This is a genomic window from Acinetobacter sp. CY73 (assembly GCF_059515865.1).
On record NZ_JCAKMZ010000002.1, the window covers coordinates 57,672 to 115,342 of the forward strand.

The 57,671-nt window shown below is 40.7% G+C and carries 40 protein-coding genes (2 of these 40 cut by a window edge); 15 read left to right on the top strand and 25 right to left on the bottom strand.

All coding sequences use genetic code 11. The features are described from left to right. The 5 genes from aroB to AC5YD2_RS01715 form a co-directional block, all read left to right on the top strand. Window positions 1-1,001, top strand: partial view of a 3-dehydroquinate synthase gene (gene aroB / locus AC5YD2_RS01695; RefSeq protein WP_496124655.1) — the 3' portion only. The gene continues 79 nt to the left of window position 1, outside the view; the window shows 1,001 of its 1,080 coding nt (coding positions 80-1,080); the start codon falls outside the window, past its left edge; it ends in the stop codon at window positions 999-1,001. Between the two features lie 14 nt (window positions 1,002-1,015). Then, on the top strand, window positions 1,016-1,873 hold the full coding sequence (locus tag AC5YD2_RS01700) for a hypothetical protein (RefSeq protein WP_496124656.1): 858 nt from the start codon (window positions 1,016-1,018) through the stop codon (window positions 1,871-1,873). A 392-nt stretch (window positions 1,874-2,265) separates the two neighbouring features. After that, a complete protein-coding gene (gltB, locus tag AC5YD2_RS01705) occupies window positions 2,266-6,741 on the top strand; it encodes a glutamate synthase large subunit (RefSeq protein WP_496124657.1) in 4,476 nt (1,491 codons plus the stop codon). Window positions 6,742-6,813: 72 nt separating this feature from the next. Continuing rightward, complete coding sequence (locus AC5YD2_RS01710; RefSeq protein WP_496124658.1) at window positions 6,814-8,235, top strand: FAD-dependent oxidoreductase; 1,422 nt, start codon at window positions 6,814-6,816, stop codon at window positions 8,233-8,235. 285 nt (window positions 8,236-8,520) lie between these two features. After that, complete coding sequence (locus AC5YD2_RS01715; protein ID WP_496124659.1) at window positions 8,521-9,414, top strand: metal-dependent hydrolase; 894 nt, start codon at window positions 8,521-8,523, stop codon at window positions 9,412-9,414. A 64-nt stretch (window positions 9,415-9,478) separates the two neighbouring features. Here the strand turns inward: AC5YD2_RS01715 and AC5YD2_RS01720 are convergent, their stop codons facing one another. From AC5YD2_RS01720 to AC5YD2_RS01790, 15 genes are all read right to left on the bottom strand, one after another. Continuing rightward, a complete protein-coding gene (locus tag AC5YD2_RS01720; protein WP_496124660.1) occupies window positions 9,479-9,874 on the bottom strand; it encodes a Na+/H+ antiporter subunit G in 396 nt (131 codons plus the stop codon). A 10-nt stretch (window positions 9,875-9,884) separates the two neighbouring features. Next, window positions 9,885-10,160 carry a monovalent cation/H+ antiporter subunit F gene (locus AC5YD2_RS01725; RefSeq protein WP_496124661.1) on the bottom strand — a complete coding sequence of 92 codons (276 nt, stop codon included), beginning with the start codon at window positions 10,158-10,160 and terminating at the stop codon, window positions 9,885-9,887. Beyond that, the gene (locus tag AC5YD2_RS01730) at window positions 10,157-10,681 is read right to left on the bottom strand and encodes a Na+/H+ antiporter subunit E (protein WP_496124662.1); all 525 of its coding nucleotides are present in this window, start codon (window positions 10,679-10,681) and stop codon (window positions 10,157-10,159) included. Before AC5YD2_RS01730 ends, AC5YD2_RS01725 begins: the two co-directional genes overlap by 4 nt. Then, entirely contained in the window at window positions 10,682-12,490 is a 1,809-nt protein-coding gene (locus AC5YD2_RS01735; RefSeq protein ID WP_496124663.1) for a monovalent cation/H+ antiporter subunit D, read from the bottom strand. Then, window positions 12,490-12,855 carry a Na+/H+ antiporter subunit C gene (locus tag AC5YD2_RS01740; RefSeq protein WP_496124664.1) on the bottom strand — a complete coding sequence of 122 codons (366 nt, stop codon included), beginning with the start codon at window positions 12,853-12,855 and terminating at the stop codon, window positions 12,490-12,492. The genes AC5YD2_RS01735 and AC5YD2_RS01740 overlap by 1 nt, the downstream gene beginning before the upstream one ends. Window positions 12,856-12,858: 3 nt before the next feature. Then, a complete protein-coding gene (locus AC5YD2_RS01745) occupies window positions 12,859-15,696 on the bottom strand; it encodes a monovalent cation/H+ antiporter subunit A (RefSeq protein WP_496124665.1) in 2,838 nt (945 codons plus the stop codon). Window positions 15,697-16,020: 324 nt separating this feature from the next. Then, window positions 16,021-17,412 carry an ATP-binding protein gene (locus tag AC5YD2_RS01750; RefSeq protein ID WP_496124666.1) on the bottom strand — a complete coding sequence of 464 codons (1,392 nt, stop codon included), beginning with the start codon at window positions 17,410-17,412 and terminating at the stop codon, window positions 16,021-16,023. 39 nt (window positions 17,413-17,451) lie between these two features. Then, the gene (locus AC5YD2_RS01755) at window positions 17,452-18,954 is read right to left on the bottom strand and encodes a UvrD-helicase domain-containing protein (RefSeq protein WP_496124667.1); all 1,503 of its coding nucleotides are present in this window, start codon (window positions 18,952-18,954) and stop codon (window positions 17,452-17,454) included. A 398-nt stretch (window positions 18,955-19,352) separates the two neighbouring features. After that, a complete protein-coding gene (gene hisIE, locus AC5YD2_RS01760; protein WP_496124668.1) occupies window positions 19,353-20,135 on the bottom strand; it encodes a bifunctional phosphoribosyl-AMP cyclohydrolase/phosphoribosyl-ATP diphosphatase HisIE in 783 nt (260 codons plus the stop codon). A gap of 569 nt (window positions 20,136-20,704) precedes the next feature. Next, window positions 20,705-21,961, bottom strand: a complete 1,257-nt coding sequence (locus tag AC5YD2_RS01765) for an FAD-dependent oxidoreductase (protein ID WP_496124669.1) — start codon at window positions 21,959-21,961, stop codon at window positions 20,705-20,707. Window positions 21,962-22,142: 181 nt separating this feature from the next. Next, complete coding sequence (locus tag AC5YD2_RS01770; protein ID WP_496124670.1) at window positions 22,143-23,225, bottom strand: patatin-like phospholipase domain-containing protein; 1,083 nt, start codon at window positions 23,223-23,225, stop codon at window positions 22,143-22,145. 236 nt (window positions 23,226-23,461) lie between these two features. Then, window positions 23,462-25,081, bottom strand: a complete 1,620-nt coding sequence (locus AC5YD2_RS01775; RefSeq protein ID WP_496124671.1) for an ABC1 kinase family protein — start codon at window positions 25,079-25,081, stop codon at window positions 23,462-23,464. A 28-nt stretch (window positions 25,082-25,109) separates the two neighbouring features. Continuing rightward, complete coding sequence (locus AC5YD2_RS01780; RefSeq protein WP_496124672.1) at window positions 25,110-25,766, bottom strand: ubiquinone biosynthesis accessory factor UbiJ; 657 nt, start codon at window positions 25,764-25,766, stop codon at window positions 25,110-25,112. A 31-nt stretch (window positions 25,767-25,797) separates the two neighbouring features. Continuing rightward, complete coding sequence (gene ubiE, locus AC5YD2_RS01785) at window positions 25,798-26,742, bottom strand: bifunctional demethylmenaquinone methyltransferase/2-methoxy-6-polyprenyl-1,4-benzoquinol methylase UbiE (protein ID WP_496124673.1); 945 nt, start codon at window positions 26,740-26,742, stop codon at window positions 25,798-25,800. Window positions 26,743-26,970: 228 nt separating this feature from the next. Beyond that, the gene (locus tag AC5YD2_RS01790) at window positions 26,971-27,678 is read right to left on the bottom strand and encodes a DUF8198 family protein (protein ID WP_496124674.1); all 708 of its coding nucleotides are present in this window, start codon (window positions 27,676-27,678) and stop codon (window positions 26,971-26,973) included. 205 nt (window positions 27,679-27,883) lie between these two features. Between AC5YD2_RS01790 and pap the strand changes: the two genes are divergently transcribed. After that, window positions 27,884-29,362, top strand: a complete 1,479-nt coding sequence (gene pap, locus AC5YD2_RS01795; protein WP_496124675.1) for a polyphosphate:AMP phosphotransferase — start codon at window positions 27,884-27,886, stop codon at window positions 29,360-29,362. A gap of 128 nt (window positions 29,363-29,490) precedes the next feature. Here pap and AC5YD2_RS01800 read toward each other — a convergent pair whose 3' ends face one another. Next, entirely contained in the window at window positions 29,491-29,997 is a 507-nt protein-coding gene (locus tag AC5YD2_RS01800; RefSeq protein WP_496124676.1) for a hypothetical protein, read from the bottom strand. A gap of 188 nt (window positions 29,998-30,185) precedes the next feature. Here AC5YD2_RS01800 and AC5YD2_RS01805 point away from each other — a divergent pair, with 188 nt between their 5' ends. From AC5YD2_RS01805 to recD, 3 genes are all read left to right on the top strand, one after another. After that, window positions 30,186-33,860 carry an exodeoxyribonuclease V subunit gamma gene (locus tag AC5YD2_RS01805; protein ID WP_496124677.1) on the top strand — a complete coding sequence of 1,225 codons (3,675 nt, stop codon included), beginning with the start codon at window positions 30,186-30,188 and terminating at the stop codon, window positions 33,858-33,860. A gap of 72 nt (window positions 33,861-33,932) precedes the next feature. After that, complete coding sequence (locus AC5YD2_RS01810; protein WP_496124804.1) at window positions 33,933-37,679, top strand: UvrD-helicase domain-containing protein; 3,747 nt, start codon at window positions 33,933-33,935, stop codon at window positions 37,677-37,679. A gap of 96 nt (window positions 37,680-37,775) precedes the next feature. Next, a complete protein-coding gene (recD, locus tag AC5YD2_RS01815; protein ID WP_496124678.1) occupies window positions 37,776-39,533 on the top strand; it encodes an exodeoxyribonuclease V subunit alpha in 1,758 nt (585 codons plus the stop codon). 643 nt (window positions 39,534-40,176) lie between these two features. Here recD and AC5YD2_RS01820 read toward each other — a convergent pair. Next, window positions 40,177-41,475, bottom strand: a complete 1,299-nt coding sequence (locus AC5YD2_RS01820; RefSeq protein WP_496124679.1) for a serine hydrolase domain-containing protein — start codon at window positions 41,473-41,475, stop codon at window positions 40,177-40,179. Window positions 41,476-41,737: 262 nt separating this feature from the next. On the opposite strand from AC5YD2_RS01820, the gene rpsO reads away from it, so the two are divergent. The 3 genes from rpsO to AC5YD2_RS01835 all read left to right on the top strand — a co-directional run bounded on the left by rpsO (window position 41,738) and on the right by AC5YD2_RS01835 (window position 45,705). Beyond that, complete coding sequence (rpsO, locus tag AC5YD2_RS01825; protein WP_496124680.1) at window positions 41,738-42,007, top strand: 30S ribosomal protein S15; 270 nt, start codon at window positions 41,738-41,740, stop codon at window positions 42,005-42,007. Window positions 42,008-42,286: 279 nt separating this feature from the next. Then, window positions 42,287-44,374: a polyribonucleotide nucleotidyltransferase gene (gene pnp / locus AC5YD2_RS01830; protein ID WP_496124805.1), complete on the top strand. Its 2,088-nt coding sequence runs from the start codon at window positions 42,287-42,289 to the stop codon at window positions 44,372-44,374. A 107-nt stretch (window positions 44,375-44,481) separates the two neighbouring features. Next, window positions 44,482-45,705 (top strand): magnesium transporter CorA family protein, encoded by a 1,224-nt coding sequence (locus AC5YD2_RS01835; protein WP_496124806.1) that lies wholly within the window; start codon window positions 44,482-44,484, stop codon window positions 45,703-45,705. A 19-nt stretch (window positions 45,706-45,724) separates the two neighbouring features. Here AC5YD2_RS01835 and AC5YD2_RS01840 read toward each other — a convergent pair whose 3' ends face one another. From AC5YD2_RS01840 to AC5YD2_RS01865, 6 genes are all read right to left on the bottom strand, one after another. Next, window positions 45,725-45,994: an HP1242/YdcH family protein gene (locus AC5YD2_RS01840; protein ID WP_496124681.1), complete on the bottom strand. Its 270-nt coding sequence runs from the start codon at window positions 45,992-45,994 to the stop codon at window positions 45,725-45,727. Between the two features lie 91 nt (window positions 45,995-46,085). Continuing rightward, window positions 46,086-46,424 (bottom strand): chaperone modulator CbpM, encoded by a 339-nt coding sequence (locus AC5YD2_RS01845; RefSeq protein ID WP_496124682.1) that lies wholly within the window; start codon window positions 46,422-46,424, stop codon window positions 46,086-46,088. An 11-nt stretch (window positions 46,425-46,435) separates the two neighbouring features. Further along, a complete protein-coding gene (locus AC5YD2_RS01850) occupies window positions 46,436-47,389 on the bottom strand; it encodes a DnaJ C-terminal domain-containing protein (protein WP_496124683.1) in 954 nt (317 codons plus the stop codon). A 329-nt stretch (window positions 47,390-47,718) separates the two neighbouring features. Beyond that, window positions 47,719-48,594, bottom strand: a complete 876-nt coding sequence (gene hslO / locus AC5YD2_RS01855) for an Hsp33 family molecular chaperone HslO (protein WP_496124684.1) — start codon at window positions 48,592-48,594, stop codon at window positions 47,719-47,721. 50 nt (window positions 48,595-48,644) lie between these two features. Continuing rightward, a complete protein-coding gene (locus tag AC5YD2_RS01860; RefSeq protein ID WP_496124685.1) occupies window positions 48,645-50,543 on the bottom strand; it encodes a monovalent cation:proton antiporter-2 (CPA2) family protein in 1,899 nt (632 codons plus the stop codon). A 149-nt stretch (window positions 50,544-50,692) separates the two neighbouring features. Beyond that, window positions 50,693-52,915 (bottom strand): primosomal protein N', encoded by a 2,223-nt coding sequence (locus tag AC5YD2_RS01865; protein ID WP_496124686.1) that lies wholly within the window; start codon window positions 52,913-52,915, stop codon window positions 50,693-50,695. Window positions 52,916-53,067: 152 nt separating this feature from the next. Here AC5YD2_RS01865 and gspF point away from each other — a divergent pair, with 152 nt between their 5' ends. The 3 genes from gspF to AC5YD2_RS01880 all read left to right on the top strand — a co-directional run bounded on the left by gspF (window position 53,068) and on the right by AC5YD2_RS01880 (window position 55,438). Continuing rightward, window positions 53,068-54,273 (top strand): type II secretion system inner membrane protein GspF, encoded by a 1,206-nt coding sequence (gene gspF / locus AC5YD2_RS01870; protein WP_496124687.1) that lies wholly within the window; start codon window positions 53,068-53,070, stop codon window positions 54,271-54,273. 108 nt (window positions 54,274-54,381) lie between these two features. Continuing rightward, entirely contained in the window at window positions 54,382-54,819 is a 438-nt protein-coding gene (gspG, locus tag AC5YD2_RS01875; RefSeq protein WP_496124688.1) for a type II secretion system major pseudopilin GspG, read from the top strand. Between the two features lie 280 nt (window positions 54,820-55,099). After that, on the top strand, window positions 55,100-55,438 hold the full coding sequence (locus tag AC5YD2_RS01880; protein WP_496124689.1) for a hypothetical protein: 339 nt from the start codon (window positions 55,100-55,102) through the stop codon (window positions 55,436-55,438). A gap of 129 nt (window positions 55,439-55,567) precedes the next feature. Here the strand turns inward: AC5YD2_RS01880 and lnt are convergent, their stop codons facing one another. Together lnt and AC5YD2_RS01890 are read right to left on the bottom strand one after the other, a co-directional pair. After that, window positions 55,568-57,127 (bottom strand): apolipoprotein N-acyltransferase, encoded by a 1,560-nt coding sequence (lnt, locus tag AC5YD2_RS01885; protein WP_496124690.1) that lies wholly within the window; start codon window positions 57,125-57,127, stop codon window positions 55,568-55,570. Beyond that, on the bottom strand, window positions 57,124-57,671 hold the 3' portion of the coding sequence (locus AC5YD2_RS01890; protein ID WP_496124691.1) for a CorC family transporter. The gene runs 292 nt beyond the window's last position; 548 of the gene's 840 nt are visible here — the last part of the coding sequence; its start codon lies beyond the right edge, outside the window — the gene reads right to left on this strand; its stop codon occupies window positions 57,124-57,126. The genes lnt and AC5YD2_RS01890 overlap by 4 nt, the downstream gene beginning before the upstream one ends.

Consider the following 57,671-nt stretch of genomic DNA (forward strand, 5'->3'; position numbering starts at 1 on the left):
TCGAACCTTATATACATGGTCAGCAGGTCATGATTGTGACCAATACAACGGTTCAGCCGCTGTATTTAGAGAATTACGTTGCTGCTGTTGAAGCGTTAGGAAAAAAGGTTAAAACATGTGTTCTGCCTGATGGTGAGAAATATAAAAATAGTGAGCACTTAAATCTCATTTTTGATGCGCTATTAGAAGCAGGTTTTAATCGTGATTGTACCGTGCTTGCATTAGGTGGTGGTGTCATTGGAGATATGGCAGGTTTTGCATCCGCATGTTTCCAGCGTGGGGTTTATTTTATTCAAGTGCCTACAACCCTATTGTCACAAGTCGACTCAAGTGTCGGTGGAAAAACAGGAATCAATCATCCTTTGGGTAAAAATATGATTGGTGCTTTCCAGCAACCTCAAGTGGTTCTTGCGGATATGGCACAGCTCAAAACTTTACCTGAGCGTGAGCTATCAGCGGGTCTGGCTGAAGTCATTAAATATGCGTTATTGGGTGATATCGAGTTTCTTGCATGGCTTGAAGCACACATGGATGGGCTGGTTAAGCGAGATCCAGAGCTTTTGGCTGAAGCAGTCTATCGTTCTTGTGCACATAAGGCACGCATCGTCGCGAACGATGAAAAAGAACAGGGGGAACGCGCTTTACTCAATCTTGGGCATACTTTTGGTCACGCGATTGAATCTTATCTAGGTTATGGTGAATGGTTGCACGGCGAAGCAGTGGCTACGGGTATGGTCATGGCAGCGGATTTATCTCATTTGATGGGATGGATAAGTGAGCAAGAGCTTGAACGTACAAAAAAAATCATTCAACGTGCAAATTTACCGATAAAATGCCCACAGATTCCTTTAGATGACTTTTTAGCTTATATGTCTCATGACAAAAAAGTGCTGAATGGTCAGCTACGTTTGGTATTAATGAAAAAGCTTGGGCAAGCGATTATTACCAAAGAATTTGATATTGAACTGATGAAACAAGCGATTATTCGTAATCAAAATTAGAATAAAGGTAAGGTATGGCGACAGTAAAACAATCACATTGGCAAAGTATTCAGCATAATATTTGGTTGATTGGTGGTGTACTGTCGCTTATTTTTGCCATTATTTTTTGGATGATGACGGATACCAGAAAGCTGACAACACAGTCAAAAAAGGTTGAGGATACGCCCGTCAGCATTCAACCTGAAAAAGTCGCTGCAACCACGAATTTAGGTGGCTTAACAGAACAAGTTCGTCCATTACAAACAACAACTCGATTTATTGCATCTGGAAATCATTTGGCAGAATTTCGTGGAACGAAGTTTATTCAAGAAAATCATAAAAATTATACGGTTGAATTGTTTAGATCGACCAACGAAGATATTGTGAAAAGTTTTCTTCTGAAACAAATAGATCGTAAAGGTCTCATTTACTTCCGCTTAAGTGGAGAGGATCAAGTAGAGCAGTATGTCTTGTCTTTTGGACAATTTAAGAATGAAAAAGATGCTAAGGATCAATTGCAGAAACTCCAGATTCAATTTCCACCCTCAGTGAAGCCGAAAGTTGTTCAATTTAAGCAATTTGATGGATATGTGAATGATTTGGGTTCTGAAGAGTTAGTGGGATCTAATAAGATCTATGAAGTGAAATTAAGATCCGCACCTGTTCCGATTATTGATGAAAGTTTATTGGCACGATTATCACCACCATCAAATACGGTTGATCCAGCAAAGGCAACCACCAGCACCACCATTACGCGTAAAGATCAAACGGGTAAAGTTGTGGATGTACAACGCTCTCAAACATCTGTTGATACGCCTAAACAAACTGAAAATAAACCTACAACGACTGAAAAGAGAGTGGCTGATCAGCAAATCAGCGATCCATTTAATTAAAATAGTTCTAAAATAGCGCAATTTGCTGTATATAAAATACTAATCGCCCATTTTTAGTGCGATTATGTTGTCTTAAAATAATGCAATAATAATTTACTGAATATAGATCACCAATTCTAAATTGATAAAAGTGAATTATAAGTTTGGCACAAATATTGCTTCATTAGAGCGCTGGTTCTAAGCATTGTCCCTATTATGGAGCGAAAAACTAGAAGCAGTGACCGATTAAAGGATGTATCGCTGCGTTAAATAAGTGCAATGAACACAACTTATTTTAGGCATAAATTCAGAATCATGAATGAGAAATGCGAATACAAACAAGACATCGTAAATGAATAATTGAACAAGATTTGCCCCTAGGGCCATGTTGATAAGAAGGGTACGCTATGCACATGCCATCGCCTAATACTGTAGCTCCCGCTAAAGGTCTATACCAACCGGATGAGTTTAAAGATAACTGTGGTTTCGGATTAATCGCCCATATGCAAGGCGATGCGAGTCATGATTTAGTCAAGACCGCGATTCATAGTTTAAGTTGTATGACGCACCGTGGTGGTATTGCTGCAGATGGCAAGACTGGTGATGGATGTGGTCTGCTTTTAGCGATGCCTAAAGCATTCTTTCGTGCTGAAGCAAAAAAACTCAGTGACATTACCTTAAGCGAAATCTTTGCTGTGGGTACGGTATTTCTCAATCTTGACCCTGCAATTGCGGCACATTCCAAACAAGTACTTGCAAAGGAAATCGAATCTGAAGGTTTGAAAGTATTGGCATGGCGTGTTATTCCGACCAATGTGGATGCTTTGGGCTCGATCGCTTTACAATCGATGCCTGCTTTTGAGCAAATCATTGTGAATTGTCCAATGGGTGTGACTGAGGTTGAATTCAACCGTAAATTGTTCCTAGCGCGTCGTCGTGCAGAACAGCATTTAACGCAAGACACGTCTTTCTACGTCACTACATTATGTTCGACTGTGATCAGCTATAAAGGCTTAATGATGCCTGAAGCAATCGCAGATTTTTATACTGATCTAGCAGACCCATTATTAGCATCTCATATTGTGGTATTCCACCAACGATTCTCAACCAATACGCTTCCACGTTGGCCATTGGCCCAACCATTCCGTTATTTAGCGCACAATGGTGAAATCAACACGATCACTGCCAACCGTAACTGGGCAATGGCACGTACGCCTAAATTTGAAAATCCATTGCTTCCGGGTTTAACTGAGCTAAACCCAATTGTGAACCGTACAGGTTCGGACTCTTCTAGCTTAGACAATATGCTTGAGATCTTGGTGGGTGGGGGTATGGACTTTTTCCGTGCGCTACGCATGCTGGTGCCACCCGCTTGGCAAAATGTTGAAACTTTAGATGCAGATTTACGCGCATTTTATGAATTTAACTCTAAACATATGGAAGCGTGGGATGGTCCTGCAGGTCTTGTGATTCAAGATGGTCGTCATGCGATCTGTATGCTAGACCGCAATGGTTTACGTCCAGCGCGTTGGGTGATTACCAAAAATGGCTATATCACTTTAGCCTCTGAAATTGGGGTTTGGGGATATCAACCAGAAGATGTGGTATCTAAGGGTCGTGTCGGTCCGGGTCAAATCTTAGTGATTGATACCTTCACAGGCAAAATGCTGGATACCAAAGATGTCAGCAATCACTTGAAAAAAATGCGTCCATATCGTGAATGGTTACGCGAAAATTCTGTACGTGTACACGGCAGTCCTGAGCTTGAAGAATACTTATGTGATCAAGGCTTAAAAGGCGATGATCTAAAAGCAGCTCAGAAAATGTTCATGGTGACTTTTGAAGAGCGTGATCAATTGCTTCGTCCAATCGCTGAAAGTGGTCAAGAAGCGGTTGGTTCGATGGGTGATGACACCCCAATGGCCGTATTGTCTCGTCAAGTGCGTCATGTGACGGATTATTTCCGTCAACAGTTTGCTCAGGTGACCAATCCGCCGATCGATCCTTTACGTGAATCGATCGTGATGTCACTCGAGACCTGTTTGGGTCGTGAGCAAAATGTGTTTGAGCAAAGTCCAGAGCATGCAGATCGTCTGATTATTTCAAGCCCTGTACTTTCAAATTCGAAAATGCATCAAATCCGTACGCTGGGTCGTAAAGGCTACGAAATTGCTGATATCGATTTAAACTATCCAGAAGAAGAAGGTTCTGAGGCTGCAATTTCACGGATTTGTGAACAGGCTGCACAAGCGATTCGTCAGGGTAAAACATTACTGGTGATTTCGGATCGTAAAATTCGTCAAGGTTTCTTACCTGCCAATGCGGCAATGGTCACTGGTGCAATTCATCACCATTTAATTCAAGTTGGCCTACGTACTGATGCCAATATTATCGTTGAGACAGCGCTTGCGCGTGACCCGCATCAATTTGCTGTGATTCTAGGTTTTGGTGCGACTGCGATTTATCCATATTTGGCGTATGACGTGATCAATGACTTGATTGCTAAAGGCGAGTTATTGGGTGATCCCATTCATGCTCAGGCGAATTTCCGTAAAGGCATTGAGAAAGGCTTGCTTAAAGTCCTGTCTAAAATGGGGATTTCCACTGTTGCCTCCTATCGTGGAGGTCAGTTGTTTGAAGCGGTGGGGCTTTCAGATGAAGTGGTTGCGAAATGCTTTACAGGCGTACCAAGTCGTATTAAAGGTGCAACATTTGTTGACCTTGAAAATGATTTGAAAAAATTGGCTGACTTGGCTTGGAAATCTCGTAAGCCAATCGAGCAAGGTGGTTTACTCAAATTCGTATTCGATAAGGAATATCATGCTTTTAACCCAGATGTGATTAATGCTTTGCATAAATCTGTACGTTCAGGTCAGTATGCTGACTTTAAAGAATATGCAGAGTTGGTGAATAACCGTCCTGTTGCAACGATTCGTGATTTACTCAAACTCAAAACAGACCATTCAATTCCACTCGATCAAGTGGAAGCAGTTGCAGAAATCCTGCCACGCTTTGATTCGGCAGGCATGTCACTTGGGGCGTTGTCACCTGAGGCACATGAAGCAATTGCCATTGCCATGAACACCATTGGGGGTAGGTCTAACTCGGGTGAGGGCGGTGAAGATCCTGCACGTTATGGCACCATTCGTAACTCGAAAATTAAGCAAATTGCATCCGGTCGTTTTGGTGTAACACCAGCGTATCTAACCTCAGCTGAAGTGTTACAGATTAAAGTTGCACAAGGTGCAAAACCGGGTGAAGGCGGTCAGTTACCGGGTGGTAAGGTCAATGGCCTCATTGCACGTTTACGTTATTCAGTGCCAGGTGTGACATTGATTTCACCTCCACCGCATCATGACATTTACTCGATTGAAGATTTATCACAGCTGATCTTTGACTTAAAACAAGTCAATCCTCAAGCCATGGTGTCAGTCAAACTGGTGTCTGAACCAGGTGTCGGTACGATTGCCGCAGGTGTGGCCAAAGCCTATGCCGATTTCATTACCATTTCAGGTTATGACGGTGGTACAGCAGCATCACCATTGTCTTCAATTCATCACGCAGGTTCGCCGTGGGAATTGGGGTTAAGTGAAGCACATCAAGCATTACGTGTGAATGACTTACGTGGCAAAGTACGTGTACAAACCGATGGTGGCTTAAAAACGGGTCTGGACGTAGTCAAAGCTGCAATTTTGGGTGCTGAAAGTTTTGGTTTTGGTTCAACACCAATGATTGCATTGGGTTGTAAATACCTTCGTATTTGCCATTTAAATAACTGTGCAACAGGTGTTGCGACTCAACAAGACCATTTACGTCAAGAACACTACATTGGTGAGCCTGAAATGTTGATTAATTTCTTCCATTTTATTGCGGAAGAAACGCGTGAATGGCTCGCGGCACTGGGTGTTTCAAGCTTAAAAGATTTGATAGGTCGTACTGATTTACTGGAAATGCTTCCAGGTGAAACTGAAAAACAGGGACATTTGGATTTAACTGCACTGCTTGAGTCACATCCTGCGGCTGAAGGTAAGGCACAGTACTGTCAAGTTGAAGGCAATGCCCCATTTGATAAAGGTGTGTTGGCTGAGAAAATGGTGGCTGAAATGCTACCTGCGATTGAAGCGGGTACAGGCGGTGAATATCATTTCACCATTGGTAACTGTGACCGTTCAATTGGCGCACGTATTTCAGGTGAAATTGCACGCCGCTATGGCAACTTAAGTATGGAAGCCCATCCGGTAAAAATGAATTTAACCGGTACTGCGGGTCAGTCTCTCGGTGTGTGGAATGCGGGTGGTTTGCATATCAAACTTGAAGGTGATGCAAATGATTACGTGGGTAAAGGCATGGCAGGTGGTCGTATTTCAATCTTCCCACCCAAAGGTTCACCATTCCAAACCCAAGAAACCGCGATCATTGGTAATACGTGTTTGTACGGCGCAACAGGCGGTAAGTTGTTTGCTGCGGGTACAGCAGGTGAGCGTTTCGCTGTGCGTAACTCAGGTGCATTTGCCGTGATTGAAGGTGCAGGCGATCACTGTTGTGAATATATGACTGGCGGTATTGTCACGGTGTTGGGTAAAGTCGGGCATAACTTCGGTGCAGGGATGACCGGTGGTTTCGCGTATGTGCTGGATTTGGAGAATGATTTTGTCGATCATTATAATCATGAGCTGATTGAGCTGAACCGTATTTCAACCGAAGCGATGGAAGAACATAAAGACTTCTTAAGTCGTATTTTAGATGAACACATTGCTGAAACAGGTAGTGCTTGGGCGTACAAGATCCGTAACGAGTTTGATTTTTATAGCCGTAAATTCTGGCTGGTGAAACCCAAAGCTGCCAATTTGCAGACGTTATTAAAAACAACTCAAGCTGATCCACAATAATTCCACTACCGCAGATAGATAGGCAAGTGCTGCTGATGAATAAACAAGCTGCACTGACCCACGGAGAGAGACATGGCAGAGCGCCTAAACAATGACTTTCAATTTCTGGATGTCGCACGCCAGGATCCAGAGAAAAAAGATCTCAACGTCCGCAAAGCGGAGTTTGTGGAAATTTATAAACCCTTTACAACGGAAGTGGCTGCAAACCAAAGTCATCGTTGTTTAGGGTGTGGTAACCCCTATTGTGAATGGAAATGTCCAGTTCACAACTACATTCCAAACTGGTTAAAATTGATCGCAGAAGGACGTATTTTCCAAGCGGCAGAACTGTGCCACCAAACCAATACCTTGCCTGAAGTCTGTGGTCGCGTCTGTCCACAAGATCGTTTATGTGAAGGGGCATGTACCCTAAATGATGGTTTTGGTGCAGTCACCATTGGTAATGCAGAAAAATATATTAATGATACAGCCTTCGCTTTGGGTTGGCGTCCTGATATGTCACAAGTGAAATGGACTGACAAAAAAGTCGCAATCATTGGTGCCGGTCCTGCGGGTCTAGGCTGTGCAGATATTTTGGTTCGCGCTGGGGTAAAACCAATCGTATTTGATAAGCGCCCTGAAATTGGTGGTTTACTGACCTTTGGTATTCCAGAATTTAAAATGGAAAAAGACGTGATGAAACGCCGTCGTGAAATTTTCACAGGTATGGGTGTTGAATTCCGTCTCAATACTGAAATTGGTACAGATGTCACCATTGATCAATTACTCGCAGAATATGATGCAGTATTCATGGGTATGGGTACCTATACCTACATGAAAGGTGGTTTTGCAGGTGAAGATCTTGAGGGTGTTTATGATGCGCTTGATTTCCTGATAGCCAATGTCAACCGTACTCAAGGCTGGGAAAAAGATCCATCTGAATACATTAGTGTTGAAGGCAAAAAGGTGATTGTTCTAGGTGGTGGTGACACGGCAATGGACTGTAACCGTACTTCAATTCGTCAGGGCGCAGAATCAGTAACCTGTGCTTACCGTCGTGATGAAGAAAATATGCCAGGTTCACGCCGGGAAGTGAAAAACGCACGTGAAGAAGGTGTTGCTTTTGCATTTAACCGTCAACCGATCGAAATTGTAGGTGAAAATGGCAAAGTGACCGGCGTTAAAGTGGTGACCACTCAATTGAGTGAGCCAGATAGCCGAGGTCGCCGTAGTCCTGAACCGATTCCAGGTTCTGAAGAGATTTTACCTGCCGATGCCGTGCTTCTAGCATTTGGTTTCCGTACAAGTCCAGCGGATTGGTTCACTGGTGTAAATATCGGATTAGATGGATCTGGTCGTGTGGTGGCAGCTGAACAGCAAGAATATAAATTCCAAACTTCAAATCCCAAAATCTTTGCCGGTGGTGATATGGTTCGCGGTTCAGACTTGGTGGTAACAGCCATTTGGGAAGGTCGTCAAGCTGCTGAAGGTATACTCGATTATTTAGAGATTTAATCTAAATCTGATCTTTTACAATTAAAAATCCCACAAATGTGGGATTTTTTGTAATGATTGATCCCTATTGTCCGACATTCAGCTGAACGCATGTGATATGAAGGTAGTTTTAAATATTCAATAAAAACAGTAATTAATGAATGATCAAAGCATTGAGATTGATGATTTAGTGTAGCTGTATTGGCAAAATGTTTATTTTGACGGATTCACTGATTTTTTAGGCAATATACAATTGAATCGCTTATGACAGTATATAAAAAACAAAAGTCAAAGTAGGGTACAGCGATGACAATTACTCAAGTGGCGCAAGAAAAATCATACCTAAACCGCCCGAAAGCGTTGGGTATCAAAGTCCGTCGTCTCAGTTATAATCCAAAAGCAATTAAGCGACATTTCTTTGCTGATTCTCCAGTGATGTCACATTTACTGACTGCACTCTCTTCAACCTTTCCAATAGGTGAGCAGTTCTTTGTACACAGTGTGCGTAATGTTCGTGACAAAGTGACGGATAAAACCTTGCAAGCACAGATTGCCGCGTTTATCGGTCAGGAGGCGATGCACTCTAAAGCACATGCAGAATTTAATGATGCATGGCGTCGTGACGACTACCAGCTCGATAGTTTTCAGGCATGGCTCGCACGTCGTGATGAATTTATCCGTACAGTCCATCCTAAATTACAACTTGCGATTACCTGTGCATTTGAGCATTTCACTGCATTGCTCGGTGGCTATATCTTACGAAATCCACAAGTATTAAGCACTTTAGATGAAGATGCGATGAAACTTTGGGTGTGGCATGCGATTGAGGAAATTGAGCATCGTGCTGTTGCATTTGATGTTTATCAGTCTGTGTATAAAGATGACAAGGTTCGCCGTAGCGTCATGCGTAGTGTTACGACAGGTTTTGCAAGCTTAACGTTTTATTCTGCAAGTCGTTTATTTATTCAAGATCGACGTAAAAGTTTACCGAAAGTTTCGGGCAATCTTTATGGTTTTTATCTCATCTCAAAAATGCTCATCGAGCTCATTCCTGAATATTTGTCCTATTACAAAAAAGATTTTCATCCCTCAGAGATTGATTACACAGAGATAGTGAGCTATTGGAAAGAGAAATTAGCCGTAGATTATCAAATGGAAAGTTTCCAAGAAGACTCGCAACCTGCCATGCTGTATAGCTAAGCTTGAATATCAGTGGAATAAAAAAACCTCACATTGTGAGGTTTTTTTATTCGCTTGAATGAGATTAGTTATTGAATTGATCATTTCTAAATTGTTTGATTTTACGTTGTCTCTGCCAAGGTAATGGTCGATCAATGGCTTCTGATACATCACCTGAAGTCGATCTTAAACGTAAATGAATGGCGGCCTGTGCAATAAGATTGGCTGATACGGGCGCTGTAATAAAAGCCAGTAACGTAATCAGTAATTCTGCAAAACCTAAACGACCATGGAAAGCAGCATAAATCATGGCTGCAATCAAAAAACTACCTAAACCCAAAGTACTGGATTTGGTCGGTGCATGTAAGCGCATGAAAAGATCGGGCAATTTCACCATCCCAATCCCGCCCACGATGGTGAAAAATGCCCCGATGATTAAGAAAAGAGACACCAAAATTTCCATCAAAAGTTGAGTTGTCATCAGAGTGCTCCTAGTCGATCACATGGCCGGTCGTAAAGTAACGCGCCAAAGCGGCGGTTGAAACAAATCCAAGCATAGCGACCAATAAAGCGCCTTCAAACATGGATGTGGTTGCCCAATAAATTCCAAGGATCACCACCAGACAGGTCGCATTTAAAAATAAGGTATCCAGTGCCAAGAGTCGGTCTACGATGGAAGGACCAATCACTAGACGGAACAAACATAGGAGCATTGAAATCGTCACTGCGATCAAGCAAATACCCAATGCATACGGCAATATGGTCATGCGTCCTCTCCTTGTTCAACACTAAAAATAGCCATTAAAGGGGCTTCATAACGTGCTTTGATCTCTAAAATATCAGCATCTGGATCATCGGTACTGAGTGAGTGAACCAAGATATCACCACGTTCTTGATCGATACCCGCGCTGACCGTTCCAGGCGTTGTGGTGATAATCATTGCAAGTAATGAATTTACTTGTTCATGATCAGTATCTAAAGGCACACGAAACCATTTAGGATGGAGTTTGTCTGTTGGCCCAAGTACCTGCTTGGCTACACGCACGTTACAGACAATAATGTCCCAGAGCACCACAAAAGCAAGCTTGATGGCCAAATCCCAATGAATATTGGGTGTGCGTACAATAAAGGGTTGAATCATTTTTGGGATGATGAGTGCCAAAATACTCGCGACGATAATATCGAATAATTCAGCACTATTTCCAAGCATCAACCAGCTCATCGCCACAATCACAGAAACAAATGGATGGGGCAAAATTCGGTAAAATAATGAATTTTTGGGTTCCATTTATTGCTCCATCGGCTTCAATTGAGACAAGTCTTGTTCTTGTTTCACGTCTTGCTCTTGTTGTTGAATTTGACGCTGTTTGTACTCAGAAATATGTTCACCGTCTAAGGTTTTTTCACTGATGATATAAGGGATCAATCGAGCATTGGGATCTGCGGATTCACCATTATATTTAGTTTCAGGTAAATAGTGAGGATCAAAAGGCTGAACACTAATCACTTTATTTTCATTGTCTAACTTCAGTACAGCATCATAATACAACTGAGGATTTTTTAACTGAGCACTGGTTTTTTCAAGGTATTGCATAATTGGATGCGCAAATACGACATACAACATTAAGCCTGAAAGCATCAGATAAATGGTTTTATCATTTCTGAGCGGTGCTCGATTGGGTAAGTTGGCATACTCTTCAAAAGCTTTTTCTTTTGGATCTGTTTCTGGCGCAGTTGACCGCCAAAACAAAACAAAACCAACGCGTGTGAATGCAATAATGCTCAGCAAACTGACGATTAAAATCGTTATGATAATGGTCAGTTGATAAGGCGAAGAATGAGAGGCTTGTAAAACAAAGACTTTACCAAAGAAGCCACTAAAAGGAGGCAATCCTGCCATCATCAATGCAATGATAAAGAAGCAAATGGACACTAAAGTGTTTTGTTTCATCACCGGTGCATTTTTGAAATGATCTTTAAATTGACCACGCTGAGAAGTAATCCAACCACTGAGTAAATAAAATGCCGCAGCAATAATGGTACTGTGTACAAGATAATAAAGTGCTGCAGTCCAAGCATCAGTGGTCATCAAAGATAAAGCAACGATGATGGTCCCAATTGAAGATAAGATCATGAAGCCAATGAAGCGTCGTAAACGCTCTGAGCCAATAGCGCCAATGACACCATAAACGGACGTGATCAAGCCAATTGGAAGCAAGATATTACTGAGAATGTTCTGAACGTATTCATCATTAAAGACCGTGCCATTTACACGCAAAATCGCATAAATGCCAACTTTGGTCATGATGGTAAAAATGGCTGCAACAGGCGTTGTGGCAACGGCATAAGTTTTCGGTAGCCAAAAACCAACAGGTAAAATCGCAGCTTTAATCGCAAATACAACAAAAAGGAGGAAACCACCTGAAACGGCCAATTGGTATTGATCAGGCTCTAATGTTGGCAAAAGTCGGCTGACATCTGCCATATTTAGACTACCCACACTGCCATAAATCATCCCTAAACCAATCAGGAATAAAGCTGATGCGAGCAGGTTAATGGTGACGTAATGCACACCCAGTTGGAAACGTACTTTACCTTGTCCATGCAGTAGTAGCACATAAGATGCCATCAACAAGACTTCGAAGAACACGAACAGGTTAAATAAGTCACCTGTTAAAAATGCGCCACACAGTCCCATCATCAGGAAATGACACATCGCGTGGAAGTATCGACCACGTTCATCCCATTCCTTACTGGCGAACCAAATTAATGGCAGGGCAAGGGCATAGGTCAGTATCAACATAAATGCCGATAGTCGATCTAATACCAAGACGATACCAAATGGTGCATTCCATTCACTGAGTTGGTAGACGATGACCTGTCCGTTATTTGCCATCAACAAATAACTGATCGCCGTAACAAAACCGAGTGACATCGAGGTGAAACTGATGCCACGACGCCAAGGTTGACGCCAGTCATGTGCTAAAGAACCTGACCCTGGATTACCCAGCAAAAGCAGTATAAAGGCTGTAAATCCGGGAATTAAAATACTCAGAATTGGAGCGTGACTTTGCCAAAATTCGATAAAATTCATCATTAAGGCTCATCCTCACGTGGATCGAAATGTATCGGATCCTCTTTGGAGTCGACATGATCTGTACCTGATTCATAGCGACTACGTAGAGCCAATTGCACAATAAAAGCAGTCGTAGCAAAGCCAATTACAATTGCAGTCAACACTAAAGCCTGAGGGAGTGGGTCAGTGACTTGAGTGGCATGGGTTAAAATGGCAGGAGAACTCATTTGAACGCGCCCCATGGCGAATAAAAATAAGTTCACTGCATAGCCAATCATTGCCAAACCTAGTACCACTGGAAATGTACGTGCACGTAAAATTAAATAAACACCTGTAGCAACCAATAGTCCAATAGCAGATGCGAGTAAAAATTCTAAACTAATCATTAATTACCCCTTAGGAACTGGACCTGTAATACTAGTGTTACGGGAGTCACCAAGGACAGAAATCATCAACATGGTTGCACCCAGTACAGTGACATAAACGCCGACGTCAAATGCAGCGGCTGAAGCCAAGTGCATTTTTCCAAGCAGGGCAGGTTCTACAAATATGTGTGCACTGGTCAGGAATGGTCGATCCCAATACCAAGCCGCAACACCGGTGAGTCCTGCAAACATGAGTCCAAATCCAATCCAGATTTCGTATAAACGACCTGATTTTGCACGTAATAACTGTTCAGCTTGATCTTGACCTAAGGCGATATATTGAATCACCAAAGCCATAGAGGTAATTAAGCCTGCGATAAATCCACCGCCCGGTAAGTTATGACCACGAAGGAAAATGTAAAGACTGACCACTAAAGCGATGGGTAATACCCATGATGCAGTAATACGAAGCATCAATGGAGAAGGATTAAAGCGATAGCTTAAGCCTTGGGTAATGGTTGTACCGTGAGCACGCATACCATCCATCATGCACAGTGCGCCAATCGCAGCGATGCCGAGAACGGTGATTTCACCGAAGGTATCAAAACCACGGAAGTCGACTAGAATGACATTGACTACGTTCGAACCCCCACCGAGAGGGATAGATTGCTGCAAGAAGAACCACGAGATTGAATTATGGTCACGTGTCATGACGAGCCATGCAATCCAACCTATCCCTAAACCTGCCACAATCGCAATCAAGGCATCCCGCCAACGACGTGTTATCGAAGATTCATAAGGTGTAAGTTGAGGAAGCAGTGATAAGCTCATTAGTAGAAGAACAGTGGTTACCACATCTACCGTGATTTGCGTCAAGGCTAAATCAGGCGCTGAAAGCGTCAGGAAAACCATGGTGACGACGAGACCGACAGCCCCACTGATCAGCACCGCTTTAATACGTTCGTGATGGAACCACAACATCATCCAACAGGCTGAGAACAGTAATAACCAAAGTACAATGGCAATCAATGGTGCATGAGTCAGTTCACGAGCCCCGGTACTTAAACCTTGATTGAGCAATGGAATCGATGCCATCACGACAGCGAAAATGACGATGAGTAAAAGATAAGTTTGTAGCGAGCCAGTTTCAGTTGCGCGTTTAAATTTACGTGACTGGATGAGAAGTTGTTTCAGGAAACGCTCAAATAATAATTTGCCTTGAAACGCTCCCAACGCTGGGTCCAAGTCAATATCACGGAGTTTACCGCCTTTGGCCAATGCAAAGTAGAAGATGACACCACCAACCAATGCAATCGCACTCATCAGCAAAGGCACATTAAAGCCATGCCAAATTGCGAGATGAACGCCTTCAAATGCAGGCTGACTAATACTTGCTCTCGCCCCAGCATTGACAATATTTTCAAGCAAGAGGGCAGGCATGATCCCGACTGCAATACATAGTGTTGCCAATAAAATGGCAGGTGCACGCATACCGACATGCGGTTCATGCGCATCTTTCTTTGGAACATCACGACCAATATCCCCATCGAAGAATACGCCGTGAACCAAGCGCACTGAATAAGCGACAGCAAATAAACCTGCCAGCGTTGCGACAATTGCAGCAGTGACGACAAATCCACCTGATAAATTTGCTAAGAGTTCAGTAAAGAACATTTCCTTCGACAAGAAACCATTGGTGAACGGTACGCCTGCCATTGCAGCAGCCGTGATCATGGTCAATGTTGCTGTAAATGGAAGCAGTTGCCAGATGCCACTGAGTTTACGTAAATCACGTGTACCCGTTTCATGATCGATAATACCCGCGATCATGAACAATGCCGCTTTAAATGTCGCATGGTTAATAATATGGAACACGGCAGCGGCAACGGCTAATGGAGAGCCAATCCCCAATAAACAAATAATGAGACCCAAATGACTAATCGTTGAATACGCCAATAAGCCTTTTAAGTCTTCTTTAAAAATGGCAAAGAATGCTGCCATACACAGCGTGAACAAGCCAACGGTAGTCACTACATTATGATACAGCGCTGAACCGACAAAAATTGGCATTAAGCGTGCCAGTAAGAAAATCCCAGCCTTAACCATCGTTGCTGAATGCAGATAAGCAGACACTGGCGTTGGCGCAGCCATGGCATTTGGAAGCCAAAAATGAAATGGGAATTGCGCACTTTTGGTGAAAGCACCTAAAAGAATCAGCAATAAAATCGGAACAAAATAAGGGCTGGCTTGGATCATTGGCCCCATAGTCACCAGTTGGTCAATTTGATACGTCCTTGTCACTTGCCCAATCAGGATAAAACCACCCAGCATGGCTAAGCCACCCATGCCCGTAATGGTCAGTGCCATACGTGAGCCACGTTGTGCAGCTTCGTAATTACTCCAATAACCGACGAGTAAGAAGGACGAAATGCTGGTGAGTTCCCAAAAAACCAAAAGAATAATTAAATTATTAGAGAGAGAAATACCCAACATCGCTGCCATAAAGAGCATGAGTAAGGCATAGAGCTTACTTAACGAATTTTTTGGATTTAAATAATAGTAAGCATAAATATAAATCAGCGTACCAATGCCTGTAATTAATAGGGCGAAAATTAAGCCCAAGGCGTCTAAGCGAAAGCTGAAATCGATTCCTAACTGCGGTAACCATTGCCAACTTTCTAATACGGGAAAGCCATCAAATACTTGTTTTGCCTGAGCCAGTAATAATCCAAAACTACTTAAACTGACCCCGATTGCCCCTAAAGCTGTTACCCCACGCGAGAATTTTTGCAGCCAAAGGACGAGAAACGTGCCAAGTATTAACGGTAACAATATAATAATCGGTAACACACTCATATCCATAGTGTTGATATAGGTCGAAACCTATGATGAGTCTTAATCTTTCAATGATTTGAGGATAGCAAAGAGACATCCAACTGCTTAAATATTGAAAGCCGAACTGTATAAATGATTTTAAGCCAAGTTGTGTTGCGCAACCTGAGAAATTAAATGTGAAAAGATTGATATTTTTCACAAAAAATGAATGTTAATGATATTATTACATGAGCAAAATAACATCAAACTTTTTTGCATTCACCATACAAGAATATCGCATTTCATTCAAAGTGTTGTGACTATTTATCTATTTTATGGTCAAAACACTTTTCATTGTTAGCGTAATTTACATTACAGTTTTTCTTTAGATAGTTGATCGTCTCCACCCAAGAGTTTGATCAACTCTTGCTGTTGTTCTGCATTTAGATTTTGAAAATGTTCAAACATTTTTTCGACGTCTGAACTCGGATCAGGTTCTTGCAGAACGTCATCGCTGATATTGAAATCTTGCCCCAATAAATTTTGATAAATCGAATCCATTGAGATTTTTGAAGAAGCTAAGTCGATTTCTTCTATGTGTTTATTTTCCAATTTTAAATATTGATATTGTTCTGCATGTTCTAACAAATCATCACTGGTGCCTGACACGATCATTTGAATATTGGGAAAGGCTTGATTTAAACGCAATAAAATATTTTGAGTGGAATATTGATCCAATTGAGCATCAATACTGTCGATCAATAGGATGCCATTCCCCTCGAGACAAGGGAATAAACTATTCGGATTTAATAAACTTAAACGACGGACAATGTCACCCACTAGAGCAACCCAATTTTTTATGGAGTTCGACAGTTGTTGATACGCGATGTCTTGATTGTTATAGCACACCATCAATTGTAATTTAGGTTGATATTCCAAATACAGATCCGTAATGTCTGGAATCACAATATTTAAAGCTTTTTTAAGCGCATTTAAACTCGGACTGTGGAGTTGCGCGTGGGCTTGAAATAAGCTTTTCGTGAATTCAATACTTTTATCATCATCTTCAATAATGCTTTGAGCTGTACTTTTTAATGCTTTGGCATCTATGAGAATTTGTTGAAATAGATTCGCAGCTTGTGCATTTTCAATATCACTAATTTCACGGAACCATTCAAAAAAACGAGCAAAGGTCGTGTAGGGAAGAACAACCAGCTCATAAGCGGAATGGTTTTGAAACACGGCAGGGTTATTTTTACTGATCAAGTTCACATCATTCACAAAACGATCACTCGGATAATACGCGATCATTGGCAAACCAATGAGTGGGTCCTGGGCAAAGGCTTTGTGATAGAGCTGAATCGTTTGCTCAAGTTGCAGCGTATCGACTTTACTAAAACCAATACCATTGGCTTGAATGGTTTTATATAAGCGCCACGTGCAATGACTGACATTTTTCTCTTCAGCAGTCGTGCTCTCAGGAAGCGTGCCGATATCATCAGGAATTTGAATGGTGATTTCGATCCGTGATTGGACTCGATTATAGGTAATATCCGAATCAGGCATCACTACACCTGCAGTTCGCGCATCTTTAAAACGTGCAGCAAACCAAGTCAGCGATTGGTAGATATTTTTTAAGATCGCGGTTTTGCCTGATGATTGGTCACCTAAAATTAAGGTGATTGGCTTGTCTGAATATTTAAATTCGATGTTTAAGTCTGAAAAATGATGCGCATGGCGAAGACTTATTGAGTTCAGTTTCATAATAATCCTGCAAGTGAATAGCCCTGCAATTTTTTTAAATTATGCTGTAGCTTTTGTTTTAATCGATTGTTGAACAGATTTGATTTTAAGTTGCTGTATTAGATCATAAATATGATGAATATTTAAAGTACTCTTGGCACGGGTACAGGCAACATAGAGTAAGCGTAACTCTTCATCACTAATTTTGTGTTCAAGTCCATTAATTTTAAATTGGTAATCATCTTCGATATGAACACGATTCCACTCTAAACCTTTGGCTTTATGTGCGGTTGAGATCACATAATCAGCTTGCTCGATTGGGGTGATTTTCGCAAGTGCTTTTTTGAGTGGATCTGTACCATGATCATCTACCAATTTCACTAAAGGTTTGATATCACTACCATCATTGGTTTCACAGTATTCATGTACATCATGCCATGAATTAAACCAAGCCAATTCAGGAACATCGACGACTCGCTTACCTTGTTTAAGCAGACTAGCAGCATCGACAAAGCGATTGAGCTTGGCATGGTCGGCTTGCAGGCTGACTTTATCGCCTTGCACTAAGCCTGACAGTAATAATTCCATCGCGCGTGCATTGGTACGACACAAGATTGCATCACGCATTTTGGTATGTGGTTTATTGACCACACTGGACTTTAAGTCTGGATTGCCCATTAACGGTACGGTTTCGTTCAATGCACCGAGTAGACGATTGGCCACATCTGCAATGGCATCACCAAAACGAAATGATGTCGTCAGACGTGATTCCGGCAAAGGCATTTGTTGCATCGCATTCACTGCACCACGCCATGCATAAATCTGTTGATGCGCATCACCGACATAGATCACTTGGGTATTGCGTTGTTTGAGTAGAATACCGAGCATCAGTGGATCAGCATCTTGAGCTTCATCAAATAGCACATAATCAGCGGGAATGAATGGATCTGATAACGCCCACAGTTTCAGATAAATATCATGACCAATCCCTGCCTGATGGTTTTGATCAATTGATTCTAACCAGCGACGTTCTACCGCAGGGTATAAATGCTTTTGAAGTGTTTCAATATCATCGGCATGCAACCAACTGGGGGCTTGGATGTGTCTTGGTGCAGGGTATTGAGAACTGGTTGAGCAAAAGTAGCTCACCGCATTTGCAACCAGACTCGCCAGACGACTTGGCATGAGGGCGTATTTTTCATAACGACCACCCATGAGGCGTCGAAGAGTAATCGGCTCTAAACGATATTCTTTGGCAATAAAGCTTGGGCTTAAACGAGGTAAACGTAGTTTATCCGTCACTCCACGTGGAACGCTTCGAAAAGCAAGAGAGTGAAAAGTACGACAGTCGACATTGCCATGAAATTTATTTTGCGCTTCAGTGGCAATGGCTTTGTTAAATGCCAAATACATACCACGGCGATGCTGCATTGCATCGCTGATTAATTTTAAAGTCGTTGTTTTACCTGTGCCTGCATAAGCAATCACTTTAAAGGATTCGCCTTTATGGGCTTGCTCAATGGCAAATTGTTGTTCAGGCGTTGCTTTTAAAATTTCAGGCACAGTAATAGAAGGTCTTTATAAGTGGATCAAAATTGAACAGCGAGTATAGCAAGTTTAGGGTATTAAATCGTGGCTAAATTCATTCCACACGACGTCATTTGTCTTTTAAAGAGTTGACCCAAAATCATTATTCAAAAAGCCATGCTGAGCATGGCTTAAGTGTTATATGAAATAGTCTTAAATCAAACAATATTAAATAACCCGAATCCTGCTTAAGGAAATGAGATCATTCTTCTTGAGACTTACCCATCATTTTGAGCATAAAAAAGTCTATGCTTTGGTCTGATAACACTAAAAACTAATCATAAAATTAAATTTAGCTTATGATTTTAAAGAAAAATCCTTATCCGCGATTCGGGTTAAATAAAACGTTTTTAAATGATATGATATTAAATTAATTAGTGACTACGATTCGCTTTTTCAACCAAGCCTGACAAACCTTGACGACGTGCAAGTTCATTGAGTACCAATTGAATATCAAGATCGAAATAGCCGAGCATGACAATGGTGTGGAACCAAACATCTGCGACTTCATAGATCAAATCATTTTTATTGTCTTCATTGGCTTCAGCTTTATAGTCTTTCGCAGCAATCACCGTCTCGAAACTTTCTTCACCGATTTTCTCTAAGATTTTATTTAAACCTTTATGGTAGAGCTTAGCCACATATGAAGAGTCAGGATCAACGGCTTTACGCTCAGCCATCATTTGACCTAAATAGCTGAGTACATCAACTTGTTCAGCTTGTGCATTGGATGCATTCATCGCTTGAGTATGTGCATTGCCAGATTTTTCACCATAGATTTGATTTGGGTCTTTAAGCTGTACATCGACAATTTCCCAGCCATTTGGTGTGAGTTTACGATAGAAACATGACTCACGACCTGTATGGCAGGCAATACCACCATGTTGTTCAATTTGCAGTACGATCACATCTGCATCACAGTCTAAACGAATTTCATGTACAGTTTGGAAATGACCTGATTCTTCGCCTTTATGCCATAACTTGCTACGAGAGCGAGAGAAATAAACTGCTTGGTTTTTCTCAGCAGTTAAACTTAAAGCTTCACGGTTCATCCATGCCACCATCAAAATACGACCTGTTTGATGATGCTGAGCAATAGCAGGAATCAGTCCTTGTTCGTTAAATTTTACTTCATCGAGCCATTGCATATTGTTCATAGGATTTCACCAAGTGAGTTGATTTAGATAAATGTAGTAATGAGTACTACGGTGTCAGCGTAGAAGTCTATAGTTTACGTGATCCGCAGGATTTTTTGAGAAAAAGTTAATTTTATATAAAAATTTTAATTTATATAGATTGATAATTTAATGGTTGATTTCATTTTTGTATTTCTTTTAAGTTCTGGTGAATCCACAGTAGGAAGAAAAGACTAATGGGAATGCTGATATTAATCATGTAATAGAGTGCATAAAATGAATAAAATATAACAATAAACGGCATCAATGATTTTAAAATTTTAACGTTGAGTAACGTTAAAAAAAATGGAAAATATTCGATAATTAGAATTTCTAGAAAAAAAGGATATTCTGTTAAACGTATTACTGTAGTTTTATTGAAGTAATGGATGTGCTGCTGCTTTTCGTTGAGATAAATATAATCAGCTATATGCAAAAGTAGATAAACGTACGCAAGAATAATTGCTGTTATAGCACTGGGAAGAGTAGGAGATTTATATCTCCAAAAATTATTTTTAAAAACTTCAATTATATTCATGCTTTAACCCGAACTAATTTTTAGCAATATCTTCATACTGCATCTGACTAAACATCCCAGATTTTAAACCCGAAACGGTCAAAGCCATTTCTTTACGGAAATACGGGACTTGATACATCCATCCAAAACTGAGATCACGCAAGCCACCTGCCCACCAATGATCAGATTGATAAAGCGGGGTGAGGAGACGACTTAAGAATTGATAGAACTGTGTTGAGGATTTTCGATGTTGATGATACGTTTGCCAAAGCTTCGACCAATCCAAACTTTCACCTTGGCGTGAAGCTTGGATGGATTGACTCAGTGCCCATGCATCGAGCAAAGCCATGTTGGCACCTTGTCCAAGTTGAGGGCTCATGGCATGTGCTGCATCACCAATCACACCGATTCGTCCTTCGCCCATTTTCGACATCACCACATCACGATAATGGGCAGAAAGCCATTGTTGTGAACTATTGCCCATCACGGTTCTTAACCAAGTTGCAGTGTCAGGCCATTTTGAATCGATTTGTGCAAGCCATTGTTGACGGTTAATTTCACGTCTTAAGAAATGCCCAAGCATCGGTGTTGGCATACTCCAAAAGACACTTGATAGGCGCTTATGCGGAGCTGAAGGGACAGCACCTGTCGGTAGAATACCGAGCATGAGTTGAGATTTTTCATGAAATTGATGCAGGATTTCAGGATCAAGATCGAGACATTCCGGGACAATCGTCCACTTTGCACCCCAAGGGTAGGCTTGATCAACTTTGACCCAGTCTTTAGGACGTAAACCACTTCTTGAACCATTGGCAATAATGATTCCATCAAACTGTGCGTCAAATTTTACGCCAGCTTGAGTGCCAAAGATCTGAATACCATCTGAGCGTTCAAGATAATGACTAATCTCGGTATTCATTTGCCATTGAATCAGGTCTGAATATTTTTTGGCTTTGGATTCAAGCACATGACATAGAGTCGCACGGTGAATGCCGAGACCGTAAAATGCTGGATTGGCTTGTTGATAGTGACTATTGACCAAGAGTTTTTGATTGGGTAATCGACCTTCTAAACCTTTAACTCGAGCCCCTAAAGTTAAAGCATGATCAAGAATACCCAAATGCTCAAAAACGGCTAAACCAGCAGGTTGTAATAAGAGTCCAGCACCCACAGGTTCAAGTTCAGTGACTTTCTCAAACAGCGTGACTTGAATGTTTTGCTTCGCCAATAAAATTGCGCTTGCGATTCCCGCCGTTCCAGCGCCAATAATCGCAAAATGGATTGATTTCATTGTTATTTCTATATTCTATTTTATGGCTAATGTAACAAAAAAGAAGGTAATTACCTAGTCATCCAATGGCTTAGATTTTTAGATTGCACGACAAAAAATATTGGTGAATGTTGGATTAAATATTAATTCCACTTATCTGTTTTTAACTATTCGATATAACAATAGATTTCTAAATGTATTTTTAGAGTACTTGCATCACATCCGCAAAACGCTGCTTTTCAACCAATTCTAAAAATTCATCACCTAAACGCTGGCTTTCAGCGATTGATTGTTTCCACATGTGAATACGTTGCTGTTCAGACAATCCTTTCAATACAAAATCTTTACGGTCAGGTAAACGACCTAAAGGTAGAGAATTTAAGTAAGCTTGAGAGGGTGAAATCAATACGGTTCGTGACTGATTTACAGGATTCGATTTTCGAGATTTAAACATCTTGTCAAACCAACCCGGTGTAATGCTATCGGTAAAATGTGGATACAGCACTACACCTTTGCTTTGGAACGGTAAGTCAATGTGATAATCAATCAGACCACCATCGCGGTAAGCTCCTTGAGGTGCATCGACAATATTTCGAACAGCAGGGGTCACACCCGGGATTGAGCCTGATGCCATCAGCCAGTCGGCAACGTTGTCTTTATGGAAATGAATATAATGCGTTTTAAACGCATCATCTTGTATTTGAAATTGTAGAAACTGGCTCGGCTGACAAATCACACGCTGCATAAATTTATTAAGATGCTTTCGAGAAATCGCATTACTGCCTACAATTCCCAATAGCGAACTATACAACGCCAATTTATGATCACTTTGAAATAAATGTTCCGCTTTAGCTGCAATAATCGTCAAATGATAATCAGGATGATCCACCAGTTGCTGTGTTTTATTTTCAAGAATACCCGCCAACATATCGCGAGAAATTTTTTCAATCTCCGCTATTTTCATTTTTTTATGAAAAGGCAGATATGTGTACAGCTCGGCGAGTTTTTCAGGACCAGCTTTTTCACCTTGCGCCACAATACCAGCAAAGCGCCATGCACCCACAGATGAGCCAATGAGGAAGCGACGTTGTTTTGCTTGCGGTAAAAAATCGCCAAAGATCGCTTGATCAAGCCCGGTTAAACCAATACCTTTTGGTCCGCCTGCAGCCCCCGGAATGGTATCGACATGATGTGCTTGCAACCCTTCTTTTAAAATCAATTGACGTGCTTGATCACCGACACGGATATCCAAAACTTTGGCAGATTTTTTAAGAATTTGGGTCATTCAAGAACACTCTCTCAATATAAGTTGCCAATTTTAAAGAATTAAAAGCTTACAACAATGGCAATAAAAAGCAGTTCATGACTTTGAAGTCATTGCATATTTTTTCGATTTTAAAATTTAAATATTTCAAGCATCAATATTTAAACTATAAAAAAGCCCAATCAATTTCTAGGATTTATTGGGCTTTTGATCAGTCATCTAGGTTCTAATCGCTGACGATTTTTTAAATTAGAAATTTATTTAGCCACACGCCAAATCGCGATGAAGCTTGCCAATATAATCAGAATAACTGAAACATACCACGGCGCAATCACAGCAATTGACAATAAAATTGCCATGAGACTTCCAAAAATCCAGCTTCGCTTTTGCTGCTGTTCCATTTGCAAGCGCATCATCTGTAGTTCATTGAGCTGTTTCGCATGCCAAGCAGATTGATTTTTTAAACCATTGAGACTATCAATCATCAACGTTGGTAAGTCTTGTGCACCCAACAATAAATCTGGAATCTTTTGACCTAATTCTTTTAGATTCTTCTGTGGGTTCATTTGTGCTTTCACCCAATCCGTGAGGATCGGTTTCGCTAATTTCCAAATATCCAATTCAGGATAGAGGTCTGTACCGAGGCCTTCAACGTGGACTAAAGTTTTCAGTAACAGCATCAGTTGAGGTGGGATTTCCAAATGGAAACGACGCGCAATATCCATCACTTGAATCAGAATTCCTGCAAAATCCAATTCATGCATTGGTTTAGAAACCATTGGGCCTACAGTACGACGCATTTCACGTGCCAAGGCATCTTGATCTGTACCCGGTGGAATCCAACCTGCTTGATGTACAATCAAAATCAACTGCATAAAGTCGCTATTCATGACCGCCAAAAGCATACGTGCAATGGTCATTTGGTCATGTTTAGACAGTTCACCCATGATTGCGCAATCAAGAGCAATAAAGCGTGGATTATTTGGATTAATGGTTTCTACAAAGACATTTCCCGGATGCATATCGGCATGGAAAAAATTATCGCGAAACACTTGGGTAAAGAAAATCGTTAAACCCTTTTCAGCCAAATCCTTGCGATCCATGCCCAACTGATCGAATGTCGCGATATCTGAAATGGGCACACCCGTGATCCGCTCTGCAACCATGACATCTTTACTGTCCATATAGACCTCAGGCACATACATCATGCTTGAACCGGTAAAGTAGTGACGCATACGACGAGTGTTTTCTGCTTCTAAAGTCAAATCGAGCTCATTTAAAATGATTTGACGATAGTCTTGAATAATCTCTGAAAGGTGCAACGCGCGTGCAGCTTCAAGACGCTTTTCTAAAAAAGCACCGAGCCATTCTAAAATTTCAAAATCTTGAATGATTTGCGCACGAATATTCGGGCGTGTGACTTTAACCACAACTTCACGACCATCATGTAGCGCTGCGGTATGCACCTGTGCGATAGAAGCGGCTGCTAAAGGTTGATCATCAAAACGTGCAAATAAGGTATTTACATCCGCCTTTAATGATTCCTGAATCCGCATTTTTGCGACATCATGACCAAAGGGTTTGACACGGTCTTGTAGAAGAACCAATTGTTGCAAGAGCTCAGGTGGAATCAAGTCACGACGTGTCGAGAGCAACTGCCCCATTTTAATGGCAAGTGGGCCCATTTCTTCCAAAGCTTCTTTGAGCTTTAAAGGGTTCTTGCGCTCACGGCTCGACCATGCAGCAGGGTGCATATGAATCAGCTTAATGATCGGACGTGCTTTTGCAGGGATGTCTTCCGCAGGGATTAACGTGTCGAGTCTATAGTGCGCGGCGATGCGCCAAAGTTCGAGTAGACGTGTAATGTGCGGAATCATATATGCATTTACCTAGTTTGATGTGAGGTTACGTGGGATTAAATTGAGCTTTAAGTTGCTGAATCTTAGCGTCTAAACGGTCAATATTTTGCGTAAGTTGACGTGTCTCGTGATTGAGATCATCCATTTGCCAGCGTGGTGCGAATAGTCCGCTGTCTTCTTTGAGGAAGTCTTCAGCAAAAAACAAATGACTGTCGAAAGCCTTCAATAATTGTTTGGGTGCGAGTTGGATTTTGCCAATTTGACTCGCCAAATTTGGACCAATCCAAGGACTCAATTGCGAAGCCAAATCAGGCTCAGCTTGTTGAATAATCCGTTGAATATTTTGGAGCAGTTGATAGTCACCCTGCACAGGAATATTACCGACATCGTCTGCCAATAACAGTTTGGCAAGTTCAATCACATTGCTCACATGCAACGTTGCATTGGCTTCGGTTACGGTATTGACTGAATCAAATGGACGTTGTTCAAAAATAGAAGAAGCTTCAGTATGACCTGAGACTGTCGGTTCTAAGCGAATTTTCTCGTTGTCGAAAAATACATCCACAGAAAGCTGGGGTGAATCGATCACCACGCGTAGCATTTTGTCTTGTAATTCATTGAACTGGATGCGAGTAATCGCATCCAAATTGATACAATGATGAATGAAGCGTTCAACTGCACCTAGTGCCAGAATCGACCACATAACGATACCTTGTTGACCTTATGCTTAGAACTTAAAGTTTGAAACCACGGTGTACTGCAACGATACCCGCAGTCAAGTTATGGTAATCACAGTTTTGGAATCCTGCATTTTCCATCATGCCTTTTAAGGTACGTTGGTCTGGATGCATGCGAATCGATTCAGCCAAGTACTTATAACTTTCTGAGTCATTGGCAATGATTTTCCCCATGATTGGCAAAGCGGTAAATGAGTACAAATCATACAATTTAGAGAATGGTTCAAACACAGGCTTAGAAAACTCTAAAACCAGTAAACGACCACCTGGCTTAAGTACACGGTACATGGCAGCCAAGGCAGCATCTTTATCGGTTACGTTACGTAGACCAAATGAAATCGTTAAAAGATCAAAGCTGTTGTCTTCAAATGGTTCTAATGTTTCAGCATTTGCCAATACGAAATCGACATTGGTACAACCCGCATCGATTAAACGATCACGACCAACATTGAGCATTGATTCGTTAATGTCTGACAGAACCACATGACCTGTTGGACCGACTTCACGGCTAAACACTTTCGCTAAATCGCCTGTACCGCCTGCGATATCAAGTACGCGTTGACCACGACGAACACCTGACATATTGATTGCAAAGCGTTTCCAAAGACGGTGAATACCGAATGACATTAAGTCATTCATGATGTCGTATTTCGCTGCAACAGAATGGAAGACTTCAGCCACTTTTTGTGCTTTTTCTTCGCTATTCACCGTTTGAAAACCGAAATGTGTGGTTTCACCCACATTTCCAGTGTTTGCGCCACGGGGTAAATTATATTTTGGAACAGAACCTGTTACAGGCGTATCAGTCAATTTTTGTTCTAAAGATTGTTGTTGACCTTGTGGAGTGCCTGTTGGTAATGGCTCAGTTAAAAATGGACTCACTTTGTCTGCACTTTTTGCCGTCTCAGTTTGAGCAGTAGGCTGTTGATTTTCGTTAGACATTCGAGTCGCTCCTGAACACAAATAATGGTTAATCGTTGTTAAATTGCATGATGACAGATTCTTTCATTTTTTACAGCGTTGATCATGCAATTGCTATGAATAATATACAGAAAAATAAAGGTCTTTTTCGCCTGTAATTGAATTGTTCTGATGCTTCCAATTGAGCTGGTTGAACACAATGCGATAACGAGTTGGTATCAGCACTCTGCTCTTGTGCACAAAACCTTATCATATTCTAAACGGATTGGGTTGACCTGAATGTACATTGTCCACAATCATGCGTTCTTTTTCAGTAAAACTGTGGATAAATGTCGCTGCCGACTTTAAAGGCTTCATGGCAACAAAACCTTCACCAATAAAATCGTACATCAGCTCAAAACGATATTTGCTTGCTGTACCTTTACACATTTTAAAAGCAGTGTGCATGATGAAAGAACGCATGTATTTATCGAGACTGATGCCCAGTTCATCAAGTAAATCGAGTTGCTGTTTGCGAGCAGTCGATTGATCGAGCTTTACCAAAGTTTGACGCATCATTTCATCATCAATCGCTTGATCTGCTGGATAGTCTGTTAATAATTGTTTTGCCACTTGTTCATCGAGTTGCATCGCAAGCACGGCAAGACCGACAGACTTCAAACCTGTTTGAATGGCATTTTCAGGAATGATTTTCTCTGCTTTATGCGCATAGTTGAGTAGTCGTTCAATTTGTAAAGCTAATTCATCAAACTCAGGGCCACCGTATAAACGGTTAATAAAATATTGCGCCATAAGCTGATTTTTAGGTTGATTGAACAGTTCTTGATGGGTATTTAAAATTCTCGACTTGAGCCAGTTTTGAGCATCATTTAAGCGCTGTTTTAACAGTGGATCTGAATGATAGTTTAATTGTTTATATTGTTCTAAAAGATCATCTAATGCAGCAAGTTTGGACATGTGGAACTCAATAAATATCAAAATATAAAGATGCTTAACTCAGCATAATTTGACTTAAATAAATGCGCTATGACAAATCAGCAGCAATACAAAATTAAATCGTCAATGAAAAGTCATCTTTGAATTGCAATTATTGTACATCAAGTTTCATCAAACCATGGTCAGTTGCGTATACTGATCTAAAGATATAAAAATAGAGAAAAGCATGACGGCTAAACGCATAGAAAAGTTGAAAGATGACTCAAAAGATAAGGTTAAAGATGAGCCTGAAGCTCAGCTTGTAGCAACATCTTTAAATCAACCAGAAGATTTAAGTTTGCAACTGATCGAAGCTCAATATGCGCTCAAAAATACCAAAGCAAAAAAGAATGCGAAAAGCTTGGTCATTCTAGTCAGCGGTATTGAGCTTGCGGGTAAAGGGGAGTCTGTAAAACAACTGCGTGAATGGGTAGACCCACGCTACTTACGTGTTAAAGCTGATCCACCGCATTTGATGAATACCACGACACCTTTTTGGCAACCCTACGCGCGATATATCCCTGCTGAAGGGCAAATGATCGTCATGTTTGGTAATTGGTATAGTGATTTGTTGACCACGACTTTACATGTTTCAAGCCCATTTGATGAAACCATGTTTGATGCTTATGTTCAGCGCATGAAAGAGTTTGAGCAGGATCTTAAAAATAACCATGTCGATGTGATTAAAGTTTGGTTTGATCTGTCATGGAAATCTTTGCAAAAACGTCTCGATAAAATGGATGTGTCAGAACAACGTTGGCACAAATTACATGGACTCGATTGGCGTAATAAAAAACAATATGACAATGTGCAAAAGCTTCGTCAGCGTTTTACTGATGATTGGTTGATCATTAATTGTGAAGATGAAGTTCAGCGTGATCAAACGTTTGCAACGCATGTATTAGAGCATTTAAAACATTTACCGAACCATCCATTGAAAGTTCGGAGCAAATGGCAACAAGCGGTTGTGCCAGAGGCCTTATTACAACCCGAGAGCATTGTTTTAGAAGAAACCGAATACAAAGCAGAACTGAAAAAACTCACCAAAAAAGTCGCAGAAGCATTACGCTTAGATGGTCGCAAAACAGTGATTGTGTTTGAAGGTATGGATGCGGCAGGTAAAGGTGGAGCGATCAAGCGCATTGTTAAAAAACTTGATCCCCGAGAATATGGGATTTTTAATATCTCAGCACCTGAAAAATATGAATTGGCACGACCTTATTTATGGCGTTTTTGGAATAAATTACTCGAAAATGAAACGATCTCGATTTTTGACCGTTCTTGGTATGGACGCGTTTTAGTTGAGCGTGTAGAAGGTTTTGCTTCCGATGTGCAATGGAAGAGGGCGTATGATGAGATCAATCGCTTTGAAAAAGACTTATCTGATACACAGACGGTTGTGGTGAAATTCTGGTTGGCGATCAGTAAGGACGAACAAGAAGCCAGATTTAAAGCGCGTGAATTAACACCGCATAAGCGCTTTAAAATTACTGCTGAAGATTGGCGTAACCGTGGACGTTGGGATGACTACTTAACGGCGGCGGCGGATATGTTGGACAGAACCGATACGGATTATGCACCGTGGTATGTGATTGCGACCAATAATAAATATTCAGCGCGGATTCAAATCTTAAAAGCTCTGTTGAAACAGTTGAAGGCAGATTAACAGATTGTATCGTTGTATTTCCCTGAACCAAATGAATAACAAGTGAATAAAAAATCAAGAGTATAAAAAAGCGGATCATCTATCCGCTTTTTTATTTTTTATCATCGAGTCACTTAGCCAATAACCACTTAGCTCACGACTTTCGCTGTTTGCTTCTGCTGAATGCTTTTAGCAAGCTTATAACTTTCTTCAACATGCGCTTCGGCTACTTTTTTCATAATGATATAACCGAGGCTCGCCGCAATAATAGAACCGCCAAGTGGAATGAACTTCGTCACTTGCTTAGTGATAATCTTAGAGGCCATATTATTCAAAGATAGTTTAGCCGCGGTACGTGCAGCCACTAAGCCTGAAAATTCAAAGCCACGTTTACGCAATTCGCTCCAATGTACTTTTTTGGTTTTCGGATCATAGACACTGATTTGTTCAGGCGAAAGACCAAAGCGCGTATTGATTTCAGGGATGAGAAGAGACAGCATACCGACATCAATCACTACATCTAAAAAGGGTACAGGAATGACTGCAACGCCTGCGGAAACATAAGAGCGCTTTTTGACTAATTCAAGACATTCTTCACGGATTTGTTCTAAATTTAAATTCGGATCTAATGTGTCAGGAATTTTATCGATTTTCATAATGCATTACCTTTGGTATCTATCTGATTGTTATTAAGTAAACCATGAATACAGTGTGGTTTATTTGAAAGTTTTATTCAGTCGCTTGAATAAAAGTGCCATACTCAGTTTAAGATGTATAGTGATTTATGTTTATGGTTTTGTTCACGAATGATGATGATCTTGTGTGAATAAAATAAAGAGGAACTATGGGGATTCATGTTATTCAAAGCCAACGGATCGATGTGTTGGTACAAGGTGTATTACACAGTATTCATAAACCTTCAAAGAATCCTTTAAATGTCCTTAAAAAAGAGCACTTTATTGTCCCTAGCCCTGCGATTGAGACATGGCTGACTCAGACCATTGCCGAACAGCATGGGATCAGTGCCAATAGCCAATTTCATCAGCGTATTCGTGGTTTTCAGTGGTATTGCTACCAACAGGTACTCAGCGATAAAGACCATGTGCGTAAAGCCAATATTCCACGCTTGATGATGAAGTGGCGAATTTATCAAACACTAAAATCCTATATTGAATCTGATGAAAATAGCTTAGCGGTTGAGCACCCTTTATATTCCATTATTCAACGGATCTATGACAGTGCGGGTCAGCTTGAACACAGTATAGAAAAGCAACTCAAAAAACAGAGCATGTTGTATTGGGTGGCGGAACAGGTCTCTAAATTATTTGGTAACTACATGCTTTATCGCGGTGATTGTCACCGTGGTTGCGAAGGTGAGTGCCGTTGTCCACAGAATTGGCTAATGCAATGGGGTGCCAATCAGCCGCTTGATATTGAACACCTATTTCCTCAAAACCCAGATCAAGATATTTCGTTTAAATTTGATCAAGCTCAAAAACTAGAAGCTTGGCAGCGTTGGCTTTGGCAACACACCTTTCACGATGATTTTGTGGAAATGCAAAGCATTGATCATGAGTTTTGGAAAGTCATGGATGATGATGCCTTACGTCCTGAGGCACTCAAGGCATTACCGAGTCAGGCGATTGTTTTTACGGTATTAGATTTGCCACCGTCGCAGTTACAGTTTCTCAGGCGTTTAGGACAATATATTGATGTTCTGATTTTGCATTACAACCCATCACAGGAATATTGGGCAGATAGTGTCGATCCAAACTGGAAAAAGCGTTACGACTTGAGTGTTAAAGAGCGCTTTATTGCCAAAAATCCAAACGCTTCAGATGAAGAAATCCAGCAATTTTTCAAAGCATTTACACTGAATTTTAATGCAGAAGTTCGCGAATCTAGACATCCATTACTCACCCGTTTCGGTAAGCAAGCGCGAGATCACTTTTCGATTTTATCGAACTTGTCATCGGGAGAAGAAGGGCAATGGGTTGATGCATTTGTCGATGACTATCCCAACCATTTATTGGGTAAAGTGCAATCCGATATTTTGTATTTGGTCGAGCCTGAGAAACAAGGTTTTGAACTTCGCGCAGATGATGATTCTATTAAAATCCATGTCTGTCATTCAGGTTTAAGACAGCTTGAAGTACTGAAAGAACAGCTCATTCACTGGTTATCTCAGGGGACAGCAGAACAGCCACGCCGACCGAATGATATTTTGGTTTTAGCACCCGATTTAAAACAAATCGAACCGTTGATTCGAAGTGTGTTTCCACAGAGTACCCTGCAAGCGGGTGTCTATTTGCCTGTAAAAATTGCAGGGGTGACTCAAATTGATGTCAACAATGCATGGCGTGCAGTACTCGGTCGAATTCAACTGGTCAGTGGTCGCTTCAGCATTGAGGATTTTTCTGATTGGCTCAGTTTAAATGCCACGCAAATTCGTTATGAACTTGATATTGATATGACTGAGCGCATGATCGAGCTCTTGATCAATGCAGGCTTTAAGCGAGGTTTGGATGCAGAGCATTTACAGCAAAGTTTGAGTGCAGATGATAAGGACTATCGTTTTAGTTTGAAGTTTGCTTTAGATCGTTTGGCTTTAGGTGTTGCTGTGCCTGAACATACGATCTTTGGTGAGACTTTGAGTTTCGCTGAAGTCCTCAGTGCTGACTTTGAATTGATTGCTAAGCTCATCGAAATCTATCAGGATTTTGCAGTCCGCCGTGATTGGTTAATCATGCATGAGAAGGGACAACGTAAACCTGTTGAGCAATGGTTAGAGATTATAAAAGCAGAAATTGAAGAGTTTAGCCAAGCTGGTGTCGATGCCTTGCAAGCTGTGCATCAAGTGGTGCGAAAGCAATACACCATGCTGACGTTGTCTTATAACTACGAAATGAAAGAAAAAGGCAATGCGACGCAACATGCGTTATATGACATTCAATTGCCTTTGCCTTATCTGCTACAAGAGATTCAAAGTAGTTTAGAAAGCCAACTGGAACAGGCTTTGCCAACAGGTCAAATCACCTTTAGCCAAATTGGACATATTCGTCCTGTCCCTTATAAATTGATTGTGATGCTGAATCTGGATAGCGGGAAATTTCCAAATCGTAATACTCAAGTCCCTTTCGATTTGATGGGATTACTCCGTCCACAATTGGGTGATCGCTCTCGTTTAGAAGATGATCAAGGTGCATTTCTGGATGCATTGCTCTTAGCACAAGAGAATCTGTGGCTGTTTTACAATGGATTTGATGTCAGTGATGGCGAAGTCCGTGAACCCTCAAGCGTATTACAGGAGTTGATCAGTCATTTTGCACTTATTACAAAAAAAGCCGACACAGTACAAGATAATTTAAAGACCGAATCTGATCCAATGATCAATGTGGAAGGTATCGACGTCCCTGCACAACTTCATCAGTTGTATCAAGTGCATACACTACAACCCTTTGATCCAGTCGGTTTTCAAGCTGAACCATCGACACGCTATCAAGATCAATGGTTTGGTGTGGCACAAAAAATTATCAAAGCATCCGGGCAACGGGAACCTTGGATTAATGGTGCTTATCCTGTGGAGGCATCAGATCTTCTCGTTTTGGAAGGTCATCAGTGGATTCAAGATGTGACTTTCCCCGCACGTTTATATTTAAAAACCTTGGGCGTTGAAAATTTCAAGCCTGCGGATCTTCCGGCACAACAAGAGCCTTTAGTTTTGGATGGCTTAGGACGCTATACCATTCGAGATTTTTTACAACAGCAAGATTCGGAAGCAGTAGATCCTCGTGTTTTACAAGATCGCTTACCTATTGGCAAAGTGCAGCATAGTGCATTGCAGATGAGTCTGGCGGAACAGCAACGACTGAAACAACGCTTACAACGTTACGCGCCTGAACAGACTGCGACGACTCAACGCCAGTGGCGTGTTGATGAACACATCATCATGAATATCAAGGTTCCTGTGCAAGCGGTAAAGGAATGGGTGAGCCTCAGTGCTGCCAGTGCGCGTGGCAAACGCCGTACCAAAACGTGGCTAGAGTATTTATTGTGGGTCAGTTATTTAAATTTAAAAGATGAACAAGCGACGCAGTTAAAGCGGATTGCGATTTTTAGTGATGTGACGTTGATTCAATCAGGAGTGACTACACAACAGGCTAGGGCGTATTTACATCATTGGTTCAAAGCTTATCAATATGGGCAAACTCAGCCCTTGGTGTTGCCTGCAGCACTACTGATGTTATTGGCTGAAAAAGGTAAAGAGTTGGAATGGCAAACTGATGAAATGGGTAAGGCGAGCATTGCCAATTTTACTGATCTACTTAAAGAGTGGGATAAAAGCGATTCATTCTTGCCATTCTCATTAGAAGAGATGGAGTGGAGTCGTAAGCATCGCGATTGGCAATTTATACTGGATGAGCAAGATACCACGGCACTGTTACAGCATGCTTGCGATGAGTTTGCTTATGATTTGTATCAGCCGATTGACCAATACCAAATCGCAGTTGAGGATTAAATCGTGAATCAAGCGCAGCGCTCAGAAAATCAGCTCTCAAAAAATCAGGTCTCAACACAACCGATTGTCGATATGCATTTTACAGGTTTGCATTGGATTGAAGCTTCAGCAGGAACAGGCAAAACCTATACTTTATCCAGCCTGATGGTGCGGATTCTACTTGAGAAATATTTACCCAATCAGGTCATTGCCACCACATTTACGCGAAAGGCAGCGGCAGAATTACAAAGTCGTGTTCGACTCAGATTGATTGAAGCACAGCGATATTTTGAAGCCTGTCGTGAACTGACCGAGCATGAGGTTATTGCCAAAGCAAACTCAGAATCAGATCCGCTATTTGCAACATTACTCACCACTTTTTCAAATCAAATTGCCTATGCTTGCGAGCGTTTAAAACTGGTGATTGATCAGTTGGATGAACTCTTTGTTGGGACGTTGGACAGTTTCAGCCAAAAGTTATTGCGAGAGTTTGCTTTTGAAAGTGGCAAAATTGAATATGCCACCATTACCGATGATGCGAAAAGTTATAGCTATCAATTGATTCACGATGTATTAAGAGAGTGGATTCAAGCACAATCTCAGCCAACCATTGATTATTTACTGTTAAATAAAAAGCTGAAATCTCAAGACAGTTATGTCTCTGTGGTGGAGTCGAGTCTGAATTTCACTTCTGCTTATTTTCAGCCTGTTCCGCCACCACAGGTGGATTTAACAGAATTTGAACAACACATGGATCAATTGATTCACATTGATTTATCTCAGTCTGCAACCTTGTCTGAATATTATTTGGAAGACGGGCAATATTTCAAAATTTTAGCTAAAAGATGGCGCGATCAACTGGCTTTAAAAAAGTTACTGGAACATGATTTACCTTATTTCATTGAAATGTTGAAAATACAGCGGAGCAATGCGCTGTTTGCCTCAGAATTTGAAGGCGTTTTAAAGCCGCTTTCAGATTTGGTGAACAAAAAGCCGTTAAATAAATGCCCTGAAAATGTGGCAATTCAATTTGAATCCCATGCCATTATTCGTGCTTTAAAGCAGTTTTTTGAAGCATTTTCAAGACTGGCAACAGATCTTGAACAGCTCGACAGTTATTTGAAATATCATCTTGCCACCGAAGTGAAAAAGCGCTTGCCTCAAGTATTACAACAAAAAGGTGAAACGACTTTTGCACAGCAAATTCGCACATTAGCCGAATCACTACAAGGCGATCAAGGGCAACGCTTTGCAGCGTATGTACATGCACGCTATCCGCTGATTTTAGTCGATGAATTCCAAGACACCAACCAAGATCAAGATGACATGCTGGCGCAAATTTGGCGTCATCCAAGTCGAGTCAAAAAAGGTTGCATGATTATGGTCGGTGACCGTAAACAGGCGATTTACGGCTTTCGCGGTGGCGATATGCTGACGTTCTTAAAAGCACATCAAGATGTGTTTGGCAAAGAAGGACATGCATACAATTTGATTTATAACCATCGCTCCGTTCGAGAGTTGGTTGAAGTTGTGGATGCTTTATTTCAACGACAGCCTGATTTTGGCGAAATGGTGATTTATCAACCTGTTCAAGCGGGCAATCGTCCTCATCCTGCATTGGTCGAGCAAGGGCAGATCAATCCAACGCCACTTCGTTGGATTCAGCTTGAAGATAAAGACACAGAAGCAGAGCAAGTGGCTTGGCAGATTCGTCATTTACTCAATCTCGCCAATCAAGGGCAACTGTATTTAAATGACCCAAAAACCGATCAAACACATGTCTTAAATGAAAGCGATTTTGCGGTGTTGTCCAAAAACCATGATGGTTTAGATAAAATCCAATCTGCTTTGGAATACTTAGGAATTACCTACAATCGTCCTTCGAAAAAAAGTGTATTTGAAAGCCAAATTGCGCGAGATGTGGGGGCTTTGCTTACGGCAATTATGCATCCTTTCGATGAAGCCAAAGTCAAACGCGCTTTATTGAGTCGGTTGTTGGGCTTCAATTTACAAAAGTTGATTCAACTGGAATTACAGACCGAAGGCTTAAGCCATTATATTGAACAGTTTGATTTGATTCGGGAGCTTTGGCTCAATCAAGGCTTCCTAACGGCATGGCAATATTGTCTCAACGCTTTCAAAATTTGGAACACAATCGTTGAAAAACAAAGCCGTGATAATGAGCGTGCTGTAGTCAACCTGCGACACTTAACTGAAGTTCTCAGTCAGCACAGTGAAGATTATCAAGGTGCCCAAAACCTCTATCATTGGTATCTCAGACAGTTGACTGAACCGATGCAACGCGAATGGGAAATGGAGCGTAAGCTGTCCAATGAAGCGGGCGTGCAGTTGATGACGATTCATCAATCCAAAGGTTTAGAATTTAAAATTGTATTTTTATTGGGTGCGGACAAAAGCGCCAACGAAATGAATAAAGCGCTTAATTTTTCTAAGATTGAACAACTTAATCCGAACACGGGCAAGATGGAAGAACGCCGTGTGGTCGCAATTCAAGATAAACAAAATATTGATGAACGTGCCGCGGAACAACACGCCGAACGACATTTGGCAGAACAAAAACGCCTGTGGTATGTCGCTTTAACTCGAGCTAGCCATCGAGTCTATGCCATGCTCAGTGATGTCAAAGGAACATCCACATCTGCCTTAGCTTTTTGGCGCGGTCAAGGCACAGAAACCTTTCAGCATCCACAGAGTGATATAGCGCCATTAATCACATCACGTCCTCCAAAAGTAAGTGCTATTGAGGAAAAAATAGTACCTAACGTAATCGCAAATCCATTTCCTCAGCAACGATTTTATCCAAAGTCCAAAACCAGTTTCAGTGCTTTAGCACAGCATTTGACGCGCCAACAAATTCAAGATGCATTGGCGGTTTCAGAGCAAGAGATGGGTCGTGCAGATGATGAAATTCAGCAAATGATAGTTGAAATAGAACAGCCTCGTCAGCCCATCGCTTGGATTAAGGCTCATTTCCCAATGGGGACTTTAGCAGGGAGTTTCTTACACGAAATTTTTGAGCATCTTGATTTTCAAGATTCACAATTATGGAGTTTAGAAATACGACGCCGTTTTAAAAATGATTATGCGACCTTGTGGAACGAATTGCTGGATAAAGTTAAATCCACTTTTCCAGAACACCAATCAGCAGAAGACTTTATTTTGAATGCGATGGTGGACTGGCTGAAAGAAATTCTAGCGACACCTGTATTGAGTGAATCTGAACCACAAGTACAAGCATTCGAGCAACTTGACTTAAATTTGAGTGATTCAAATGAGATAAACTCAAAAGGTGATGGTCAATTTAGATTGAATCAATTGAGCGTACATGAACGTTTAGCTGAATTTCCATTTTACCTTGCATTATCAGATCGCGTATTTGCGATCCAGCGAGTGCATCAGTTGTTTCGTGAGTATGGGATAAGCATGCCCGAGTTTAAAGAAGCTAATGCTGCTCGCTACTTAAAAGGTGAAATTGATTTAGTATTCTATGATGGTCATCGTTACCATATTGCAGATTATAAGAGTAATTTCTTAGGCTTAGACGCTCAAAGTTATGATTCAACAGCGATTCAACAAAGTATGACGCATGCCAGTTATTGGTTGCAGGCAGCACTATACCTCGTCGCATTACACCGTTATTTAAAAATTCAACTTGAAGATTATGATCCTGAGCGTGATTTGGGTGGGGCGAGCTATTTATATTTACGTGGTATGAATGGACAGGCAGGGCAAGGTTATTTTTATTGGCAACCGAGTATTGAATTTATACTGCGACTTGATGCTATTTTAGGTTGTTTGGTTGAGGAAAAAGTCAGCTAAATTACAGCCTTTTTTAAATGATATAACTATTAAACATAAACTTAGGTTGTGGATAATAGTGTTGGTAAATATGTTTATAACTTTGAGGATAACTGTGTGGAAAATAGACAAAAAGTAGAGAGTCAGACACCGCAATGGATTGCGACTTGGGCTGAATTCATGCTTAAACAGTCATCTCCACAGTTAAAATTAAATGAAGATTCACTTAATTTAATAGAACAGATTTTACTTGCAACGACACGTGGTGATAGTTGTTTAGCCAAAGCACATTTTAGCCCTGAATTACTGGGTCATTTGGCCATTGAAGATGTATTGGCTACGCACACAGTCGCTCCTTTTATTTATGATCAAGAACACTTTTATTTATATCGTTATTGGCAATTGGAGCAGCGTTTAGCGTTGCAGATTCAACGATTAAAATCACAGAATATTGAAGAAATTAAAATTAATCAGTTTGATCATCTACTCGAAGATCAGCATCAAAAAAATGCCTTGAAAATGGTGGTGAAACAAAGCCTCAATATTATTACGGGTGGCCCAGGAACAGGTAAAACCTATACATTGGCACGGATTATTGCAGTGTTAAATCATGCAATGCCGAATATCCGAATTGCCATGGCAGCACCAACAGGAAAAGCGGCTCAACGGATGAAAGAAGCATTACAAAACTCTTTTAATGATGAAAGTCTGAATGCGATGGGCTTGGTTTCGGATCATTTAAAACAACAAGATACAGTTACCATTCATCGCTTATTGGGACTCGGAACACGCTATCAACCAAGATTCCATTTGAAGCAACCCTTACCTTATGATGTGGTTGTGATTGATGAAGCATCGATGTTGGATTTGAATCTTGCAACATTGTTGTTGGAAGCCATACCAGATCAATGTCGATTGATTTTATTGGGGGATGCCAATCAATTGGCGTCTGTTGATGTCGGTTCGGTACTTGCAGATTTAAGACAAGTAAAAGCACTCGATGAAAATCATGTCAATTTGGTTACCAGTCGAAGATTCAAAGCGGGTGCATTGATTGGCGAGTTAGCAGGTTTTATTCAAACGCCACGAGATGCTAAAACCCCACATCGGGAAGTCTTGGATTCATTGCAAAGCAACATTGTTCAAGCCACTGAAATTAAATCTGTTCCTCTTCTGAAAGAGATGTCAGATGTCGTGCAACTGGAGTATCTACCCGATCAGATCAATTCAGAGGCTTTACAGCATTATTATGAAAAACTGAGTTGGGGTTTTTATGCTTATTTTGATGCTTTAAAAAAGTACATGGAGAGTGGTGATCCAAATGCTGATGTTGAGCAAGTCATTCAAGCCTTTGGCCAGTATCGTATATTAACTGCGATTCGGCATGGTAATTTTGGCTTAACTAAAATGAATAATGCGATGCAAAAGTCTTTACTGGATCAGCTGCCATTGTTAGTCAAACGAGGGGATTGGTATGTCGGCAGACCTGTAATGATGAGTTATAACGACTATCAAATAGGGCTCTCGAACGGTGATATTGGTCTTTGTTTTAAGCATCGAACCAATCCTGCCGAGTTTGAAGTTTATTTCCCAAGTTTAAATAAATGGATTCCCGCGACTCGGTTACCTAAATCGATTGAAACAGCCTTTGCAATGACTATTCACAAATCTCAAGGCTCTGAATTTACACATACGGCAGTGGTCATGGATGAAGCATCGACAAAACTTCTCAGTCAGGAGCTTATTTATACCGCCGTGACGCGTGCGAAATCAGTGGTCAGTTTATTGGTAAATTCAAATGCTTTAGCCCAATCATTTCTCATAAAAACAACAAGATCGAGTGGTTTGGTAAAGAAAATTAATCACTTAATTTGATCAAATAAATGAAAACACTCTCAGTCTTGTAAGAAATAACGTACAAGGATTCGAGAAATTGACGCATAGAGCTTCCGCATTTTTTTTGCGATGATTGATCCTATAAACAGTTCAACACGGAATGTTGAATAAAATCGCATAATTAGAATAACTTAAAGTCGAGAGACTGCGAACTTACACTGACAGTAAGTAAATAAGAGGAAACTTACAGCCGCTAAGCCTTGTAGTTTTGGGAGAGACTACAGGGCTTTTTTATATCTGTTTATTTTTCAATTTAGGTACATTACTTACACTCTGTACGCATTTTCTTACATTAAGATACGAAAAATGCGACTTGTGTATCATTTTATTTGTGGCATAATGAGCACATAAGGAAATGCAGTATTAAGAACACGGAACGTATTCATAATAAGAGTGAACAATCACTGATAATAACGATATAGATAATATAACTATAATTAAAAGATAAGAACCTACAGCGCAGAAAAAGCCCTAAGAGAAATCTTAGGGCTTTTTCACTATTCACGTCTTTGTAAATACTGAATCAATATGATTATTTTTCAAAAAAAAATAAAAGTTATTGATTAATTTATTTTTTATTTATGGGGTAGTGATTTATTCTGAGTTTGTTGATCAGTTTTTCTTAAACCAGCTCTGTTTCATTTCGATCAGTACCAAATAAGGCACGACGTTTGTCTTTAGGAATTTTTGGGCATTGAGTTGATATTTGATACAGCACATTCGCTAAGGCTGGTAAATGTGTTCCTACAACAGCTTTACCCGTATTCAGCAATGCAACGCTAATATCTCGCTCAGGGTCAGCCCAACACAGGATATTTGAAAAACCTAGATGACCAAAAGCTTGCCCTGAATTTGGACCAAATATTCCAACAGGATTACTGCCCAACATCGGTCCAAGGGCGTAACGCATGGGTGCCAGTAAGTTACGATCAATGGAGGTTTTTGATGTTGGCAATGTTGAACGAAACACTGTTTCAGGGCTTAAAATTTGTTTGCCTTTATAATTTCCACCATTGAGCAACATTTCAAAAAAACGATTGGCTTGTTCTGCACTGGTATAAATATTTCCTGCGGGACAAACGGTATCCATAAAACGCGGATCATTGGTCACATCGACTGCAAGTTGTAAGCCACCACCCAGTACACGGTTCAGATAAAGATCTGTGCCTAATTTTGGATGCATGCCTGTTGGATAGTTGGTGGCGACCTGATCTCGGAACTCAGGCTTTAAACCATAATTAAAAAAATCCATTTCCATGGGTTTTTCAATATTCTCATGCAAAAACTGACGAATATCTTGTCCAGTTACACGCTCAACCAATTCACCTAAGATATAGCCAGCGGTTACAGCGTGATAAGCCAATTGATTGCCACTATAAGAAATAGGTTTAGCTGCATATAACAGTTTTAAAATCTGTTCACGGTCAAATAAAAGCTCAGGTGTAACTTCAGTTTCGATATTGGGGATACCTCCACGATGCGATAGTAAATGGAAAATCGTGGCACGACGTTTACCATTGGCAGCAAACTCAGGAATATAATGGCTTACAGGGTCGAATAAATTGATTTTGCCTTGTTGATTGAGTAAATGAACCAACATCGCATTCACAATTTTAGAGGCAGAAAAAAGACAAATCGGTGTATCTGGATTGGCAATAACAGCATCATCAATCGATTGACTTTTTGTGACCGCATGCTGGTAACCAATACTGCGATTAATCATCACTTGGCCTTGGCGACGAATACATAAGCTGATCAGCGGATGATTACCTGATTTATAAAGTGATTCGACACTGTGCCAAATTTTTTGAACTTGTTGTTCTGTCATACCACCCATTTCGGCTGAAACTTCATGTTTAGCTTGGGTAATGCTGTTTAAATCTTGGGGGACATAATAAGTATTGGTTGAAAATAACTTCACGAAAATTCCATGCTATTTGTTTTTATTAAATTGGAGTGTGCGCTGAGTTTAAGCTTTTGTCAGTGTCTATAGCGCTCGTGGCCAGTGACACTTTTGCAAACAAGATCATTAAAGCAAGATAAGTGCGGATAACTTTGCAATCTGAGGGTAGTTCCTTTAAAATAGTTGACTGCTGTAGTGATGCACGGCAGTCAACTTGGCTTTGAAGAGTGAAGTTGATTTGTATCAAATACTTAACATATAAGCATCTCGGAGAAATCGAATGGCTTTAACAAATGCAGATCGCGCAGAGATCATCGCTAAATTCGCTCGCGCTGAAAACGACACTGGTTCACCAGAAGTTCAAGTAGCTCTTTTGACTGCACAAATCAATGATTTGCAAGGTCACTTCAAAGAACATAAACACGACCACCATAGCCGTCGCGGTTTGATCCGTATGGTTAACCAACGTCGTAAGCTTCTTGATTACCTTAAAGGTAAAGACGCTACTCGTTATGCTGCATTGATTGCTGCTTTAGGTTTACGTCGTTAATTCGATTAAACTTTTATTTTCGGACTATTGCATGTTACGTGCTGTAATACTGAAAACTAGAGTCTATCTAGCTTGGTCTAGATAATAGAGAAGGGGCGATGTTTCGCTCCTTCTTTGTGTCTTAAATTCATATTTTACGCGATATGAGTATTTTAATTGTCTAGTGAGGTCGGCTTCTAAGCTTTGTCATTTATAATCGAGCTCAGGGTTTCTGAGTTGTGAATGCCAAACCTTAGGGGTCTCCACTAGAAGAAAATCGGGAAACATAAAAATATGTCGATGTTTAATATTATTCGTAAAGAATTCCAATACGGTCAACACCAAGTTGTTTTAGAAACTGGTCGTGTTGCTCGTCAAGCCAATACGGTTGTGATCACAATGGGTGGGGTGCAAGTTCTTGTTGCAATCGTAGCTCAGCCAAAAGCAAAAGCAGGTCAAGACTTTTTCCCATTGACTGTTAACTATCAAGAAAAACAATATGCAGCGGGTCGTATTCCAGGTGGGTATGGCAAGCGTGAAGGTCGTCAGTCTGAATCTGAAACGCTTATTTCACGTTTGATTGACCGTCCAATTCGTCCATTGTTCCCAGAAGGTTTCTACAACGAAATCCAAGTAACAGCGACTGTTATTTCTTCTGATAAAACGATGGATGCTGATATTGCTGCAATGCTCGGTACTTCAGCTGCAATGTCAATTGCGGGTGTTCCATTCCGTGGTCCGATTGCAGGCGCACGTGTTGGTTTAATCAACGGTGAATACATTCTTAACCCGAACCACGAACAAATGAAAGAGTCTGATCTTGATCTTGTTGTTGCGGGTACTGAAGCTGCTGTACTTATGGTTGAATCTGAAGCGAAAGAGCTTTCAGAAGACCAAATGCTAGGTGCTGTGCTTTTCGGTCATGACGAAATGCAAATCGCGATTCAAGCGATTAAAGAATTTGCAGCAGCTGCGGGTGCAGTTGAATCAACTTGGGTTGCTCCAGTTAAAAATGAAGAACTTTTGGGTCAGTTAAAAGCTGCATTTGAAGCAAAAATCTCTGAAGCGTATACCATTGCTGTTAAGCAAGACCGTTATGCTGCATTAGATGCACTTCATGCCGAAGCTGTTGCTCAGTTCGTTCCAGAAAATGACGAAACGGGTATCGCTGCTGAAGTTGACGAATTATTCGAAGACCTTAAATACCGTACAGTTCGTGACAACATCTTGTCTGGTAAACCACGTATTGATGGTCGTGACACGAAAACTGTTCGTGCAATCGATGTTCAAGTGGGTGTATTAGACCGTGCTCACGGTTCTGCATTGTTTACACGTGGTGAAACTCAAGCGTTGGTTACAACGACTTTGGGTAATACTCGTGATGCGTTGATGGTTGATACGCTTGCTGGTACTAAAACTGATAACTTCATGCTTCATTACAACTTCCCTGCATACTCTGTAGGTGAAACTGGTCGTGAATCTGGTCCTAAACGTCGTGAAATCGGTCATGGTCGTTTGGCACGTCGTGGTGTTCAAGCCGTTCTTCCACCAGCTGATCGCTTCCCGTACGTGATTCGTATCGTATCTGACATCACTGAATCGAACGGTTCATCTTCAATGGCTTCTGTATGTGGTGCTTCATTGTCACTTATGGATGCAGGTGTTCCACTTAAAGCGCCAGTTGCGGGTATCGCAATGGGTCTAGTGAAAGAAGGCGAGCGTTTCGCAGTGCTTTCTGACATCTTAGGTGATGAAGATCACTTAGGTGATATGGACTTTAAAGTAGCAGGTTCTGCAAACGGTATTACTGCACTTCAAATGGACATCAAGATCGAAGGGATTACTGAAGAAATCATGGAAGCTGCATTGAACCAAGCTTATGCTGGTCGTATGCATATCTTGAATGAAATGAATCAAGTGATTTCACGCGCTCGTCCTGAAATTTCGATGCACGCGCCTACATTCCAAGTGATCAACATCAACCCTGATAAGATCCGTGATGTGATTGGTAAAGGTGGTGCGACGATTCGTGCGATCACTGAAGAAACTAAAGCTGCAATTGATATCGAAGATAACGGTACAGTTCGTGTATTTGGTGAAACTAAAGCTGCTGCTGCCGCTGCTGTTGCAAAAATCCAAGCGCTTACTGCTGAAATCGAACCAGGTACAATCTACATGGGTAAAGTGATCCGTATCGTTGAATTTGGTGCGTTCGTCAACATCCTTCCTGGTACTGATGGTTTACTTCATATCTCTCAGATTTCAAACGAACGTGTTGCGAACGTAACGGATATCTTAACTGAAGGTCAAGAAATCAAAGTACAAGTGGCTGATGTAGACAACCGTGGTCGTATTAAATTAACAATGAAAGACATTGAACAAGCTTAATCCCTTGATCTGTTTAGACTGTTATTGAAAAAAGCCTGCATCAAGCAGGCTTTTTTTATGGCATGATTTCGCCTAAGACTTACTCGAATATTCCTGACAACGTCACTATGCAAACTTATTATTTTTATCAGCATCAGACTGAACATTATATTTATGTGACTAGAACAAAAATACAGGATCAAGAGCCTGAATTTATTTGGGTGGATTGTTTACGCTCAGATGTCATCAATCGATCTGAGGAATGGAATAAAGACATTCATCAGCGTACGTCACTCGTTCTAAATGAATTTCATATCCGCGATATTCTAAATTTAGAACATCCATGTGTATTCGATACCATGGACGATTATGATTTACTCATTTTTAGAAAACTCATTACGCCTGAAGATAAAGTCATGATCAGTGACCAAGCTTTAGAAAAGCATGAAAGTCTTTTCGGCTTATCGACCACGCCAACCAGTTTTATTATTAATCCGCAAGTTTTAGTCACGATTCGTGAACAAGGCAATAAAGCGATCGAAAACTTTATCGCTCGGATTGAAACAATTGTGTGTCGTGCAATAGAAGAGCAGAACAAGCCTCGAAAGTTGGCGATAACACCAATAGATCTTACGCTTCGATTATTGAACACCATGGTTGATGGATATTTAGATCTGAGAGTGCCTTTAACAGCACGAGTGGAATATTGGCAGCAACAACTATTGCAGGGGCATCGTCGTTTTACTCAATGGAATCAGCTCTTACAAGAAAACATGGCATTTCAACAAGTTGAAAATATTTGTGAAGAGCAAATTGAAACTCTACAAGAACTTCGTGATGAAATCGTAGATAACTATCCGCATTTGAAAGGCAAAAAACAGGCTGAAAAGCAAGATTTGGTGTTGGTTCGTGTTGACGATTTAGTCAGTCATATTGAGCGTATTCAAAAACATACGACTCGATTAGGAAATTCGATTCAGGCGGCGATTGATTTGCACTTTTCAGCAGTCGCCAATCAAACCAATGAAAATATGCGGATTCTCGCTATCATTACTGCGATTTTTGCACCATTAACGTTGCTCACAGGTATTTACGGAATGAACTTTGCCGCTATTCCGGGACTGCATGATCCAAAAGGATTCTGGATCATGATCGGCATTATGTTGTTAACCACTATTGTACTCATTATCTTCTTCTATCGCAGACATTTAGTGGGTCGTGGCGAACGTAGTGTGATGGATATGTTAGCCCAACAACATAAGGATCAACATGTAAACTTTTTCTGGTTTTTAGACTATGAACCGATTAAAAAAACCATGAAAGAAGTTGAAAAAATCACACGATTCAAATAATCGACGATAATCGAATCATTTAAATTGGACTCTGAACAGAGGTTGCTTTTAAAATCTGATAAAGATGATCCTTCAACTTTAATTTTTTACGTTTTAACAGTTCGATGTCATCATTGATATTGATCAGATTCACAGGATCTTGTTCAAGCTGTGTGATCTGACGATTCAATTCATCATGATCTTCCATCAGTCGTGCAAAATGGACATCTTCATTGGCCAATTTTTGCATTAAATCCCGATATTCAGGGAACATATTTTTTAGTTTTTTATTCAAATTTTTGCTGTTCATATCGCTGTCATTACCTCATTCAAAGAATCAATCATAGAGCATGGATCAAGCACTGATTTTAAAAAAATCAGATGTGTCTAGCTGGTGGTGATCAGCTATGGGTCATTTGTACGTGTTTAACTTCTTTACGCAATTGCTGAACTTCGTCGATCAAATCTAACATCATGGCGACCGCAGAAAGACTGGCATCGAAATCACGCTGTAGGCGATAAGCACGGCGTGCACGCGATAATTCATCACCAAAAAATTGATGAATGCGTGTTTCCGAGCGAGCAGGGAGGATTTCATATTCCAAGAGTTGTAGAACCCATTCTGGGCTTTGTCCACATGCTTGGGCAAAATGGGTTAAATCGAAAATATAATGTTCATCGACAATTTCAGCTTCTAAACATCCATCTTTAATGACTTCACGATAATGAATAGTGGTCATGATTACTCTCCTTAATTCGATCTCGGATTAAAGTGTGAAAATGCTTGGGCAAAATCCTGATAAGCATTGATCTGCTGTTCGGTTTCAGCTTTCGGATAAACGATATTCAGAACCAAATAAAGATGCCCTGGTGTTTTAGAGGGAATACCTTTGTCTTTTAGGCGTAACTGTTTTCCATAGACAGTATTTTTGGGAATGCTGACTTTTACTTTTCCAGAAGGGGTCATTACTTCAATGTCTTGACCAAGTGCCGCTTCCCAAGGGCTAATATTAATATTGTAATAAATGTCAGCACCTTCAACTCGAATTTGATCAGTATTGATATATTGAATTTCAATATATAAATCACCTGCTTCACCGCCATGAATGCCTGCTTGACCTTGCTTGACTAAACGGATTTGTTGACCTTCTTTCATGCCTTTGGGAATTTTAACTTGGAGTGTTTTTCGTTGAACTTCAGGTTCACCGTAAGCATTGTATGTTGGAATTTGAAGGGTGATGGTTTGTGTTGCTCCTTCGAAAGCCACACTCAGATCCACTTCTATGCGCGCATGTTGGTCTTCACCTTTAAAGCTAAATTGTTGTGATTGGCGTTCATCGTGTGATTGTGAACCACCAGATTGATATCGACCACCACCAAAGCCTTGACCAAAACGACCAAATAAATCTTCAAAGCCTGAAAAATCGTGAGATTGATTGGAGCTGTCAGACGAATAAGATGCGCCGCCTTGGTTGAACTGATCAAAACCTTGAGGATGATCAAGTTCGAAATCATATTGTTTCTTCTTTTCATCATTATTCAGAACATCGTAAGCCACATTAATCGCCTGCATTTTTTCTTCTGCATCCGTTTCTTTACTGACATCAGGATGATATTGACGCGCAAGTTTACGATACGCTTTTTTGATATCCTCTGGACTTGCATCTCGTGAAACGCCGAGTTCTTCGTAATAGCTTTTTGCCATAATTTATCTATTTTTTTGATCAAGTTTTATTCATTATTAGCTGAGTTTGCTGTACTACAGTATTATTTCTTGGTGTTTAATTGTTTCTAATTTTTTCAATGCGCTGATCTGACCTCAATGTCATTCATATTCCTTCCATTTCCCAGAAAAATCATTTGCAGATAACGTGCTGATAGATCAAATGCTCAGCAACAATCCGTATATTTTTTTCGTCTCAAATCTCCTGTAGTTATTCTTCACATAAAAAAATGAGTAAGACCATGCTTACTCATTTTTGTACAGAATACAATCAAATTTTGATGAATTATGTATTTAAGTTATTGTTTAAATTAACTTAAATGTTCGCCAAATAAACCTAAAGCTTCTTCTGCTGTAAAGCTATAGCGAGTATTGCAGAATTGGCAATCCATGGTAATAGGATTTTGTTCTTCCAGTGTCTCTTTGACAGACTCTACACCGATTTGTTCAAGTGCAGTAGCACAACGTTCTTTTGAACAAGTACAACCGAAGTAAAGTTTTTCAACTTCAGGAAGGCGGACTTCTTCTTCGTTATATAAACGATAAAGAATTTCTTGTGCATCCAATTGCGTCAATTCATCTGCTTTTAAGGTTTCTGTCAGCATGGTGAGGCGTGGCCAAATATCTTCATCAACGCGTTGTTGCTCTTCTTCATTATTACGGGGTAATAATTGAATCAGTAAGCCACCAGCACGTTGAGCAGAACTTGCCAAAACAATACGCGTCGGAATCTGTGCAGACAAATCGTAATATTGCATTAGGCATTTTGCTAAGTTCGATTGATCTAAAGGCACGATCCCTTGATAACGCTCACCAAACTCAGGCTCAATATTTATAAACAGCACAGGGTTGACGAGCGTATTCAGTACTGTACTGCTATTTTCAGCAGTATTAAAATGAGGATCTGCCTCATAATCAGCCAGAGCACGCACTTCGCCGTTATGATCACATTCAGCCATCGCCCATTTCAACGTGCCTGATGCTTGAATTTGGAGGCTAATACGTCCTTTAATTTTAAGCGTACTTGCAAGGAGTGCGGTCGCAGTTAACATTTCACCCAAAAGGACTTGGATGGCAGGTGCATAATCACGCTGAGACAAAATAGTTTGTAATGCTTCTTCTAGATGAACGACTTCACCACGAACAGGACTGTTTTCAATATAAAAACGTTGACGTAAATCTGACATAAAATTCTCCAAATCCCTGCTTAGATGGTGACGAAATTGTAAATCACAAGTTAATTTTCTTCATCACGACAGACATTAATTTGATCTTGGGGAGGATGGTTTCGAGTACCTGTGAATTTAGACGCATCGGCATGATGTCTATAGACATTGGGTCCAAGCTCTAAAGTCGAATGATGCTCATGAAGATTCTTTGAATCACTTTCAAAAATATGTTCTAACTCTGCAAGGAATCCACGATAACTTTCATATACTTTCTGTTCATCCGTGTAAATTCTTTGCTGTTCTGCGATTAATCTCTCATCATAGTCCCTGAAAAGCTCGATGCTTTCACGTGCTTCTTGTTCAGGGATATCCAATAAACATAATGTTCGATAGGCCATGCCCAAAGATGATAAATAGGTTTCACGCCAAATGTATTCTATGCCTAAATCTTTCAGTAAGTGCATGTGATAACGGTCACGTGCACGAACAATCAACATCAAACTTGGATAGTTTAAGCGAAGATGACGTGCCACATTCATCGAAACTTCGACATCATCGATTGCCAAAACAAAGACTTTGGCCTGTTGAATGCCCGCAGAACGTAATAATTCAGGTTGAGTTGCATCACCATAGTATAGCTTACCGCCATATTTACGAACAAAATCGATCCGTTCTAAATTGTTATCAATCGCGGTAAAGGGGAGACGATGCATATGTGCCAGACGTGCAACAATTTGTCCAACTCGACCAAAACCGGCAACGATCATGTGTGGATGTTGATCAGGCACATCATCATACTCGGGGGCTTCACTCTGTCGATCTAAAAGAGGCACTAACCATTTCGTCACCATCCAAAATAGAATTGGGGTGAATGCCATTGAAACTGTCACGATCAAAGTCACAGGATTCATAATCGCATCGCTGATCACCTTCTCACTTTTGGCCACAGCAAGAATGACATAAGCAAACTCACCGCCTTGAGCTAAACATACAGCAGTTAAAACACTTTGTTTCCAGTTATATTGATAATATCGAGCAACACCTAACATGATGATTGCTTTCAGCAACATCAATAATAAAGCGCCACCGATGATCAGCAAAGGTTGCTCGACAATTAATGCTAAAGGTGTGGTCATCCCAACCGTCATAAAGAACAGACCCAGTAATAACCCTTTAAACGGCGTAATACTGGCTTCTAACTCATGTCTAAACTCAGAATCTGCTAAAAGCACACCGGTTAAAAATGCGCCTAAAGTTGTGCTGATGCCGAGTACATCCATCAGTACGACGACAGCCAGTACAATAAATAAGCCTGCGGCCGTCACCAGTTCAGTTGCACCACTTTTGACAATGAATCTAAAGAAAGGTCGCATGACGTAACGACTAAATAAAAATAAGCCTGTAAATGTGGCAACAATGGCGGCAAAGTAAGCAATACCGTGATGGGGCGATTCTGTGCCAGCCAGTAGAGGAATAATCGCAAGCAGTGGAATCGCGGCGATATCCTGAAGCAGTAAAATGGAAAAAGACTGCTGACCATAGGTGGTATTGAGCTGTTGTTTTTCTGAAAGAAGTTGTAGGACGAAGGCTGTTGAAGACAGCGCCAGTGCAAAGCCAATAACGAAGCTGGCACTTAAGCTTTGTTGAAACAGCAACCAAATCGTTGCCATCAAGATCACGCCTGTAATGATGACTTGTGAACTACCAATGACAAAAATTGAACGTCGCATTTGCCACAACCGTTGTGGACGCAGCTCAAGACCAATCAGAAACATCAATAAAATCACACCGAATTCAGCTAAGTGCGAAATGGCAGTGGTGTCTTGAGCAATATTAAATGCACTTGGCCCAAGCAAAATGCCTGTAAAAAGATAGCCCAGTACGGTTGCAACGCCGAATCTTTTTCCAAGTGGAACAAGAATTAATACAGCGCCTAAGAAAATCGTTATTTGAAGCAAAAGCGACATCGGCTCTTCCTAAGCATCATCATGATTGGTCTTTAGAAATTGTAATCTTGAAAAGTATGCATGTGTATGAAAATTTGTGTGATTCATTTTTATTGAACTCATGTAAATAATAATGATGATTTACATATGATTTAGTCATTTCTATGAAACTAACTCAGTTCTTGTGGATCGACATCAATGGTCAGTTTCATTGTAGATGGCTTGTAGAATAAAACGTGTTGCCACCATTCACGAACGTAGAAGTGTAGTTTGGCACGGTCACCCGATAATAAAACCACATGCGCTTGGAAGCGACCTGCCTTACGTTCCATCGGTGCTGGAATGGGTCCCCAGATATCAATCAAATCACCTGAATGCTGACGTAAAAGTTGAGTCATTTCATTCAAGAATTTTTGATTCTCTTCTTGGCTTTTAGATTCACAGCGGAGCATGACTGCATAACGATAGGGTGGAAGCAGTGCAATCTCACGATCATGCAAAGTTTCTTTAGCAAAGGCTCGATAGTCTTTGGTGATTAAAGTATTTAATAAAGGATGATCAGGTCGGAGCGTTTGTAAAAAAACTTCCCCTTTTTTGTCACCACGACCTGCACGACCTGCCACTTGAATAATGAGCTGAGCGGTGCGTTCCGTGGCACGAAAATCGACACTGAGTAAGCCTGAATCGATATCTAGAATCGCAACTAACGTAACATAAGGAAAATGATGACCTTTCGCGAGCATTTGTGTGCCCAATAAAATCATGGGTTCACTTTTGTGGATTTGATCGTAGATTTTTTGCCAACTTCCGACACGACTGGTGGAGTCACGATCGACACGAATAATATTTTGATTGGGAAAAAGCTCATTCAGACTTTCTTCAACCTTTGCTGTTCCCATGCCGATTGGCTTTAAAGTGCTTTGATTGCATTGAGGACAGGCATCAGGAAGTCGATTGATTGTTCCGCAATGGTGACAGTGTAAATGTTCGTATGGTTTCTTATGCAGAGTAAAGTGCGCATCGCAATGAGGGCAACTGGCTTGCCATGCACAGCTTTCACAAATTAGAACAGGGGCGTAACCACGTCGATTTAAAAATATGAGGACTTGTTCTTTCTTATCTAGTCTTGCTTGGATTTCTTTGATGAGCGTTTCGCTTACGCCATGCTGTTTTTTGGCAATTTTTAAATCAATCAAATGCATTTTAGGCATGCTTGCACCACCAGCGCGGTGATTTAATTCTAAACGCGTTAATTTTCCTTGTTGTGCAACGTGAAAACTGTCAACACTCGGTGTCGCTGAACCTAACACAATCGGGCATTTTTGCAGATGTGCACGATACATTGCGACATCGCGTGCATGATAGCGAAAGCCCTCATGCTGTTTAAACGATAAATCATGTTCTTCATCTAGAATGATCAGCCCCAAATTTGGCATCGGGGTGAAGAGCGCTGAACGTGTACCAATAATAATCGACGCTTTGCCTGTTTGCGCATGTTGCCATGCTTGAAGGCGCTTACTGTCGTTCAGACCTGAATGAAGTAAGGCGATGTTGCAATGAAAACGGGACTGAAAACGGCTGATGGTTTGTGGGGTCAGCCCAATTTCAGGCACTAAAACCAGCACTTGTTTGCCTTGTTTTAAAACCTCATACATGACTTGCAAATAAACTTCCGTTTTACCACTGCCTGTTAGGCCGTCGAGTAGAAAGGCTTGATATTTTTTTAAGGATTTAAGAATATTTTGAATCGCAACTTTTTGCTCTTCATTGGCGGTTAACGGCATTTGAGCCAGTTGCACAGGTTCTGGTGTGAAATCTTGTGGTTCAAGCTCACATTGGATAATGCCTTTTTTTTCGATTGCTTTGAGTGTCGCTGTTTCAACCCCACTCAAATTCAATATGGTCTCCGCCGTTCCATGTGGATGTAGTTTTAAAATTTTATATGCATCTTGTTGTTTTAAGGAGCGTTTGAGTTTGTCTTGCGCATCTGGATCAATGATTTTCCAAGTCAATGCGAGCAGGTTGTATGGCTTACCTTGACGTAATAAAGTCGGAATCGCACTATGCATGACTTCGCCAATCGGAAATTGATAATAAGACGCTGACCATTTCACTAAATTTAAAACTTGATCATCTAAAATGGCATGATCATCCAAAAGTTTGGTAATGGCTTTAAGTTTAAATCGGGGATCAAGCGGTGCATCCAGAGGCAATTTTTCTGTGATTAAACCCACGAGATTTTGTCTGCCAAAAGAGACAGAAACACGAGCCCCTATAGCCGCTTGATCATACTGTTCAGCAGAGACTTGGTAGTCAAAACAATCATAAAGATGCACAGGCACTGCGACGCGAATGCGATAGATGGCTGGGCTTATTTCTGTTGTATTTGACATAAATAGAGTATAACTCGCTGAGTTAAAATTGATCGTTAAGCTGAAAGGCTTATGTTAAAGTAAATGATCATTTGTAAAGATTGAATATGAATGATTTTAGTGGTCTGACGCAATACCGAAGACAAATTAATTGGACATACTAGAGCATTATAATGCCTGCATATCAATATACCGCTGTAGATGAATCAGGGAAACAGCAGAAAGGCGTGCTAGAAGGTGATTCAGCACGGCAAATTCGGCAACAACTTCGGGACAAACAATGGATCCCAATTCATGTTGATGCTGTTGAGTCGAAAGATAAACAACAATCTACAAGCATCTTTCGTAAAAAATTTACAGCCTATGATTTGGCATTGATGACACGTCAACTGTCAGTTTTAGTTGCAGCAGGTATTCCACTTGAAGAAGCCTTGCATGCGGTCACCAAACAAAATGAAAAAGCGCATATTAAAAATTTGATGGCATCTGTTCGTTCAAAAGTGATGGAAGGGCATTCCTTAGCTCAAGCGATGCAGCAGTCCAGTAGTTTTCCTGATCTCTATATTGCAACGATTGCAGCAGGAGAGCGTTCAGGTCATTTGGATTTAATTTTAGATCAGTTAGCCGACTACACTGAAAACCGTTTTGCGATGCAAAAGAAAATTCAAGCCGCGATGGTCTATCCGATTATTTTGATGTTGATGTCATTTGCTATTGTGATGGGACTGATGACCTATGTTGTTCCAGACATTGTCAAAACCTTTGATCAAAATAAAGATGCTTTGCCTTGGATCACGGTTGCCTTAATGAAATCAAGTGACTTTATTCGACAGGCTTGGCCATTTATGTTGGTATTTTCAGGTCTTGGTATTTTCCTATTGATTCGTTTTTTAAGAACATCGGCAGGACACTATGCCTTTGATCGCTTAACGTTGAAATTACCACTCTTTGGAAAGCTCTCCAAGGGGATTAATGCGGCACGTTTTTCCAGTACTTTATCCATTTTGACTCAATCAGGCGTACCTTTGGTCGATGCATTAAAAATTGGTGCTGCGGTCAGTAATAATTGGGTCATTCGAGATGCAGTCAATGTTGCAGCGGGAAAAGTCACGGAAGGTGGTAACTTAGGAACGCAGTTAGAACGTTGTGGTTATTTCCCCCCGATGATGGTGCAAATGATCAAAAGTGGTGAAACATCGGGGGAACTCGATCGAATGCTAGATCGAGCTTCAATCATGCAGGATCGTGAAGTCACAACCTTGATTTCCACACTCTTGGCGCTACTTGAACCTTTAATGCTGATATTGATGGCAGGAATAGTCTTAGTGATTGTGATCGCAGTGATGTTGCCAATCGTTAATATGAATAATATGATTTAATCAATTCGCAATGGATATGTGCCAATATTGAATAATAGATAGAAGTTTTGATGAAAGACTGATGAAAAGAATCATTGAAGAATTTGACGTTATATAGAGAGAAATTGAATGCAATACAAAGCGATGCAGGGTAAGCAATCAGGTTTTACTTTAATTGAAGTGATGGTTGTGATTGTGATTTTAGGTGTTTTAGCGGCACTGATTGTACCAAACGTCATGGGACGTGGTGAAAAAGCCAAAGTTGATACCACCTTGATCACCTTAAAAGGGGTAGCGGGTGCATTGGATCAATACAAATTAGACAATAACCAATATCCGTCTATGCAAGATGGTGGTTTGGATGCATTAGTCAATCAACCTGCATCTGCAAAAAATTGGTTGCCAGGCGGTTATGTCAAAGGTGGATATCCAAAAGATAGTTGGGATAACGACCTGCAATATGTCATTCCAGGTTCTGAAGGACGTACCTTTGATTTATATTCTTTTGGTGCGGATGGTAAGCAAGGTGGTGAAGGAAATGATGCAGATATTTTCTATACACCTTAATTGAAAATCATTCTGATTTACTTGGCATGGAAATAATCACTTCATTTGATCGAATTAATAAATACCAAATGAAGTGATAATGTTTATCATTTAATTTAAAAATATAAATAATTGATTTTTATTGAAATTAAAATAATATCTACCTGAGAGTTATAATAAGAATCACTCCCATATTTAATAGTTACAATAAAATTAAAATATGGATAAATATAGACTTTTTATTTTTTAAAATCCTTGCATAATAGATCGTAATATATAGGAATTTGATGGAGGGGGTTAAATGAAAGCATTATTTATCGCAGATGAAATCAATCAATTTCATTGGTCAATGCTAAAATCCGTTCTGTTGATTCTTAGCTTATTACCACTGAGCCAATTTTTTATCAGCCTGTGGCAGCACACAGATGGCAGTAGCCAAATCATGGTGGGATTTATGGCGATTAGTGTGTTTAGCGCGATCTCTATAATCAGCTTTTGTAGTGCATTGAATGCAAGTGTGATGAATGTTCAGCAAAATGAACAACCTGCTGCATTTGAACAGGCGGTCGTAAAACTTTATCGTTATGTGCCAATGTTAAGTTTGGCTGTGATGATGTCTTATTTAGCAACTCAGTTCTAATGACATATTTTAAAGTTGCTTCTATTCCGAAGAGGATGAGTTTAAAAAGATTTTGCTAAAGCTCATGCAAAAACCCGAAGATTAATCTTCGGGTTTTTTATTGGTTTATGTTTTATTTCAGCGGATCGATTAACGTCTTGATTTAAATGAAACGTCAACTTTACGTGGACGGTAAATCCAGCCGATTGCTAAAAGTAATAATGACAAGATCAGGATAGGCCAATCACTTAAACGGTTGTATAAGGTTTGACCTTGCATCGCAGGTAAATCGCCACGTAGAACCGCTCTTTCATCCATAGGGGCTTGTTTAACAATATGCCCGTGATGGTTAATAAATGCCGTCACGCCTGTATTGGTTGCACGAATAAACCAACGACCATTTTCTTTAGCGCGCATTTGAACCATTTGTAAGTGTTGTAACGGCCCCGCTGTCCCTTTAAACCACGCATCATTTGAAACGGTGATGAGGAAATCGCTGTTCGTTGCATTGCGACGCGTTAAGTTCGGATAAGCCACTTCGTAGCAAATGGCTGCCGCTAAATTTCTGCCTTTAATTGAAAAGGGTTGCTGATTACGATCACCGCGTGAAAAACCACTCATGGATGGATCATTTTGAAGGGCAGGAAGCACCCAGCTTAAAAAACCAGACAGGGGAATGTATTCACCAAAAGGCACTAAACGTTGCTTTTTATACAAACCAGACGCATCACTGCCAGATGCCATCATGGCGTTGTAATACATGGGATACCCTTGTTGTTGAGACTCTTCAAGATCCCAATAGGGGATGCCTGTCACCCAAGCGGTATCCGTGGTTTTGCCTTGTTGATCAAGCGCTTTCAAAAATGGTTCGATGTCGGTTTGGAACAGTGGGATAGATGATTCAGGCCAAACAATAAGATCACGTCCCCATTCACTACGACTTAACTCGGCGTAGATTTCCAAAGTTTTAACTTGGTATTCAGTCAGCCATTTTAAATCTTGTGGAATGTTGCCTTGAATTAAAGAGACTGAAAGTGGTTTTTCAGCTTTTTCTTCCACAAATTGAATAGAAGAGACTGCCCACGCACCAACAATTAAAAAGAGTGAAATGAATGCCCATGCATATTTTTTTCGCAGTATTTCAACCAATGCACATGCCAATAAAATAACCACAAAAGAAACGGCATAAACACCAAAAAGCGGTGCGTAGTTATCGAGTAAGCGTTCGGTAAATGCATATCCTGCGAAGAGCCAAGGAAAACCTGTAAATACCCATGTTTTTGCCCATTCAAAGAGCACCCAAATTGGCGCAAAAGTCAGCGGTGTTTCTGGGAAGAAACGTCGGTATAACCAAGTTTGAAATGCGGTAAATAGACCCATCAAAAGTGCCATGAGGACAATCATCAACACACTTAAAAATGCATGGGTATCGCCGTAGACATGGATTGAGGTATAAAGCCAAAAAGCACCGACAAACCAAAGACCAAAGCCATAAGACAGACCAATGGCAAAAGCTTGCTTCGCTGTTTTTTGCTGCAAAACAGCATAGAGCAAAGCTGGAGAAAGAATGGCTAACCACCACCAATGAAAGGGTGCTAATGCAAAACTAAAGATTGCCCCTGAAATAAGCGCAATCAATAGTGGAAAAATAAAAGGAAGTGGTTTTTGTTGTTTTGAAGAATTTAACTGTTTGTCAAAAAAAGCGCTCATTTACGTACGGCTCGAATCAGATGAATAGTGCGGGCATCTGCTTCGATAATGGTGAATTCCCAATTATCGAGTTCAATCACTTGCCCTTGTAGATCACTTACAAGACCAATTTCTTGAAGCAACAGACCGCCCATAGTCTCTACTTCATCATCAGAAAAATCAGCATCTAAAATATTGTTGAAATGTTCAATTGGTGTAAGTGCCTGAACCATCCACGTATTTGCTGTTTCAGGAGATTGATCGGGAATAATATAGTTGGCTTCTTCATCGGTATTGTCATGCTCATCTTCGATTTCACCGACAATTTCTTCCAAAATATCTTCTAAAGTGACCAATCCAGAGGTTGTGCCATATTCATCAATCACAATGGCAATATGGGTCTGCGTATTTTTCAACATACGGAGTACTTGGTCAGAGCGAGCGCTTTCTGGAACGAAAATAGGTTGGCGCATGAGGGCATGCACAGTGATGGTTGAATCACGGTGACTTAAAAATGGCAGAAGATCTTTAGCCAGTAAAATACCCACCACATTATCAGGCTGAT

Bases quoted from the DNA above. Each gene is read 5' to 3' on its own strand.
- AC5YD2_RS01775 (WP_496124671.1), bottom strand. From the start codon at position 25,081: ATGATTCCGCACATTACACGTCTACTCGAACTTTGGCGCATCGCCGCG.
- AC5YD2_RS01720 (WP_496124660.1), bottom strand. From the start codon at position 9,874: ATGACAACTCAACTTTTGATGGAAATTTTGGTGTCTCTTTTCTTAATC.
- AC5YD2_RS01800 (WP_496124676.1), bottom strand. From the start codon at position 29,997: ATGAAAATCGATAAAATTCCTGACACATTAGATCCGAATTTAAATTTA.
- AC5YD2_RS01835 (WP_496124806.1), top strand. From the start codon at position 44,482: ATGCAAACTTATTATTTTTATCAGCATCAGACTGAACATTATATTTAT.
- AC5YD2_RS01715 (WP_496124659.1), top strand. From the start codon at position 8,521: ATGACAATTACTCAAGTGGCGCAAGAAAAATCATACCTAAACCGCCCG.
- AC5YD2_RS01700 (WP_496124656.1), top strand. From the start codon at position 1,016: ATGGCGACAGTAAAACAATCACATTGGCAAAGTATTCAGCATAATATT.
- AC5YD2_RS01730 (WP_496124662.1), bottom strand. From the start codon at position 10,681: ATGGAACCCAAAAATTCATTATTTTACCGAATTTTGCCCCATCCATTT.
- AC5YD2_RS01805 (WP_496124677.1), top strand. From the start codon at position 30,186: ATGGGGATTCATGTTATTCAAAGCCAACGGATCGATGTGTTGGTACAA.
- hslO (WP_496124684.1), bottom strand. From the start codon at position 48,594: ATGTCAGATTTACGTCAACGTTTTTATATTGAAAACAGTCCTGTTCGT.
- AC5YD2_RS01770 (WP_496124670.1), bottom strand. From the start codon at position 23,225: ATGACCCAAATTCTTAAAAAATCTGCCAAAGTTTTGGATATCCGTGTC.
- AC5YD2_RS01865 (WP_496124686.1), bottom strand. From the start codon at position 52,915: ATGTCAAATACAACAGAAATAAGCCCAGCCATCTATCGCATTCGCGTC.
- AC5YD2_RS01780 (WP_496124672.1), bottom strand. From the start codon at position 25,766: ATGTGGTCGATTCTGGCACTAGGTGCAGTTGAACGCTTCATTCATCAT.
- lnt (WP_496124690.1), bottom strand. From the start codon at position 57,127: ATGAGCGCTTTTTTTGACAAACAGTTAAATTCTTCAAAACAACAAAAA.
- AC5YD2_RS01850 (WP_496124683.1), bottom strand. From the start codon at position 47,389: ATGGCAAAAAGCTATTACGAAGAACTCGGCGTTTCACGAGATGCAAGT.
- gspG (WP_496124688.1), top strand. From the start codon at position 54,382: ATGCAATACAAAGCGATGCAGGGTAAGCAATCAGGTTTTACTTTAATT.
- AC5YD2_RS01880 (WP_496124689.1), top strand. From the start codon at position 55,100: ATGAAAGCATTATTTATCGCAGATGAAATCAATCAATTTCATTGGTCA.
- AC5YD2_RS01740 (WP_496124664.1), bottom strand. From the start codon at position 12,855: ATGATTAGTTTAGAATTTTTACTCGCATCTGCTATTGGACTATTGGTT.
- AC5YD2_RS01725 (WP_496124661.1), bottom strand. From the start codon at position 10,160: ATGACCATATTGCCGTATGCATTGGGTATTTGCTTGATCGCAGTGACG.
- AC5YD2_RS01735 (WP_496124663.1), bottom strand. From the start codon at position 12,490: ATGATGAATTTTATCGAATTTTGGCAAAGTCACGCTCCAATTCTGAGT.
- AC5YD2_RS01745 (WP_496124665.1), bottom strand. From the start codon at position 15,696: ATGGATATGAGTGTGTTACCGATTATTATATTGTTACCGTTAATACTT.
- AC5YD2_RS01710 (WP_496124658.1), top strand. From the start codon at position 6,814: ATGGCAGAGCGCCTAAACAATGACTTTCAATTTCTGGATGTCGCACGC.
- AC5YD2_RS01790 (WP_496124674.1), bottom strand. From the start codon at position 27,678: ATGTCCAAACTTGCTGCATTAGATGATCTTTTAGAACAATATAAACAA.
- AC5YD2_RS01810 (WP_496124804.1), top strand. From the start codon at position 33,933: ATGCATTTTACAGGTTTGCATTGGATTGAAGCTTCAGCAGGAACAGGC.
- AC5YD2_RS01840 (WP_496124681.1), bottom strand. From the start codon at position 45,994: ATGAACAGCAAAAATTTGAATAAAAAACTAAAAAATATGTTCCCTGAA.
- gspF (WP_496124687.1), top strand. From the start codon at position 53,068: ATGCCTGCATATCAATATACCGCTGTAGATGAATCAGGGAAACAGCAG.
- gltB (WP_496124657.1), top strand. From the start codon at position 2,266: ATGCCATCGCCTAATACTGTAGCTCCCGCTAAAGGTCTATACCAACCG.
- AC5YD2_RS01860 (WP_496124685.1), bottom strand. From the start codon at position 50,543: ATGTCGCTTTTGCTTCAAATAACGATTTTCTTAGGCGCTGTATTAATT.
- ubiE (WP_496124673.1), bottom strand. From the start codon at position 26,742: ATGTCTAACGAAAATCAACAGCCTACTGCTCAAACTGAGACGGCAAAA.
- pap (WP_496124675.1), top strand. From the start codon at position 27,884: ATGACGGCTAAACGCATAGAAAAGTTGAAAGATGACTCAAAAGATAAG.
- AC5YD2_RS01765 (WP_496124669.1), bottom strand. From the start codon at position 21,961: ATGAAATCAATCCATTTTGCGATTATTGGCGCTGGAACGGCGGGAATC.
- pnp (WP_496124805.1), top strand. From the start codon at position 42,287: ATGTTTAATATTATTCGTAAAGAATTCCAATACGGTCAACACCAAGTT.
- AC5YD2_RS01845 (WP_496124682.1), bottom strand. From the start codon at position 46,424: ATGACCACTATTCATTATCGTGAAGTCATTAAAGATGGATGTTTAGAA.
- rpsO (WP_496124680.1), top strand. From the start codon at position 41,738: ATGGCTTTAACAAATGCAGATCGCGCAGAGATCATCGCTAAATTCGCT.
- AC5YD2_RS01750 (WP_496124666.1), bottom strand. From the start codon at position 17,412: ATGAAACTGAACTCAATAAGTCTTCGCCATGCGCATCATTTTTCAGAC.
- hisIE (WP_496124668.1), bottom strand. From the start codon at position 20,135: ATGAACAATATGCAATGGCTCGATGAAGTAAAATTTAACGAACAAGGA.